The 57,043-nt window shown below is 64.8% G+C and carries 53 protein-coding genes (2 of these 53 running past the window's edge); 29 read left to right on the top strand and 24 right to left on the bottom strand.

Going from position 1 to position 57,043, the window contains the following annotated elements:
* A protein-coding gene (locus K410_RS0112490; RefSeq protein WP_028135169.1) for an aldehyde dehydrogenase family protein crosses the window boundary here: on the top strand, positions 1-274 show its final stretch. 1,157 nt of this gene lie to the left of the window's left edge; 274 of the gene's 1,431 nt are visible here — the last part of the coding sequence; its start codon lies beyond the left edge, outside the window; it ends in the stop codon at positions 272-274.
* Between the two features lie 123 nt (positions 275-397).
* Complete coding sequence (gene bla, locus K410_RS0112495; protein WP_028135170.1) at positions 398-1,288, top strand: subclass B3 metallo-beta-lactamase; 891 nt, start codon at positions 398-400, stop codon at positions 1,286-1,288.
* A 30-nt stretch (positions 1,289-1,318) separates the two neighbouring features.
* Here bla and K410_RS0112500 read toward each other — a convergent pair whose 3' ends face one another.
* Positions 1,319-2,296: an SMP-30/gluconolactonase/LRE family protein gene (locus K410_RS0112500; RefSeq protein WP_028135171.1), complete on the bottom strand. Its 978-nt coding sequence runs from the start codon at positions 2,294-2,296 to the stop codon at positions 1,319-1,321.
* Positions 2,297-2,384: 88 nt separating this feature from the next.
* Between K410_RS0112500 and K410_RS0112505 the strand changes: the two genes are divergently transcribed.
* Complete coding sequence (locus tag K410_RS0112505; protein ID WP_028135172.1) at positions 2,385-3,209, top strand: NAD-dependent epimerase/dehydratase family protein; 825 nt, start codon at positions 2,385-2,387, stop codon at positions 3,207-3,209.
* A gap of 7 nt (positions 3,210-3,216) precedes the next feature.
* Here the strand turns inward: K410_RS0112505 and K410_RS0112510 are convergent, their stop codons facing one another.
* Genes K410_RS0112510 through K410_RS0112530 form a run of 5 tightly spaced genes read right to left on the bottom strand, consistent with a single transcriptional unit; the run spans position 3,217 to position 5,984 of the window.
* Positions 3,217-3,627 carry a cupin domain-containing protein gene (locus tag K410_RS0112510; RefSeq protein WP_028135173.1) on the bottom strand — a complete coding sequence of 137 codons (411 nt, stop codon included), beginning with the start codon at positions 3,625-3,627 and terminating at the stop codon, positions 3,217-3,219.
* 43 nt (positions 3,628-3,670) lie between these two features.
* The gene (locus K410_RS0112515) at positions 3,671-4,123 is read right to left on the bottom strand and encodes a carboxymuconolactone decarboxylase family protein (RefSeq protein WP_028135174.1); all 453 of its coding nucleotides are present in this window, start codon (positions 4,121-4,123) and stop codon (positions 3,671-3,673) included.
* On the bottom strand, positions 4,116-4,562 hold the full coding sequence (locus K410_RS0112520; protein WP_028135175.1) for a cupin domain-containing protein: 447 nt from the start codon (positions 4,560-4,562) through the stop codon (positions 4,116-4,118). Before K410_RS0112520 ends, K410_RS0112515 begins: the two co-directional genes overlap by 8 nt.
* A gap of 45 nt (positions 4,563-4,607) precedes the next feature.
* Positions 4,608-5,141 (bottom strand): YkgB family protein, encoded by a 534-nt coding sequence (locus K410_RS0112525; protein WP_028135176.1) that lies wholly within the window; start codon positions 5,139-5,141, stop codon positions 4,608-4,610.
* 30 nt (positions 5,142-5,171) lie between these two features.
* Positions 5,172-5,984: an SDR family NAD(P)-dependent oxidoreductase gene (locus K410_RS0112530; protein WP_028135177.1), complete on the bottom strand. Its 813-nt coding sequence runs from the start codon at positions 5,982-5,984 to the stop codon at positions 5,172-5,174.
* A 105-nt stretch (positions 5,985-6,089) separates the two neighbouring features.
* On the opposite strand from K410_RS0112530, the gene K410_RS36790 reads away from it, so the two are divergent.
* Complete coding sequence (locus K410_RS36790; protein ID WP_049820026.1) at positions 6,090-7,022, top strand: LysR family transcriptional regulator; 933 nt, start codon at positions 6,090-6,092, stop codon at positions 7,020-7,022.
* Between the two features lie 15 nt (positions 7,023-7,037).
* Here K410_RS36790 and K410_RS0112540 read toward each other — a convergent pair whose 3' ends face one another.
* Positions 7,038-8,009 (bottom strand): DUF6662 family protein, encoded by a 972-nt coding sequence (locus tag K410_RS0112540; RefSeq protein ID WP_245269368.1) that lies wholly within the window; start codon positions 8,007-8,009, stop codon positions 7,038-7,040.
* Positions 8,010-8,492: 483 nt separating this feature from the next.
* Between K410_RS0112540 and K410_RS0112545 the strand changes: the two genes are divergently transcribed.
* The gene (locus K410_RS0112545; RefSeq protein WP_049820027.1) at positions 8,493-10,205 is read left to right on the top strand and encodes an IlvD/Edd family dehydratase; all 1,713 of its coding nucleotides are present in this window, start codon (positions 8,493-8,495) and stop codon (positions 10,203-10,205) included.
* 12 nt (positions 10,206-10,217) lie between these two features.
* Here K410_RS0112545 and K410_RS0112550 read toward each other — a convergent pair whose 3' ends face one another.
* On the bottom strand, positions 10,218-11,012 hold the full coding sequence (locus tag K410_RS0112550) for an enoyl-CoA hydratase/isomerase family protein (protein WP_028135180.1): 795 nt from the start codon (positions 11,010-11,012) through the stop codon (positions 10,218-10,220).
* A 225-nt stretch (positions 11,013-11,237) separates the two neighbouring features.
* Between K410_RS0112550 and K410_RS0112555 the strand changes: the two genes are divergently transcribed.
* Entirely contained in the window at positions 11,238-12,458 is a 1,221-nt protein-coding gene (locus K410_RS0112555; RefSeq protein WP_028135181.1) for an NAD(P)/FAD-dependent oxidoreductase, read from the top strand.
* Here the strand turns inward: K410_RS0112555 and rbsK are convergent, their stop codons facing one another.
* Together rbsK and K410_RS0112565 are read right to left on the bottom strand one after the other, a co-directional pair.
* Entirely contained in the window at positions 12,459-13,376 is a 918-nt protein-coding gene (gene rbsK, locus K410_RS0112560; RefSeq protein WP_028135182.1) for a ribokinase, read from the bottom strand.
* A gap of 6 nt (positions 13,377-13,382) precedes the next feature.
* Positions 13,383-14,276, bottom strand: coding sequence for a sugar kinase (locus K410_RS0112565; RefSeq protein WP_028135183.1), 894 nt, complete (start codon positions 14,274-14,276; stop codon positions 13,383-13,385).
* A gap of 224 nt (positions 14,277-14,500) precedes the next feature.
* Between K410_RS0112565 and K410_RS0112570 the strand changes: the two genes are divergently transcribed.
* The 9 genes from K410_RS0112570 (at position 14,501) to K410_RS0112610 (ending at position 24,160) form a co-directional block, all read left to right on the top strand.
* Positions 14,501-15,349 carry a VOC family protein gene (locus K410_RS0112570; protein WP_028135184.1) on the top strand — a complete coding sequence of 283 codons (849 nt, stop codon included), beginning with the start codon at positions 14,501-14,503 and terminating at the stop codon, positions 15,347-15,349.
* Positions 15,350-15,553: 204 nt separating this feature from the next.
* The gene (locus K410_RS0112575) at positions 15,554-16,261 is read left to right on the top strand and encodes a TetR/AcrR family transcriptional regulator (protein WP_196236015.1); all 708 of its coding nucleotides are present in this window, start codon (positions 15,554-15,556) and stop codon (positions 16,259-16,261) included.
* A gap of 234 nt (positions 16,262-16,495) precedes the next feature.
* On the top strand, positions 16,496-17,305 hold the full coding sequence (locus K410_RS0112580) for an ABC transporter permease (protein WP_028135186.1): 810 nt from the start codon (positions 16,496-16,498) through the stop codon (positions 17,303-17,305).
* Between the two features lie 114 nt (positions 17,306-17,419).
* Positions 17,420-18,412 carry an ABC transporter substrate-binding protein gene (locus K410_RS0112585; RefSeq protein WP_028135187.1) on the top strand — a complete coding sequence of 331 codons (993 nt, stop codon included), beginning with the start codon at positions 17,420-17,422 and terminating at the stop codon, positions 18,410-18,412.
* Positions 18,413-18,426: 14 nt separating this feature from the next.
* On the top strand, positions 18,427-19,257 hold the full coding sequence (locus tag K410_RS0112590; protein WP_196236055.1) for an ABC transporter ATP-binding protein: 831 nt from the start codon (positions 18,427-18,429) through the stop codon (positions 19,255-19,257).
* A gap of 129 nt (positions 19,258-19,386) precedes the next feature.
* Entirely contained in the window at positions 19,387-20,796 is a 1,410-nt protein-coding gene (locus K410_RS0112595; protein WP_028135189.1) for an enolase-like domain-containing protein, read from the top strand.
* Entirely contained in the window at positions 20,793-21,944 is a 1,152-nt protein-coding gene (locus K410_RS0112600; RefSeq protein WP_028135190.1) for a Gfo/Idh/MocA family protein, read from the top strand. The genes K410_RS0112595 and K410_RS0112600 overlap by 4 nt, the downstream gene beginning before the upstream one ends.
* 162 nt (positions 21,945-22,106) lie before the next feature.
* Complete coding sequence (locus K410_RS0112605; protein ID WP_028135191.1) at positions 22,107-23,297, top strand: dihydrodipicolinate synthase family protein; 1,191 nt, start codon at positions 22,107-22,109, stop codon at positions 23,295-23,297.
* On the top strand, positions 23,297-24,160 hold the full coding sequence (locus tag K410_RS0112610; RefSeq protein WP_028135192.1) for a sugar phosphate isomerase/epimerase family protein: 864 nt from the start codon (positions 23,297-23,299) through the stop codon (positions 24,158-24,160). Before K410_RS0112605 ends, K410_RS0112610 begins: the two co-directional genes overlap by 1 nt.
* 109 nt (positions 24,161-24,269) lie before the next feature.
* Here K410_RS0112610 and K410_RS0112615 read toward each other — a convergent pair whose 3' ends face one another.
* Positions 24,270-25,490, bottom strand: coding sequence for a cytochrome P450 (locus K410_RS0112615; RefSeq protein ID WP_028135193.1), 1,221 nt, complete (start codon positions 25,488-25,490; stop codon positions 24,270-24,272).
* 119 nt (positions 25,491-25,609) lie between these two features.
* Here K410_RS0112615 and K410_RS0112620 point away from each other — a divergent pair, with 119 nt between their 5' ends.
* The 8 genes from K410_RS0112620 to cnbZ all read left to right on the top strand — a co-directional run bounded on the left by K410_RS0112620 (position 25,610) and on the right by cnbZ (position 34,580).
* The gene (locus K410_RS0112620) at positions 25,610-26,152 is read left to right on the top strand and encodes a phosphonopyruvate decarboxylase (protein WP_028135194.1); all 543 of its coding nucleotides are present in this window, start codon (positions 25,610-25,612) and stop codon (positions 26,150-26,152) included.
* A complete protein-coding gene (locus tag K410_RS0112625) occupies positions 26,149-26,739 on the top strand; it encodes a thiamine pyrophosphate-dependent enzyme (RefSeq protein WP_028135195.1) in 591 nt (196 codons plus the stop codon). Before K410_RS0112620 ends, K410_RS0112625 begins: the two co-directional genes overlap by 4 nt.
* 143 nt (positions 26,740-26,882) lie before the next feature.
* On the top strand, positions 26,883-27,584 hold the full coding sequence (locus tag K410_RS0112630; protein ID WP_063831418.1) for a TetR/AcrR family transcriptional regulator: 702 nt from the start codon (positions 26,883-26,885) through the stop codon (positions 27,582-27,584).
* A 1-nt stretch (position 27,585) separates the two neighbouring features.
* Positions 27,586-28,779: an efflux RND transporter periplasmic adaptor subunit gene (locus K410_RS0112635; protein WP_028135197.1), complete on the top strand. Its 1,194-nt coding sequence runs from the start codon at positions 27,586-27,588 to the stop codon at positions 28,777-28,779.
* A 70-nt stretch (positions 28,780-28,849) separates the two neighbouring features.
* Complete coding sequence (locus K410_RS0112640; protein ID WP_028135198.1) at positions 28,850-31,945, top strand: MexW/MexI family multidrug efflux RND transporter permease subunit; 3,096 nt, start codon at positions 28,850-28,852, stop codon at positions 31,943-31,945.
* Positions 31,946-32,196: 251 nt separating this feature from the next.
* The gene (locus K410_RS0112645; protein WP_028135199.1) at positions 32,197-32,580 is read left to right on the top strand and encodes a response regulator; all 384 of its coding nucleotides are present in this window, start codon (positions 32,197-32,199) and stop codon (positions 32,578-32,580) included.
* Positions 32,577-33,827, top strand: a complete 1,251-nt coding sequence (locus tag K410_RS0112650; RefSeq protein ID WP_028135200.1) for an adenylate/guanylate cyclase domain-containing protein — start codon at positions 32,577-32,579, stop codon at positions 33,825-33,827. The genes K410_RS0112645 and K410_RS0112650 overlap by 4 nt, the downstream gene beginning before the upstream one ends.
* Before the next feature lie 9 nt (positions 33,828-33,836).
* On the top strand, positions 33,837-34,580 hold the full coding sequence (cnbZ, locus tag K410_RS0112655) for a 2-amino-5-chloromuconate deaminase CnbZ (protein ID WP_028135201.1): 744 nt from the start codon (positions 33,837-33,839) through the stop codon (positions 34,578-34,580).
* A 175-nt stretch (positions 34,581-34,755) separates the two neighbouring features.
* Here cnbZ and K410_RS0112660 read toward each other — a convergent pair whose 3' ends face one another.
* The 12 genes from K410_RS0112660 to K410_RS0112715 all read right to left on the bottom strand — a co-directional run bounded on the left by K410_RS0112660 (position 34,756) and on the right by K410_RS0112715 (position 48,637).
* Positions 34,756-35,640 carry an ABC transporter permease gene (locus K410_RS0112660; RefSeq protein WP_028135202.1) on the bottom strand — a complete coding sequence of 295 codons (885 nt, stop codon included), beginning with the start codon at positions 35,638-35,640 and terminating at the stop codon, positions 34,756-34,758.
* A 4-nt stretch (positions 35,641-35,644) separates the two neighbouring features.
* Positions 35,645-36,586, bottom strand: coding sequence for an ABC transporter permease (locus K410_RS0112665; RefSeq protein WP_028135203.1), 942 nt, complete (start codon positions 36,584-36,586; stop codon positions 35,645-35,647).
* A gap of 157 nt (positions 36,587-36,743) precedes the next feature.
* Entirely contained in the window at positions 36,744-38,252 is a 1,509-nt protein-coding gene (locus K410_RS0112670) for an ABC transporter substrate-binding protein (protein ID WP_028135204.1), read from the bottom strand.
* Positions 38,253-38,274: 22 nt separating this feature from the next.
* Positions 38,275-39,381: an ABC transporter ATP-binding protein gene (locus K410_RS36795; protein ID WP_049820028.1), complete on the bottom strand. Its 1,107-nt coding sequence runs from the start codon at positions 39,379-39,381 to the stop codon at positions 38,275-38,277.
* Positions 39,381-40,370 (bottom strand): ABC transporter ATP-binding protein, encoded by a 990-nt coding sequence (locus K410_RS0112680; protein WP_028135205.1) that lies wholly within the window; start codon positions 40,368-40,370, stop codon positions 39,381-39,383. Before K410_RS0112680 ends, K410_RS36795 begins: the two co-directional genes overlap by 1 nt.
* Complete coding sequence (locus K410_RS0112685) at positions 40,367-41,077, bottom strand: DUF1028 domain-containing protein (RefSeq protein ID WP_028135206.1); 711 nt, start codon at positions 41,075-41,077, stop codon at positions 40,367-40,369. The genes K410_RS0112680 and K410_RS0112685 overlap by 4 nt, the downstream gene beginning before the upstream one ends.
* Before the next feature lie 10 nt (positions 41,078-41,087).
* Positions 41,088-42,893 (bottom strand): gamma-glutamyltransferase family protein, encoded by a 1,806-nt coding sequence (locus tag K410_RS0112690; RefSeq protein ID WP_028135207.1) that lies wholly within the window; start codon positions 42,891-42,893, stop codon positions 41,088-41,090.
* 81 nt (positions 42,894-42,974) lie between these two features.
* On the bottom strand, positions 42,975-43,964 hold the full coding sequence (locus K410_RS0112695) for an ABC transporter ATP-binding protein (RefSeq protein WP_028135208.1): 990 nt from the start codon (positions 43,962-43,964) through the stop codon (positions 42,975-42,977).
* Positions 43,961-44,947, bottom strand: coding sequence for an ABC transporter ATP-binding protein (locus tag K410_RS0112700; RefSeq protein WP_028135209.1), 987 nt, complete (start codon positions 44,945-44,947; stop codon positions 43,961-43,963). Before K410_RS0112700 ends, K410_RS0112695 begins: the two co-directional genes overlap by 4 nt.
* Positions 44,948-44,975: 28 nt before the next feature.
* Complete coding sequence (locus K410_RS0112705) at positions 44,976-45,947, bottom strand: ABC transporter permease (protein ID WP_028135210.1); 972 nt, start codon at positions 45,945-45,947, stop codon at positions 44,976-44,978.
* An 11-nt stretch (positions 45,948-45,958) separates the two neighbouring features.
* Entirely contained in the window at positions 45,959-46,939 is a 981-nt protein-coding gene (locus K410_RS0112710) for an ABC transporter permease (protein WP_028135211.1), read from the bottom strand.
* Between the two features lie 102 nt (positions 46,940-47,041).
* Positions 47,042-48,637: an ABC transporter substrate-binding protein gene (locus tag K410_RS0112715; RefSeq protein ID WP_028135212.1), complete on the bottom strand. Its 1,596-nt coding sequence runs from the start codon at positions 48,635-48,637 to the stop codon at positions 47,042-47,044.
* 304 nt (positions 48,638-48,941) lie between these two features.
* Between K410_RS0112715 and K410_RS0112720 the strand changes: the two genes are divergently transcribed.
* The 6 genes from K410_RS0112720 (at position 48,942) to K410_RS0112745 (ending at position 56,777) form a co-directional block, all read left to right on the top strand.
* Positions 48,942-49,199 carry a DUF6489 family protein gene (locus K410_RS0112720; protein ID WP_028135213.1) on the top strand — a complete coding sequence of 86 codons (258 nt, stop codon included), beginning with the start codon at positions 48,942-48,944 and terminating at the stop codon, positions 49,197-49,199.
* On the top strand, positions 49,199-49,999 hold the full coding sequence (locus K410_RS0112725) for an esterase/lipase family protein (protein ID WP_028135214.1): 801 nt from the start codon (positions 49,199-49,201) through the stop codon (positions 49,997-49,999). The genes K410_RS0112720 and K410_RS0112725 overlap by 1 nt, the downstream gene beginning before the upstream one ends.
* A 48-nt stretch (positions 50,000-50,047) precedes the next feature.
* Positions 50,048-51,598, top strand: coding sequence for a WS/DGAT/MGAT family O-acyltransferase (locus tag K410_RS0112730; RefSeq protein WP_028135215.1), 1,551 nt, complete (start codon positions 50,048-50,050; stop codon positions 51,596-51,598).
* Between the two features lie 10 nt (positions 51,599-51,608).
* Positions 51,609-52,604, top strand: coding sequence for an alpha/beta fold hydrolase (locus K410_RS0112735; protein ID WP_028135216.1), 996 nt, complete (start codon positions 51,609-51,611; stop codon positions 52,602-52,604).
* 119 nt (positions 52,605-52,723) lie between these two features.
* On the top strand, positions 52,724-55,960 hold the full coding sequence (locus tag K410_RS0112740; RefSeq protein ID WP_028135217.1) for a bifunctional cytochrome P450/NADPH--P450 reductase: 3,237 nt from the start codon (positions 52,724-52,726) through the stop codon (positions 55,958-55,960).
* A 142-nt stretch (positions 55,961-56,102) separates the two neighbouring features.
* The gene (locus K410_RS0112745; protein ID WP_028135218.1) at positions 56,103-56,777 is read left to right on the top strand and encodes a spermidine synthase; all 675 of its coding nucleotides are present in this window, start codon (positions 56,103-56,105) and stop codon (positions 56,775-56,777) included.
* Here K410_RS0112745 and K410_RS0112750 read toward each other — a convergent pair.
* A protein-coding gene (locus K410_RS0112750) for an alpha/beta fold hydrolase (protein WP_028135219.1) crosses the window boundary here: on the bottom strand, positions 56,774-57,043 show its 3' end. It continues 645 nt past the right edge of the window; the window shows 270 of its 915 coding nt (coding positions 646-915); its start codon lies off the right edge, out of view; its stop codon occupies positions 56,774-56,776. The two genes, K410_RS0112745 and K410_RS0112750, sit on opposite strands and share 4 nt — an antisense overlap.

A 57,043-nucleotide genomic window follows, 5' to 3' on the forward strand; every position in this document is an offset into this window, starting at 1 on the left:
CATCATCGGCGCCAAGGACGAAGCCGACGCTGTCAAGATCGCCAACGACACGCCCTATGGCCTCGCCGGCTACGTCTACGGTCCATCGGTCGAGGACGCCAAGCGAGTCGGGCGCCAGATCCGCGCCGGCAACGTCAACCTGCAGGGCGTGCCCAACGACCGCACCGCGCCGTTCGGCGGCTACAAGCAGTCCGGCAACGGTCGCGAGTGGGGCAAGTTCGGCCTCGAGGACTTCCTCGAAGTGAAGGCCGTCGCCGGCTTCAACGCGGCGTAGTTCATACGGCGCTTGCACTACAGGGAATGCCGGCTTCCAGGGAAGCCGGCATTCTTTGCTCGGAGACCGGCCGCTTCACTGCGACAACAGCCCGTCAAATCAAGAAAAGCAAAGGGACGGAACGTGAGGAAATTGATCATCGCATTCGTTGCGCTGGTGCCGCTCTCAGGCGCTGCGCAGGCCCAGACGGTGAAGGATCTGCTCAACACCCTCCGGACGAAATGGAACGAACCGACCGAGCCATTCAAGATCATCGACAATGTCTACTATGTCGGCACCAACGGACTCGCGTCCTACCTGATCACATCGCCCCAAGGGCATATTTTGGTCGATACCGTGATGCCGGAATCGACGTCGCAGATCAGGACGAGCATCGAGAAGCTTGGCTTCAAAATCAGCGACATCAAGTATCTCGTCAACACCCACGCCCATATCGACCACACCGGCGGCTTTGCCGAGTTGAAGCAGGCGAGCGGCGCGCAGATGGTCGCGGGCGATGCCGACAAGCCGTTGCTCGAAGGCGGCTACTATCCTGGTGCGCAGGAGGAGAAGGCGCTCGACTTTCCGCCGGTGAAAGTGGACCGAACGGTGCGTGAGGGCGACACCCTTGCGGTCGGCAGCGTTGTGCTGACGGCGCGCGAGACGCCCGGCCATTCGCCGGGCTGCACCAGCTGGGCCTTCTCGGTGAAGGACGGCGATGCAACACGCTCGGTCCTCATCTTCTGCAGCGGCACGGTCGCGCTGAACCGGCTTGTCGGCAACCCGACCTATTCCGGCATCGTTGACGACTATCGCAAGACCTTTGCGCGCGCCAAGGACATGAAGGTCGACATCCTGCTGGCTCCTCATCCCGAGATGTACAAGATGGCTGAGAAGCGCGCCAAGCTCGCCGTCGGCGGACCCAATCCGTTCGTCGATCCCGGCGAGTTCAAGGTCTATGCGGCATCGCTGGAGAAGGCCTTCGAGGAGGCGCTCGTCAAGCAGACCGCAGCGGCTCAGGAGAAGAAGGGGTAGGCGTGGTAGGTCGTGGACGTGCTGTGGAGCCTATCCTCCCACCGCGCCCTGCGTATTCACATACAGCGCATAGATCGACTGGCTCGCGGCCATGAACAGGCGGTTGCGCTTGAGGCCGCCGAAGCAGAGGTTGGCGCAGCGCTCGGGCAGGGCGATGCGGCCGATCATGACGCCGTCGGGCGCGAACACCACGACGCCGTCGAGCTCGGGATCGCCCATGCCCCAGCCGCACCAGAGATTGCCGTCGATGTCGACGCGGAATCCGTCCGGCGTGCCGGGACCGGCATCGATGTGGACGCGCTTGTTGGAAAGCTTGGTCCCGTCAGGCGAGACGTCATAAGCGAGAATTTTGCGGTTCGGCACCCCGCGCGATTCCACGACGTAGAGGATCTTCTCGTCCGGCGAGAAGGCGAGCCCGTTCGGCCCGAGCACGCCTTCGGCGACGACGGTTGCCTTGCCGGTCGCGGGATCGAGCCGATAGACGTTCGGCTCGATCTCGGGCTCGGCCTTGTAACCCTCGTAATTGCCGAGCAGGCCGAAGGTCGGATCGGTGAACCAGATCGAGCCGTCCGATTTGACGATGACATCGTTCGGCGAGTTCAGCCGCTTGCCGTTGAATTGATCCATCAGCACCGTGATGCTGCCGTCATATTCGGTGCGGGTCACGCGGCGCCCGCCATGCTCGCAGGTGACGAGCCGGCCCTGGCGATCGCGCGTGTTGCCGTTGGCGAAATTGGAGGGTTTGCGGAACACGCTGACGGCGCCGGTCTCCTCCTCCCATTTGATGATGCGCTGGTTCGGGATGTCGCTGCACAGCAGATAGCGCCCGTCGCCGAACCACACCGGACCCTCGGCCCAGCGCAGGCCGGTCGCGAGCCGCTCCACCGCCGACAGTTTCAGCCAGTATTTTTCGAAGCGGGGATCGAGCGCGTGGATGGCCGGATCGGGATAGTAGCTCGCCGGCCGCCAGCCCGGCCGTTCCTGAGTTTGGGACGATGCCTCATTCATGTCGGTTCTCTCGTTTCGTTCCCTCTGGACAATCCTGCTATCATTGGGGACACCTAACCGCAATTCGGACACCACGGGCGAGGAAGACATGCCGCGTATTTTGATGACGGGAGCTTCAGGCGGAATCGGCACCAGCCTGCGAAAGCTGCTGCCGCCGATCTATCCGGATCTGCTGCTCTCCGACATCAAGCCGCCCGCCAATCTCGGGGCGAACGAAAAGTTCAAGGCGGCGGACCTCGCCGATCTCGCGCAATGCGAGGCGATCTGCGAGGGGATCGACGGCATCCTCCATTTCGGCGGCTATTCGGTCGAAGGCAGCTGGGACCAGATCCTCCAGGCCAACATCATCGGCGGCTACAATCTGTTCGAGGCCGCCTACCGTAAGGGCGTCAAGCGCGTGGTGTTCGCCTCGTCGAACCACGCCGTGGGCTTCTATCCGCGCCACCACAGGATCGGCACCGACGTCACTGCGCGGCCGGACAGCCGCTACGGCGTCAGCAAGGTGTTCGGCGAGGCCGTCGGCGCGCTCTATGCCGACAAGCACGGTATGAAGGTGACCTGCCTGCGCATCGGCAATTTCGGCGAGATGCCGCTCGACCAGCGCCGGCTCTCGATCTGGCTCAAGCCCGACGACCTCGTGCAGCTCTGCCGCATCGGGCTCGAGCATCCCGACATCCATTTCGAAATCTTCTACGGCGCTTCTTTCAACGAGCGCGCCTGGTGGGACAACCACCGCGCCTACGAATTCGGCTATCGCCCCACCGGACGCGCCGAGGATTTCCGCGAGCACGCCATGGCCGAGCAGGCCAAGCTGAAGCCGGATCCTGTCGGCGATTATTTCCAGGGCGGCACGTTCTGCAGCATGGAGTTCGACGCCGACCCGGATCGTGTGATCGACTGGAATAAGCGGTAGAGATCGTTCACCGGCCGAGCGTCAACAGCGGCTTGCCGGTCTCGACAATGTAGGTCGCAAGCTCCGCGGCGTTGCCGCTGCCGACATTCTTCACGGCGTGATGCACTCCGTGAGGAATGAGCAGCACGTCCCCGGCTTTCAGGATGACGGGCGGCCTGCCGTCGAGCCGATATTCCAGCTCGCCTTCGATCAGATAGACGAGCTCTTCGCCCGGGTGACTGTGCCTGACGGCAACGACGCCCGGAGGAAAATCGACGCGAACCTGGACGACCTCGCGCCCGGGCGCACTCAGTGCTTCCTTCATGAGATGTGTGCGCTTGATGTCTCCCAGTCGTGGCTCCTCGGATCGTGCCGAGAGCGAAGCCAGGCTGGTTGCGGCGATCAGCCCCGCCGCAACCATGATTCCACGTTTCGTCATGTGAATGTCCTTTCGAGTTGTGCAGGATGTTGTGAGGGGCGCATCAGGCGGCGGCAGCCGCCGGCGTTGCGCGAAAGCTGATGGCCATGCGGTTGTAGGCGTTCATCAGGCTGATCGCGATAGTGAGGTCCACGAGCTCACGCTCCTCGAACACGGCGCGTGCGGCTTGGTATGCCTCGTCGGGCACGCCGGTCTCGGCAATCCGTGTCACCGTCTCCGCCCAGGCGAGCGCAGCCTGCTCGCGTTCCTCGAAGAGATTGCCGGCCTCGCGCCATGCCTGCAGCAGCGCGATCTTCTCGACCTTTTCTCCCTTCTTGAGCAGGTCGCGGGTGTGCATGTCCAGGCAGTAGGCGCAATTGTTGATCTGGGAGATCCGCAGATAGACCAGCTCGATCAGCGTGGCGGAATGCCGACTCTGCAGGACGTAACCGTAGACGCCGCCGAGCGCCTTGATGCCTGCCGGCGCGATCTGGTTGTAGTCGAGACGCTTACTCATGTTTTTCTCCTTGGGGGTGATTCTGCTGGATGGCGGTGGTCAGATCCTTCTCACTGCTGTCGACGACGAACACTGCGAGCAGGCTTGCGGGCCTGGATCGGCTCGCATTGCGGCTGACGGGATGACGGGAGCCTGGCGGCTCGTAGAAGCTCTCACCGGTGCGGTAGACCCGTCTGGGCCCATCGTTCACCTGAGATTCGATTGCGCCTGACAGCACGTAACCGAAGATGAAGGCCGACTTGGCGTGGATGTGCGAAGGCGACGCTCCGCCAGGTGCATAGTTCACGACCAGGGCGACGACAGACTTGCCCGGGATGTTTGGAATCGATTGCTCGAAGTGCGGCGTGACCGTTTCGCCGATGCCGTGGGCGGCGCTGGGCGCCGCACCCGCAATGGCGATGGCAGCGAAAGCTGCACCGAAGATGGATGGCACTTTCATGGAGGGTCTCCTGTTTTCGGGTCCGTTGCGCTGTGGTGTGAGCTCTCACCTGCGGATGACGGCCTTCAGCGAGTCCGTGAACACCCAGAAGGAAGCGGCGAGCAGGCCGACGTCCTTCAGCAGGAACTGACCCGGAGCGACCGTGATCGCGGGGACCCCGAGCTCCGGCACGACGACGCCGGGCGTCGAGATCATGAAGCTCAGCGTGGTGACGAACAGCCCGGCCGACAACAGGCCGCCGGCTGCGGAGTAGATCGGGCTGGACAGGCGGAGCGCGATCAGGAGCCCGATGCCGAGTTCGACGAAGCCGAGAAAGGTCGAGAAGCCGCGCACCGAGAACAGCGTGTAGAACCATCGCAGCAGCGGGCTGTTCTCGACCAGGGGCACGAGTCCCTGCGCCTCGTAATCGGTGAATTTCATTCCGCCGAACCAGGCGTAAATGATTGCGAGCGACGCGTAGAGACCGATCCGGCTGATCGGTTCGGCGTAAGCGAGCAGGCGTTCAGACTGTTCGCGCCAACTGATCGTGCGGCGCAGGGCGATGGATAAGGTGGACGATTGGCTGATGATGCGTGACATGGTGATCTCCGTTTGATGCCGGTTGTTCGCTCACGCACTCACGTGCGTGTGCAGGTTGTAGCGAGGGGCGGGAATGGCGCTCGAGAGCTTGTTCGTCATGGCAAGCCGCGCGCTCTCGTGGCGATCCCACTCCGACTTGTCGGCGAGCGCAGGGATCGTCACGACTTCGCCGAGGTCGAGACCGGCGAGGGCCGCGTCGACCATGTCGCCGGCCGACATGACGATCTCTACCGGCAGCTGGTGAACCGGCGTGCCCGCGATGTCCCAAAAATCCGTCGCAGTGGCGCCCGGCAGCACGGCCTGAATGCGGATGCCCTTCCCGGCGAGCTCGTGAACGAGTGACTGGGTGAATGCGAGCACGAAAGCTTTCGAGCCGCCGTAGACGCCGTTGAGCAGCTCCGGCGCGATCGCGACGATGGAAGCGATGTTGATGATCGTGCCGTGGCCGCGGGCGATGAATCCGGGCACCGCTGCGTAGGTCAGACGCGTCAGTGCACCGACGTTGAGACGGATCATGTCCTCCATCTTGTCGATGTCGGAATCGATCAGCGGGGCCGAGGCGCCGACGCCGGCGTTGTTGACCAGCACCGAAATGTCGCCGTTGGTTCTGATGAGTTGCTCGACGCGGCGGAGGTCGGCAGGGGATGTGAGATCGGCTTCCACCGTTTCCACCTTGCGGCCAGTTTCGTTGCCGAGCCTGCGCGCGAGCGATGCGAGCCGCTGCCTGTTGCGCGCAACGAGGATGAGGTCGTGGCCGCGCTTCGCCAGGCGATCGGCGTAGATCGCGCCGATTCCGGTCGAAGCTCCGGTGATGAGGGCAGTGCCTGTTCTGGTCTGGGTCATTTTCGTCTCTCCTTCGGTTTGGGTGCGGAGAGGAATAGGCACTTCCGGAAATGGTGGGTATCTGGCAAAATCGGGATCTTTCCTTCCAGAATATGGAAGAGTCCCATGGATCGTCTCGAAAGCATGTCGGTGGTCTTGGCGGTGGCGGAGGCGGGCAGCCTGTCTGCTGCCGCGCGCCGTCAGAAAATGCCGTTGGCAACGGTGAGCCGGAAGGTTTCGGAGCTCGAGGAGCACCTCCAGACCAAGCTGTTTCATCGCTCGAGCCGCGCGCTCGTCCCAACGGACGCCGGTCGCTCCTACATCGCTGCGGCCAAGCGAATTCTCGCCGATCTCACCGAAGCCGAGCGCGTTGCCTCCGGCGAATACACCACGCCGCGTGGCGATCTCAGCATCACGACGCTGGTCGCGCTCGGTCGGCTATGCCTGCAGCCGATCCTGGCCGAGTTCCTTGCGGCATTTCCGGAAGTGGATGTTCAGCTCATCTTGCAGGACCGGACGCTCAACCTTCTGGACGAGAACATTGACGTCGCGCTTCGTGTCGGCAATCTCGCCGACAGCGGCCTGATCGCCGTGCGCGTGGGGGAAATTCACCGCGTCGCCTGCGCCAGCCCGTCCTATCTGAAGCTGCGGGGAACGCCGAAGGCTCCCGATGATGTCTCCGCCCACGACTGCATCAGCTATCCTCCGCTTCAATCGCCGGGCACGTGGAGATTCAAACGAGGGCAGACCGAGTATGCAGTGCCGGTTCGGTCGCGCTTCATTGCAAGCAATCTGGAATCGGCCATCGATGCCGCGCGCGCAGGCATCGGGATCACCGTCGTGTTCTCTTACCTGGCGTCAGATGCGCTGAGGTCTGGAGAGCTCGTTGCGCTCCTGCAGGACTTTCAACCGCCGCCGCAGCCGGTCAGCTTCGTCTACTCGCCCAACCGCTTCATGCCGGCGAAGCTGCGCGCGTTTCTCGATTTCGCAGTGCCGCGCCTGAGGGCGCGCCTGGCCGACATGCCCGGAAACGTTGCGCCGCGGAGGCCGCGGACGTAACTGCGGGTGCGCACGTCAGAAGTGCAGGTTGATCCTCAACAGCGCCTGGTGCCGCTCGAACTGATCCAGGTTGAGGCTGCGATTGTCGCCGATCGCCTTGCCGGCAACCTGCATCTGCCAGGTGCCGGAGATGCCGACCTCCTTCGAGATGTTGTAGGAGAAGGTCGGGCCAGCAAAGACGGCATCTCCCAAAAAGCGGTCGAGGCCGGCGCCGTCATAGGCCCGTGCGTAGCGTACGCCGAGGCCGAGCACGAGGTCGGGCTGCAGTGCGTACGAGATCGCGGTCTGCAACTGCATCTCGGAATCGTGTCGCCAGAGATTGGTCGAGATCTCGCGCGTTCCGCCGGTCCCGTACCAGACGTTGAAGGCCGCAAACAGCCTGTCCTTGATCAGCTCGCGATCGAACAGCGCGGCAAACTCCGCGCCATATTGTGCGATATGCATGCCGCTGCCGTCGTCGATCCGGCTCCAGCCGGGCTGCGCGTGGAGGGTCAGCCCGAACGGCGCGACGGTGCGGTCGACCAGCTTGTAGCGCAGCTCGAGCGCTCCCCCGCTGAAAGCGATGTCCCGATGATCGGCAAGTCCCGGCACGCCCTTGATGTGCTGCCCGCTCAGCGAAAATCCGGGTGCGATCCGGAAGTTATCCGACACCGTGTATTTGACCTGATTGAGATTGGCCCAGGCTGCGTAAGTGCCTGAACGTTTTCCGAACGCGCCGACATTCTCGAACTCGATCTCGATATCGCCGGTCTTGCCGATATCGGAGCCCATGCTGAAGCCGAAGATGTGCTCGGTGTCGATCTCCGCGTGGGCCGACGGCAACCCGCCCGTCAGCTTGTTGGCGCCGAGGCCAGGCGCGGAGCCGGGCCACGGAGCCGCATATGCGAGGCCGCGTGCGCCCTCATCAGCGGAGGCGGAGACACAACTCGCCAGATGACCGACGATGGTCGCCGCCGCCAATGCGCCCGGGAAGCTCGATCTTCTCACCACGACAATCCACCAACCTACGCAAACCAAGGGACCGATCGACGCAGGGCTCTGGGTTCGCTCGCAAGCCCCTGCGATTGCAAGTCATTCGCAAAAGGATCCCATAGATCAACTAGGAATGCAACTACTTGCTAATCGTTCTTAGTTGCGTTCGAGGCCAGACCCGCGTCGAGGGCGCGGTTCGGTGGAACTCCAGCGCGACGCAGCCGGACCTCGTGGACCTACCAGCACCCGTGCGCCACACCAGACTTCCTTGCTCTTCAGGCGCCGGGAAGCTGGAAACCTGGCAGCACTCCGCGCTGGTTGGGGGGCATCGAGATCGACAAACCCGATGCAGGATCACCTTGCAGTTGGAACGGCGACGGTCCGTGAGATGCTCGCCTGCTGGAGGGCGCCGGCCACCAGCTCTCAGGCCTGCAACCCGGCTTATTGACAATCGGGGAGCCGGCCTTACCACGACTTCAAAGCTGAAGGAGCGACCTGATGACGAGTGGCTTGCGCAAGGGTTTGACGAGCTATGGCGACGCCGGCTTCTCGCTGTTCCTGCGCAAGGCGTTCATCAAGGCTATGGGATATTCCGACGACGCGCTGGAGCGCCCGATCGTCGGCATCACCAACACCTATAGCGACTACAATCCCTGCCACGGCAACGTTCCGCAGATCATCGAAGCCGCCAAGCGCGGCGTGATGCTGTCCGGTGCGATGCCGTTCGTGTTTCCGACGATCTCGATCGCCGAGAGCTTTGCGCATCCGACCTCGATGTATCTGCGCAACCTGATGGCGATGGACACGGAAGAAATGATCCGCGCCCAGCCGATGGATTCGGTGATCGTGATCGGCGGCTGCGACAAGACGCTGCCGGCGCAGGTGATGGCGGCGATCAGCGCCGACTTGCCGACCGTGGTGATTCCGGTCGGCCCCATGGTGGTCGGCCATCACAGGGGCGAGGTGCTGGGCGCCTGCACCGATTGCCGCCGTCTCTGGGCGAAATATCGTGCCGGCGAGATGGACGATTCCGAGATCGAGGCGGTGAACGGGCGTCTGGCGCCGTCGGTCGGCACCTGCATGGTGATGGGCACGGCCTCGACCATGGCCTGCATGATCGAAGCCATGGGCCTGTCGCTGCCGATGAGCGCGACGATTCCGGCGCCGCATGCCGAGCGCTTCCGTCTCGCCGAGGCGAGCGGGCGGGTTGCCGCCGAGATGGCTAAGACCAAGGGCCCGAAGCCGAGCGAGCTGCTGACGCCGGCCTCGTTCAGGAATGCGCAGGTGGTGCTGCAGGCGATCGGCGGCTCGACCAACGGCCTGATCCATCTGACGGCGATGGCGCATCGTTCGCCGCACCGGCTCGACCTCGAGGTCTTCGACCAGATCGGCCGCGAGGTGCCTGTGCTGGTCGATCTCAAGCCGTCCGGCGAGCACTATATGGAGCATTTCCATCACGCCGGCGGCGTGCCGAAGCTGCTGGCGCAGCTCGGCGACCTCGTCGATCTCGATGCCAGGACGATCTCCGGCCAGACGCTGCGCGATGTCGTGGCCGATGCGGAGGACGTGCCCGGCCAGGACGCGATCCGCTCGCGCGACAATCCGATCAAGAAGGAGGGCGGCCTCGCGGTGCTGCACGGCAATCTCGCGCCGCGCGGCGCGGTGATCAAGCAATCGGCGGCGAGCCCGAAGCTGCTCAAGCATACCGGGCGCGCGGTGGTGTTCGAATCCGTCGAGGACATGACCTTGCGGGTCGACGATCCCGATCTCGATGTCACCGCCGACGACGTGCTGGTGCTGCGCAATGCCGGCCCGAAGGGCGCGCCCGGCATGCCCGAGGCCGGCTATCTGCCGATCCCGAAGAAACTCGCGCGCGGCGGCACCAAGGACATGGTGCGCATTTCCGATGCGCGGATGAGCGGCACCGCGTTCGGCACCATCGTGCTGCACATCACCCCGGAATCGGCCGTCGGCGGGCCGCTGGCGCTGGTGAAGAACGGCGACATGATCAGCCTGGACGTCGCCAAGCGCAGCATCGAGCTCTTGGTCGATGCGGCCGAGCTCGAGCGCCGCCGCGCCGCCTTGAAGCCGATTGCTGCGCCGGAGGAAGCACGCCGCGGCTACGCCTGGCTGTTCAACGAGACCATCATGCAGGCCGACGAGGGCTGCGATTTCGACTTCATGCAGAGGGCCGGCCCCGTGAAGGGTTGAGCGAGCGCGGCGCTACTTGCCCTTGCTGGTGAACTTCTTCACGGCGGTGCGGAACGGTTCCGTGTTCATCGCCATGATGATCCTGTGCTCCTCGGCATCGAGCTGCTGCTTCACCGGCGTGGTCGCGGCCTGATAGACCAGCTGCTTGGTGCCTGCGATGGCAGCCGGCGGGTTCTGCGCCAGACGCTCGGCGAGCTGTCGCGTCGCCGCCTTCAGCTCCGCGGCGGCAACGACCTTGGCGACCAGGCCCCATTCATGGGCCTGCTGCGCGGTGAAATTGTCCTCGGACAGGAAGATCTGCAGCGCCCGGCGCGAGCCGACCGTGCCGACGATGCCGACCGTGGAGCCGCCGTCCGGCGACACGCCGATCTTGGCATAGGCTGGCGTGAACTTGGCATCGTCGGCGGCGATGCAGAGATCGGTGACGAAGGCGAGGCCCATGCCGGCACCGGCGGCCGAGCCGTGAACGCTCGACAGCGAGATCTTCGGCATGCGCCTGACCATCTCGATGAAGGCATGATAGTGCTTCAAGAGCTCGCCAACGACCGGCGTCACGGTGCCGGCCTCGGCGGCCGCCCCGATCGTCTGCAGATCGCCGCCGGCCGAGAAGGCGCGGCCTTCGCCTTCGATCACCAGGACCCTGATGGCGTCGTCGCCCTCGATATAGGCCGCGAGCTGCTCGAGCTTCTGCGCAATCGCAAGGTTGATCGAATTGTATGCGGTTGGGCGGTTGAGCGTGATCGTCGCGATCGGGCCGTCGACCTTGAGCAGGGCGGGATCGTCGGGCTTTGAAACGGGAGCTGGCATTCTTGAAATCCCCGGCACGAGGTGATTGCTGCAACTAAATCGCAGAAGCCGGGGGGTGACAATCCCCGCCTGCTGCTCTTGCACTGGGCCAAACGATAGGCTCAAATGGGCAGGCCTTTTCCAAGGGACGGACACGAGCGCCGGCTCCTCGTAAGGTCAGCAACCAGAATCAGCGAGAGGAAATGGCATGGGTCGCGCTCGTGTCTTCGGGAAATGGGCTGTCCAATGAGCGACGGTCCGGTGATCATCGTCGGTGCCGGCCATGGCGGCTACCAGGTCGCGGCATCGCTGCGCCAGGCCGGCTTTTCCGGCCGCGTCTGCCTGATCAACGACGAGGCGCATCTGCCCTATCAGCGACCGCCGCTGTCCAAGGCTTACATCAAGGGCTCGGCCGGTCCCGAGAGCCTGATGTTCCGCCCCGAGAAGTTCTACCACGACCAGAACATCGAGCTGATCGCCGGCCGCGCGGCCTCGATCGATCGCGCGGGGCACAAAGTGCAGCTCGCCTCCGGCGAAACGCTTGGCTACGGCCATCTCGTGCTGGCGACCGGCGCGCGCAACCGCCTGCTGGATCTGCCCAACGCCAACCTGCCCGACGTGAAATATTTGCGCATCCTCGACGAGAGCGAGGCGCTGCGGGCGATCATGCCCTCGAAGACGCGCGCCGTGATCATCGGCGCCGGCTTCATCGGCCTCGAATTCGCCGCGACCGCGCGGATCAAGGGCCTCGAGGTCGACGTGCTCGAGCTCGCCCCGCGCGTGATGGCGCGGGCGGTGACGGCGGAGGTGTCGGAGTATTTCCAAGAGCGCCATCGCGAGGCCGGCATTCGCATCCACCTCGGCGTGCAGGCGACCTCGATCGAGGCGGAGGGCGGCAAGGTCACCGGCGTCTCCCTGAGCGACGGACGGCATCTGCCCGCCGACCTCGTCGTGGTGGGCGTCGGCGTGCTGCCGAACATCGAGCTCGCGGCGGAGGCGGGGCTTCCGGTCGCGGCCGGCATCATCGTCGACGAATATCTTGCGACGGCCGATCCAGACATCTCCGCGATCGGCGATTGCGCGCTGTTCGCAAGCCCGCGCTTCGGCGGATCGCTGCGGCTGGAATCGGTGCAGAACGCGACCGACCACGCCCGCTGTCTCGCGGCGCGGCTGACCGGCGACAAGAAGCCTTATGACGGCCATCCCTGGTTCTGGAGCGACCAGGGCGACGACAAGCTCCAGATCGCGGGGCTGACCACCGGCTATGACCGCGTCGTGCTGCGCGGCAACCCCGCGAACAAGGCGTTCTCGGCCTTCTGCTACAAGGGCGACAGGCTGCTCGGCATCGAATCGATCAACCGCGCCGGCGATCACATGTTCGGCCGCCGCCTGCAGGCCATGGACCGCTCGATCACGCCGGAGCAGGCCGCGGACGAAAGCTTCGACCTGAAGAGCGCGCTGGCGTAACTAAGAGGCACCGAGAACAGCCTTCACCTCCGCGGCCGTCGGCATCGATGGCCCCGCGCCCATCCGCTGCACGCTGATCGAGGCGGCGGCATTGGCGAAGGTGAGGGCGGCGCGCAAAGGCACGTCGTCGGCAAGTTGCGCGGCGAGCGCGCCGACAAAGCAGTCGCCGGCGCCGGTGGTGTCGATCGCCTTCACGGCGCGCCCCGGCACGGTGATCTCCTCGCGTCCGGCAAGCGCAAGCACGCCGCGCTTGCCGAGCGTGACGCAGATGGTCTGATCCTGACGCGCCTGAAGTTTTCGCGCGACGTCGAAAATCCTTGCGGCCTCATCGTCGTCCGACAGCTCGCTGCCCCCGAGGAAGCCGAGCTCGGTCTCGTTCAGCACGAGGATGTCGACCAGCGCCAGCAGTTCGCCCGGCATCTTCTGCGCCGGCGCAGGGTTCAAGACAGTCACGGCGCCGGCCTCACGCGCGCGCCCGAAGAATGCAGCGATTGTCGGCAGCGGAATCTCGAACTGGCTGACCGCGACGTCGCCCTTCAGCAGCGGCACCACCTCGACGTCCTCAGCGCCGACCAGCCCGTTCGCCCCGGGAACGACGACGATGGTGTTATCGGCCTCCGCCACCGTGATGATCGCGGTCCCGGTGTGCGCCTCGGCCGTCTCCACGACATAGCCGAGATCGATGCCCTGCTCCTCGAGGAAGGCTTTCAGCTCGGCTCCGAACGAATCCCTGCCCAGGCGCCCGATCAACGTCGTCCCGGCGCCGAGCCGTGACGCCGCCACGGCCTGGTTCGCGCCCTTGCCGCCTGGAAAGTACAGCACCTGCCGGCCCGCGACGGTCTCGCCGACCTTCGGATGGCGATCGGCCGTCGCCACCACATCCATGTTGATGCTGCCCGCGACGAAGACGCGCCCCATCTGGATCTAGACCCTGACCTCGAACTCGTGCCTGACCTTGGCGATATCGACCAGCGTCGGCAGGCCGGCCTCGTTGCCGAGGCGCTGGATCTTGAAGGTCGAGGCGGCCCTCGCGAAATCGAAATGCTCGCGCCAGCTTTTGCCGGGATGGGCGAGGTAGGAATAGACATAGGCGCCGTGGAAGACGTCGCCAGCGCCGTTGGTGTCGATCACGCGCTCGCGCGGGATCGGCATCGCCGGCATCACCTGCACCGTTCCGGTCTCGTCGTACCAGAACAGGCCCTTCTCGCCCATGGTGACGCCGCCGATCTTGCAGCCGCGGCTCTTGAGGTAGTCGAGCATCTTCTCGGGCGTCAGGTCCATCTGCTCGCACAGGCGCTCGGCGACGATCGCGACGTCGATGAATTCCAGCAGCTCGTGGGTGTTGGTGCGCAGGCCGCCGCCGTCGAGCGAGGTCAGGATGCCGGCCTCGCGGCAGACCTTGGCGTAGTGGAGCGCGGCGTCCGGCTGATGGCCGTCGACGTGCAGCGCGCGGCAGCCGCCGAGATTGAGCATCGGAAAGGGGTGGATGTGCTCGTCGTCGCGGCAGCGGACGATGGCGCGCTTGCCGTCCTTGGGCATGATGAAGGAGAGCGAGGACTGGTTGACCTTCCGCCCGTGCAGCGAGATCGCGTATTTCGCGCACATGTCCTGGAACATGCGTCCCAGCCAGTCATTGGCCACGGTTGCGATGAGATCCGGCACGATGCCGAGCTTGGCGCAGCAGAACGCCGCCGTCACGGCGTTGCCGCCGAAGGAGACGGCGTAGTCCGAGGCGACGTGCTTTTCGTCGCCGCTCGGCATGTGGTCGGTGATGAAGACGACGTCGATATAGGTCTGTCCGATGAAGAGAGCCTGCATTGCCTGTCCGTCATGCGCTTGTGGTCCCGGCCGGTGCGCTTACTGTAGCACCGGTTCCGCTCCGGCGGGACGCTGAAATTATTCGCAAAACTGCCGCCCGAAGCGCTTGAGGTCAGCATGGTCAGGGAATACGACCATCACCGGGCAATGCCAAGCCCGGACAAACGCCGTGTTTCGGCCCATGGGTTCCAGGGCCATGAAAGGGGCGATCAGAGGGAGAAGAAATGATCACCGGCCTCGATCACGTCGTCGTTCTGGTGAGGGACATCGGGGCGGCCAAGGCGGCCTACCAGACGCTGCTCGCCCGCGCGCCGGCCTGGCAGAACTCGGGCGAGGGCGCCGATCGCGTGCTGTTCACCCTTGCAAACATGACGATCGAGTTGATGGCGCCGAGCGGCTTCAGCGTGACGGCGGATCGCATGCGGGCACTGCTCGATGACCAGGAGGGCATGCTCGCCAGCCTGTGCTTCCGTGTCGCGGACATGAGCCGGATGCACCGCCGGCTGGAGCGGGTGGCCTTGAACCCGGATCCGGTCACCGAGGTCGAGAGCAGCGACACCGAAACAGGCAACGTCCTGCACTGGAAGCGCACACGCGCCGCCACGGAGCTCACGCGCGGCGTGCGTATGTTCTTCCTCGAGCTGGCTGACGAGCGTCCGCTTTCCCCGGCGACCGACATCGCGCCGATCGACGCGCTCGACCACGTCGTGGTCACCACCGAGGATTCCGAGCGGGCCGCCGCACTTTACGGCGCGCGGCTCGGCCTCGATCTGGCGCTCGACCGCTCGCACCAGGATTGGGGCCAGCTGATGTTCTTCCGCTGCGGCGACCTCATCGTCGAGGTGGTCCGCCGGCCGGTCGCCGGCAGCGACCTCGCGCATGACCGTCTGTGGGGCCTGAGCTGGCGCGTCGCCGACATCGACGCCACCCGTGCCCGCCTGATCGCGGCCGGCCTCGACCTCAGCGAAGTGCGCAACGGCCGCAAGCCGGGCACGCGGATCATGACGGTGCGGAGCGGCACCTGCGGCGTGCAGACCGTGCTGCTGGAGCGCTCGCCAAAGCCGGTGGAGTGACGGAGCGTACGATATCGTGTCCCGGACGCGCTGCAACGCTCTTGCGTTGCTGCGCAGAGCCGGGACCTGGAAGGCGGCGACCTCCCCCTTGGAGACATGGGCACCGCTGAAGAAGCGCTGCGCTGCGTCCGGGGCACGAGATCGTTCTCAAAGGCCCGTGTGCGTGTTACACGCCATATCCAGACCACCCCAGCGAGCACCGGTTTGGCGAAGGCAAAGCGAACTCTGAAATGGCAGCGCGACCCCGAGGGGATGCGGCTGCGCATTCTCGAAGCCGCCAAGCAGGAGTTTTCCGCCCATGGTCTCGCCGGCGCGCGGGTCGACCGCATCGCGGCCAAGGCCGGTGCCAACAAGCGCATGCTGTACTACCACGTCGGCAACAAGGACGAGCTCTACCTGGCGGTGCTCGAAGGCGCCTATGACAAGATCCGCAGCGAGGAGCGGGGGCTCGATCTCGAGCATCTCGATCCGCCCGAGGCGATCAGGCGGCTGATCGAGTTCACCTGGAATTACTTCCTGCGCAATCCCGAATTTCTGTCCTTGCTCCAGACTGAGAACCTCGCGCGCGCAAAACACCTGAAGAAATCGACGAAGGTCAAGTCGATGCACTCGCCCTTCGTCGAGATGATCCGCACCGTGGTGCGGCGCGGCGTCGAGTCCGGCGACTTCCAGGTCGCGGTCGACCCGGTGCAGCTCTACATCTCGATCGCGGCGCTCAGCTTCTTCTATCTCTCCAACTCGGCGACGCTCAGCGTGATCTTCGGCCGCGATCTCCTGGACAAGAAGGCCAAGGACGAACGGCTGGCGCACATGGTCGGCCTCGTGCTGGCTGCACTGACGGGACAGTCGGTGGCGCTGTTCGAGGTCGCGAAGGCGCCGAAGTCGCGCGCCGTGGTGGCGCAGACGGTTTAGTCCTCCATTCTCTCTGCTGTCATTCCGGGGCGGTCCGTAGGGCCGAACCCGGAATCTCGGGATCCTCAAAAGGTGCGCAAGGGCGCACCGTAGTTCGATGCTTCGCATCGCCCCGGAATGACGACGTTGGTGTACCGGAACCCCCGCACAAAACGTCACAGGGAAAGCTCTGGACAGTATTTATCCAACGGGTTAATTTCTCGGCACAACGAAGAAGACTACCGGGAGTGAAAATTGGCCGAGCCGAAGCCGCAAAACGCTGTTTCCAAGCTGCTGAATGCCGTCTGGGTTCGGCCGTTCTTGTTCCTGGTCTTCATCGTCGTCGCCTGGGATCTCGCCATCCGGCTGTTCGGGATCCCCGCCTACCAGATCCCGTCGCCGCTCGACGTCGTTGCCGTGCTGCGGACCGAGTGGCCGGAACTGCTGCGCCAGTCCTGGCCGACCACCTATGCGACCGTGTGCGGCTTCCTGCTGTCGGCGCTGTTCGGCATTCCCGTGGCGATGCTGATCGCCGGCTCGAAGACGGTGGAGAGCTACGTCTATCCGCTACTGGTGTTCTCCCAATCCGTGCCGAAGATCGCGATCGCGCCGCTGTTCGTGGTCTGGTTCGGCTTCGGCATCATTCCGAAGGTGATCTCGGCGTTCCTGCTCGGCTTCTTTCCCGTGGTCGTCTCTGCCGTGCAGGGCTTCAAATCGGTCGATCCCGACATGGTCGATCTCGCCCGCGCCATGCAGGGCAGCCGTTTCCAGGTGTTCCGCGCGGTGAACCTGCCGCATGCGCTGCCGGCGATTTTCTCCGGCCTCAAGGTCTCGGTGACGCTCGCCGTGGTCGGTGCTGTCGTCGGCGAGTTCGTCGGCTCCAATTCCGGCATCGGCTACGTCATGCAGCGCTCGATCGGCACGTTCGACCTGCCGACGATGTTCGCGGCGCTCGTGATCCTGGCGCTGCTCGGCGTGGTCCTGTTCTGGATCGTGGACCGGATCGAGAAGCTGGTCATTCCCTGGCATGTCAGCCAGCGCGAGGACGTGATCTTTGCATCTTGAGGGCATGATCCGGAAAAGTGTGCAGCGGTTTTCCGATCCGATCATGCTCAAACAAAAAACCAGCAACGAACGGCCACCAACGGCCGACGTAACCAACGGCAAGGGAGAGAAACGATGAAGCGGTTGATTGGGGTTGTCTCGGCGGTGCTGATGGTTCTTGCGGCCATGCCGGCGCAGGCGGCCGACAAGGTCGTGCTGATGCTGAACTGGTATGTCTATGGCGAGCACGCACCGTTCTATTACGGCAAGGCCAAGGGCATCTATGCGGCCGAGGGCATCGACCTCGAGATCCAGGAAGGCCGGGGGTCGGCTGCCACCACCCAGGCCGTCGCGGCCAAGACCGCCGATTTCGGCTATGTCGACGTCCCCACCATGATGCGCGCCGCCATCAAGGGTGCGCCCGTGGTGGCGGCCGGCGTGCTGCTGCAGACTTCGCCGATGTCCGCCATGGGCTTCGCCGACAAGAACATCAGGAAGCCCGAGGACATCAAGGGCAAGACGGTGGCGATCACGCCCGCGGATTCCATGACCCAGATCTGGCCGCTGTTCCTGAAGAAGACCGGCTTGAAGGAGAGCGACTTCAAAACCGTTGCCGGCGACGGCCAGACCAAGCTCAACGCCGTCATCAACGGCCAGGCTGACCTCTTGCTCGGCTACGTCATGGACCAGTCGATGAAGATCAAGGACGCCACCGGCAAGGACGTCTATCCGATCAAGTTCGCCGACTACGGCATCAACATGGTTTCATCAGGCATCATCGCCAACACCGATTACGTGAAGGCCAATGCCGACCTCGTCCGCCGCTTCATGTCGGCGACCACGAAAGCGGTCGAAGCCGCCGAGAAGGAGCCGAAGGCGGCGGCGCAATCGATCCTCGATGCCAACCCCAAGGGCGGCAAGATCGACACGCTGACGCAAGGTTTCGAGCTGACCATTCCGCTCTATCGGACCGCGGAGACCAAGGGCAAGCGTCCGTTCCAGGTCACCGACCAGAACATGACGGATTCAGTCAATCTGATGGTCGAATATGGCGGTCTCGACGCCAAGGCCAAGGACAACCCGAAGGCGTTCTACACCAACGATTATCTGCCGAAGAGCGGCACGTGAAACCTGCGACTGTCATGAGTGAAACCGCGCAGTCGGCCGCACATCTGAGACTGGTGAGCGACCGGGCTGCCGGCGATGCGTCGGGCATCAAGCTGTCGGGCGTGTCGAAGACCTACCGGACGCGCGACGGTGACGTGCCGTCGCTGCGGCCGCTCGACTTCCACATCAATGACGGCGAGTTCTTCGTCGTGGTAGGCCCATCCGGCTGCGGCAAGTCCACGCTGCTCAAGCTGATCTCGGGCCTGCTGGCGCCGACCACGGGCGATATCCTGGTCGAGGGCCAGAAGGTGACGACGCCGCACGGCAACGTCGGCATCGTCTTCCAGAACGCGCTGCTCTTGCCCTGGCGCAACATTCTCGGCAACGTGATGCTGCCGATCGACATGAAGCGGCTGCCGCGGCAGCAATATCTCGACCGCGCCAAGTCGCTCCTCAAGCTGGTCGGCCTCGAAGGCTTCGAGAAGAAGCTGCCCTGGCAGCTCTCCGGCGGCATGCAGCAGCGCGCTTCGATCTGCCGCGCGCTGGTGCACGATCCCAGGATCATGCTGATGGACGAGCCGTTCGGCGCGCTCGACGCGCTGACGCGCGAACGCATGAATCTCGAATTGATGCGGATCCAGCGCGAGACGAAGAAGACGGTGCTGCTGATCACGCATTCGATTCCGGAGGCCGTGTTCCTCGCCGACCGCGTGCTTGTGATGACCGAGCGCCCTGGTGCGATCGCGGCCATCTACGACGTACCGCTGCCGCGCCCGCGCTCGCTCGACGCGATGGCTGATCCGGTTTTCACCGAGCTCGTGCAGCGCATCCGCAAGCACTTCTTCTCGCAAGGCGCGTTGGATTAGCGTGATGGCAGTAGCTCTAGCTTTCAGAGCGTCATGGCCGGGCTTGACCCGGCCATCCACGTCTTGCTCCGTGCGACAAAGAACGTGGATGCCCGGGACAAGCCCGGGCATGACGACCTTCATAGGACTATGTCGGTGCGCCTGAAGCTGCGAGACATCGCTTTCTTCGAACGTCCCGTGCAATTCGCGCGGCCGTTCCGCTTTGGCGCGATCACGATCAACGCGACGCCGCAGCTGTTCGTGCGGGCCGAGATCGAGGTCGAGGGCAAGACTACAAACAAGGGCGTTGCAGTCGGCGCCAGTGCCGAGCTGCTGGTGCCGAAATGGTTCGACAAGCGGCCGGAGCTGTCGCCGGCGCAGACGGTCGACGGGCTGCGACGGTCGCTCGAGATCGCGCGCGGGCTCTATCTGGCGAGCACCGGATACCAGACCGCGTTCGATCTCCATGCCTCCTGCATCGGTGCCCAGGTCGCAACCTGCGCGAAGAAGAACATTCCGTCGCTTGCTGCGGCCTACGGCCCGGCGGAGATCGACAAGGCGATCCTCGATGCGCTGCTGCGCGGCGTTGAGACCAGCTTTTTCGACGGGATGGCTGCGAACATCGCCGGCATCGATGCCCGGCTTGCTCCCGACCTGAGCGAGAGGGACATCAGGACGTTTCTCTCCGGCCGGGTGCCGCTGCAGCGTGTTGCCATCAGGCATACGGTCGGGCTTGACGATGTCGTTGAAGGCGAGGGCGGCGTTGCCGATCGGCGCGAGAACGTTGGTGCACGCTACTTCAAGCTCAAGCTGTCGGGCGATCCCGCTGCCGACGCGGCGCGGCTCGCACGGATTGGCAAGGAGCTCGATACGCTTGGGCGGGACTCCAAGGTGACGCTCGACGCCAACGAGCAGTATGCCGACCTTGCGGCGTTGCAAGCGCTGATCGACCGGCTCGATCACGACGACGCGCTGCGCCCGATCGCCTCGCGCCTGCTCTATATCGAGCAGCCGATGCCGCGCGACATCACCCGGCAATCGCCGCTCGGCGCGCTCCGCGCCCGTGATTTCATCATCGACGAAGCGGACGATTCCTACGATGCGTTCCCGGCAGCGCGGGCGCTCGGCTATCGCGGCATCTCCTCGAAGTCCTGCAAGGGTCTCTACAAATCCATCGTCAACGCGACGCGCGCCGCGAAATGGAGCGTGGACGGGGAAGCGTTCTTCGTCACCGGCGAGGACCTCACCTGCCAGGCGGGCCTCGCTGTTCAGCAGGATCTCGCCCTCGGCGCCCTTATCGGCGTCACCCATGCCGAGCGCAACGGCCATCACTATGTCGACGGCTTTGGCGAGACGCCCGCCGCTGAGGCGCAAGCTTTCGCCCATGCGCATCCCGATCTCTATGCCGACGCCGGGCAGGGCATCCGGCTCTGTATTCACGACGGCGATCTCCTGACGGGATCGCTTCATGCTGCGGGCTTTGCGACGTCGGTCCATCCGGACTGGTCGGCGGTCCGCCCGCTCGAACAGCCGACATCACTGCAGGAGTATCCGGCATGACCACCCAACGCCTCGGCCTCATCATGAACGGCGTCACCGGCCGCATGGGGCTCAACCAGCATCTGATCCGCTCAGTCGTCGCGATCCGCGACCAGGGCGGCGTCCGCCTGAAGAACGGCGACCGCGTCATGCCCGACCCGATCCTGGTCGGCCGCAGTGCCGACAAGGTCGAGGCGCTCGCCAGGCGCTTCAACATCACGCGCTGGACCACCGATCTTGATGCCGCGCTCGCCGACAAGAACGACACCATGTTCTTCGACGCCGCCACCACGCAGGCGCGGCCCGGCCTGCTGACCCAGGCCATCGATGCCGGCAAGCACGTCTATTGCGAGAAGCCGATCGCGACGAATTTCGAAGAGGCGCTCGAGGTCGTCAAGCTTGCCAATGCCAAGGGCGTCAAGCATGGCACGGTGCAGGACAAGCTGTTCCTGCCGGGTTTGAAGAAGATCGCCTTCCTGCGCGATTCCGGTTTCTTCGGCCGCATCCTCTCGGTGCGCGGCGAGTTCGGTTATTGGGTGTTCGAAGGCGGCTGGCAGGAGGCGCAGCGGCCGTCCTGGAACTATCGCAGCGAGGACGGCGGCGGCATCATCCTCGACATGGTCTGCCACTGGCGCTACGTGCTCGACAACCTCTTCGGCAACGTCCAGAGCGTCAGCTGCATCGGCAACACCGACATCCCCGAGCGTTTCGACGAGCAGGGCAAGAAGTACAAGGCGACCGCGGACGATTCCGCCTACGCCACGTTCCAGCTCGAAGGCGGCATCATCGCCCACATCAACATGTCCTGGGTGACGCGCGTCTATCGCGACGACCTCGTCACCTTCCAGGTCGACGGCACGCTCGGCTCCGCCGTCGCGGGCCTCACCGACTGCATGATCCAGGCGCGGCAGGCGACGCCTCGGCCGGTGTGGAATCCCGACGAGAAGCGGCTGCACGATTTCTACGGCGATTGGCAGAGGGTGCCCGACAATGTCAGCTACGACAACGGCTTTAGAGAGCAATGGGAGATGTTCATCCGCCACGTCTACGAGGATGCGCCCTACAAGTTCACGCTGCTCGAAGGCGCCAAGGGCGTGCAGCTCGCCGAATGCGCGCTGAAAAGCTGGAAGGAGCGGCGCTGGATCGACGTCGCCCCGATCAAGGCGTGAGGTCTATTAGGTAAGCCCCGATGTCTACCAAGCCGTCATTGCGAGCGAAGCGAAGCAATCCAGGATCTTTCCGCCGAGGCAGTCCGGATTGCTTCGTCGCCAGCGCAAATTGCTTCGCAATTTGCCGCGGGCTCCTCGCAATGACGTGGAGAGGTGTGAACCATGAATAAGCCCGTCCAACCCATGTCCTCCTTGTCGCTCAAGCTGCCGAAGGCCGATCGCTCGATCGAGACTTACCGGTTAGCTGCCTCGCGCACATTTCCTGCGAAGCTGGAGGGACCGCTGAATCGCATCGCCTTCTCGGCCGTGCACACGGTGGCCGATCCCTTCGCGGACAACGATCCCTGGCTCTCGGCCGCCGTCGACTGGGACAAGACCATCGCATTCCGCGAGCACGTCTGGGACCTCGGCCTCGGCGTCGCCGAAGCCATGGACACCGCCCAGCGCGGCATGGGGCTGGACTGGCCGACCTCGCTGGAGCTGATCACGCGCTCGGTCGCCGCCGCCAAACGCCGCAACGCGCTGGTGTTCTCGGGGGCCGGCACCGACCATCTCGCCGTGGAAGATGCCGGAACGATCGACGACGTGATCCGCGCCTACGAGGAGCAGGTCTCGGCGATCGAGAAGGTCGGCGGCCGCATCATCCTGATGGCGTCGCGCGCGCTGGCCAAGCTCGGCCGCAACGCCGATGACTATGCGAAGGTCTATGATCGCGTGCTCTCGCAGGTTCGCGAGCCCGTCATCATCCACTGGCTCGGCGACATGTTCGATCCCGCGTTGACCGGCTATTGGGGCACCAAAGACCTCGACAAGGCGATGGATACGGCTGTGGCCATCATCAACGGCAATGCCGCCAAGGTCGACGGGGTGAAGGTCTCGCTGCTCGACAAGCAGCGCGAGATCGACATGCGCAGGCGCCTCGACAAGCGCATCAGGATGTATACCGGGGACGACTTCAACTACGCGGAGTTGATCGCCGGCGACGAACAGGGTTTCTCGCATGCGCTGCTCGGTATCTTCGATGCGATCGCGCCCGCGGCGTCCTATGCGTTGTCGCGGCTGGCGGCGGGTGACGGGGCCGGCTTCCATGACGTGCTGGGTCCGACCGTGCCGCTGTCGCGTCATATCTTCAAGGCGCCGACGCGCTTCTACAAGACCGGCGTCGTGTTCATGGCCTATCTCAACGGCCACCAGGATCATTTCACCATGGTCGGGGGACAGGAGAGCACGCGCTCCACGCTGCATCTGGCAGAGCTGTTTCGTCTCGCCGATAAGGCCGGCCTGCTCGCCGATCCTGAACTCGCGACGCAGCGGATGAAGTCCGTGCTCGCCACCCGCGGTATCGAATCCTGATGCGCGATTTTTCGTCTGACCATCGCTGGCTGTCGCTGAACACGGCAACCGTCCGCAAGCAGGGTGATCTCGTCGCCATCATCGAGGCCTGTGCGAAGCACGGCATCCGCGCCATCGATCCCTGGCGCGACCAGGTCGCAAGCGTCGGCCTCGAGCGCGCCGTGCGGGCGGTGCGCGATGCCGGCCTCGATCTCTCAGGCTATTGCCGCGGCGGCATGTTCACCTCGGACGCCTCGCGCCGCGGCGAGGTGCGGGACGACAACAGGCGCTGCGTCGATGAAGCCAAGGCGCTAGGCGCGCCCTGCATCGTCCTTGTCGTCGGCGGCCTGCCGCAATATTCGCGGCCGGGCAGCGAAGCCTCGAAGGACATCGCGGCGGCGCGCGGGCAGGTCGAGGACGCGATCGCGGAGATGCTTGAGTACGCCCGGCAGGCCAAGCTGCCGCTGGCGATCGAGCCCTTGCATCCGGCTTATGCGGCCGATCGCGCCTGCGTGAACACGACCAAGCAGGCGCTCGATATCTGCGACCAGCTTGACCCCGGGCGCACCGGCATGCTCGGCGTCGCGCTCGACGTCTATCACGTCTGGTGGGATCCGGAGCTGATGGACCAGATCGCGCGCGCCGGCCAGGATCGCCTGCTCGCCTTCCACGTCTGCGACTGGCTGGTGCCGACCAGGGACATCCTCAACGACCGGGGCATGATGGGGGACGGCGTCATCGACATCAAATCGGTGCGTCAAGCCGTCGAAGCGCAGGGCTTTGCCGGCTATTCCGAGATCGAGATTTTCTCCAACGATTGGTGGAGCAAGCCGACGGACGAGGTGCTGCGCACCTGCATCGCGCGGCACAGGACGGCGGTTTAACGGTATTATAAGACCGTTTCCAGTGCCATTTTCCGTGCCGAATGTCCAAGTACATCAAGCACTTGGCTACTGTGCATGGGGTTGTTTTCGCGGATTTTGTATCGAGGCTTCAGCCGATCGTACACGGCACGCTCAAAAAGCCGCGAAACCGCACCCGTCCGCCCCGCACCGGCTTGCCGCTCATGGCATAGTTCGGGAAGCGCGCCAGGAAGCGTGAGATCGCGATCGCCCCTTCCAGCCGTGCCAGCGCCATGCCGGCGCATTGATGCGCGCCGGTGGCGAAGGCGAGATGCCGGTTCGGCGCGCGCGCGATGTCGAAGCGTTCGGGGTCGGGAAACTGCGCGGGATCGCGGTTGGCCGCGCCGATGCACAGCGTCACCGACGTGCCGGCCTCGAGCATGATACCGCCCAGCTCGACGCGCTCGGTGGTCATGCGGTTGCCGAGCTGGTTCGAGCTCTCGTAGCGCAGCATTTCCTCGACCGCGGTCTTGATCATGTCGGGATTGTCGATCAGCCGCTGCTTCTGGTCCGGATGCTGGTCCAGCGCGACGAGGCCGTTGCCGATCAGGTTGGTGGTGGTCTCGTGGCCGGCATTGAGCAGGAAGATGCAATTGTGCAGCAGTTCCTTCTCGGTCAGCCGCTCGCCGTTCTCCTCTCCCTGGATCAGGCGCGTCAGCACATCGCGCTCGGGATTGCCGGGCCTGGCGCGCCGGCGCTCCACCAGCGTTTCCAGATAAGCGAGGAAATCCGTCACCGCCTTGTTGCCGCGCGCAGCCGCGTCAGGCGACACCACGGGTTCGAGCGCGCCGAGGATCGCCAGCGACCAGTCGCGCAGCGGCCCGCGCTCGTCATGGGGCACGTCGAGCAGATTGCCGATCACCTCGATCGGGATGGACGCGGCGAAATCCTCGATCAGCTCGCATCGTCCCTTGGCCGCGATGGCGTCGAGCAGGCCGTCGACGAGCTTGATGAGATCGCCCTCCATGCCGGCGATCGCCCGCGGCGACAGCGCGCCCATGATCAGGCGGCGCACGCGCGTATGCGACGGCGGATCGTTGAAGACGAGGCTGGTGGTGTGATGCTCGTAGAGCGGGGTGTCGCCGTATTTCGGCAAGAACTCGCGCTTCTTGTCCGAGCTGAACGATTTGGTGTTCTTGTAGGTGGTGACGAGATCGTCATAGCGGGTCAGGAACACGGTGCCGCTGCGCAGGCGCTTGACCGGTTCGTTCTCCCGCAGTGCACGATAGGTCGGATAGGGGTTGTCGTAGAACTCGGGCGTCAGCTTCTCGAGGTCGAAGCTTGCCGCCAGCTCCTTCGCATCTGCGTTCATCCCGTTATACTCGCCGGTTAAAGCCGTTATGCCGTTTTTGTTGTTCTGATCGGCGCATGCATGCGTCTACAGTCCTTGCAGCTTAGTCTTGGCACCTTGCTAGCCGACCGGACAGGAAAATGCACGCCCACGCCGATGCTGCCGACACGGCCCCGAACTGGCCCGACGATATTTTCGCGGCCTTGCAACGCTTCGACGTCCGGCAGGTGCCTTACGTGCCCGATGCAGGCCATGCGAAGCTGATCAACCGCGTGCTGGCCTCGTCCACGATGCGCGGCATTCCCCTGACCACGGAGGAGGAGGGCGTGGCGCTGCTTGCGGGCGCCTGGGCCGGCGGACAGCGCGGCGTCTTGCTGATGCAGTCGAGCGGCGTCGGCAATTGCATCAACATGCTGTCGCTGATCCCGATCCTGCGCTTTCCCTTCCTGACGCTGGTGACCATGCGCGGCGAGTGGGGCGAGTTCAATCCCTGGCAGGTGCCGATGGGATCGACGACCCAGGGCGTGTTCGAGCTCTCGGGCGTCCAGGTGCTGCGCGCCTCGAACCCAGCCGAGGTGCCGGCCGTGCTGGAGGCCGCTGCATCGCAGGCCTACAACGCGCTGACGCCGACCGCCGTCCTTCTGTCGCAGCGCCTGATCGGCGCCAAGGTTTTCACCAAATGAGCAAGGCCAATCTTCTCGACCGCCGTCAGGTGGTCTCCACGCTGCTGGCGAACCGCAAGGACGTCGTCGCGATCGGTGGCCTCGGTGCCTCCACCAACGACATGTGCGCGGCCGGCGACCACGCCCGCAACTTTTACCTCTGGGGCGGCATGGGCGGCGCGGCGATGATCGGCCTCGGCCTCGCATTGGCGCAGCCGAAACTGCCGGTATTGGTCATCACCGGCGACGGCGAGATGCTGATGGGCATGGGCAGCCTTGCCACGATCGGCCTGCAGAAGCCCTCCAACCTCTCGATCGCGGTGCTCGACAACGAGGCCTATGGCGAGACCGGCGGCCAGACCAGCCACACCTCGGCCGCGGCCGATCTGGTCGGCATCGCCCGCGCCTGCGGCATCAACGACAGCCGGGCTGTCACGACCATGGCCGAGGTCGAGGCCTTCGCCAAAGCCGTCCATGACGTCTCGGCCGGGCCGCGCTTTGCCAACGTGAAGATCGACAGCGCCGGCCTGGAGCGGATCTTGCCGACCCGCGACGGGACTTTCATCGTCAACCGGCTGCGCGGCGACCTCGGCTTCCAGCCGATTTGAGGCGGGGCTGCTCGTTTCCTGCGGCGTCCAGGTCCTGCACACGGCCCGTGCAGACGGTCAATTTGCACTGAAGTTACAACGCACTTGGGTTGCGATGCAACATAGTGCTTGACTTCCGCGTGGGTGAGTGCTTACTCACCAAAATGAGCTCATTGCGTATGACGGGCGACCTGAGGCGTCAATTGATCCTCGGCGCCGCGAAACGTTGCTTTTCCCGACACGGTTATAACGGCACCACGACGAAGAGCGTGGCGGCCGCCGCTGCCATTTCCGAGGCGCTGCTGTTCAAGCATTTCCCCTCCAAGGCGGCGCTGTACGCTGAAATCCTCAGCGACGAATGCGAGGCAGACCCGGCGCTCACCGAGCTGCTCGAACGGGAGCCTTCGACCGCCACGCTGGTCGAGGTGATCCGCAGCATGGTCCAGCATTTCCTCCACATCGCCGATGGTCCCGATCGGGAGGAGGCGCAGCGCCTGCGACTGATGGCCACGAGCCATTTGGACGATGGCGAATTCGCTCGTTTGCTGTATGCCAAGATCGAGACGCTGATCGGAGCGACCTTCGCCGCCTCGTTCGAACGTGCCGTTGTCGCCGGGGACGCGCGGCCATGCAGCGGCGAGCCGTTCAACCTGTTCTGGTTTGCGCATCACACGGTGATGACGGCCGCGCTGACCAGGCTGTCCGCCACTCCTTGCCTCGTCTACGGCAGGGCGGACGACCTCGAGCGGCAGCTGTGCGAGTTTCTCCTGAGAGGCATCGGACTTAACGACGCCGCAATTGCTTCGCATCTGGGCCACGATCAGGCCGCGGACGCCGGCAAGACGGCGATTGCAGAAAGTGCATGACATGAACATCGTAACCGAGCACAAGATTTCGGGCGAACCGATCGACAACAAGGCTCCCAAGCGTCCGGTACGGCCGGTGCTGTGGTTCATCATCGTCGGCACGCTGCTCGCCGCGCTCGTCGGTGGCCTCGTCTGGTTCAACTATTTCCGCGGCCAGATGATCAAGCAGTTCTTCGCCAACAACAAGCCGCCGCCGACGGCCGTCAGCGCGGCGGAGGCGAAGTCCGAGGTGGTGCCGAACCTGCTCACCGCGGTGGGCAGCCTCGTCGCCGTGCACCAGGTCGACGTCAGTGCCGACGTCAACGGCCGCGTCACCGAGATCAAGTTCCAGCCGGGCACGCGTGTCGAGGCCGGCACGCCCCTCGTGCAGCTGTTCGATGCGCCGGAGCAGGGCGACCTCGCCAATTACAAGGCCCAGGCGACCGTCGCGCAGCTGTCGCTCGACCGTGCCAAGCAGCTGGCCGCGCGCCAGTTCGGCCCGCAGGCAACCGTCGATTCCGCGCAGGCTGCCTACGACCAGGCGCAAGCGGGCATCGCCAAGACGGAAGCCTTGATCTCGCAAAAGCTGGTCCGCGCACCGTTCGCCGGCGATCTCGGCGTCCGCAAGGTCGAGGTCGGTCAATACCTGACGGCAGGTACGGCGATCGTATCGCTGACCGATCTGTCGGAGCTGTGGGCCAACTTCACGGTGACCGAAAAGGATTCCGGCAGCCTCAAGGTCGGCCAGCCTGTTCGGCTCAAGGTCGACGCCTATCCGGGCCGCACCTTCGAAGGCAAGATCACCACGATCGAGCCGCAGATCTCGACCGACACCCGCAACATCCGCGTGCAGGCGACGATCGCTAATCCGGAGAAGATCCTCAAGCCCGGCATGTTCGTGACGACCACGGTGGTGCTGCCGGACAAGCCGGCCGTCATCACCGTTCCCGAGACGGCGGTCGACTACACGCTGTACGGCGACTCGGTGTTCGTGATCACCGAGAAGAAGGAAGAAGACGGCAAGACCAGCCTCTCCGCAGTGCGCACCTTCGTGCAGACCGGCAACCGGGTCGAAGGTCGCGTCGAAATCCTCAAGGGCGTGAAGCCGGGCGACAAGGTCGTCGCCGTCGGCCAGCTCAAGCTGCAATCGGGCGCGGCGGTGTCGATTTCGACCGACCCGGCTCCGCAGATTCCGGCGCAGCCGCCGCGCTATTGATCCATGACGCTCGAGTGATCCGGCCTGGCCGGATCACTTCTCTTGAGACAAAGAAATCGAGATCGCCGCGATGGCCCTTACCGATATTTTCATCAAGCGCCCGGTTCTGTCGGTCGTCGTCAGCCTGCTGATCCTGCTGATCGGCCTGCGCGCGGCGATGGTGCTGCCGATCCGGCAGTATCCCAAGCTGTCGAACACGGTCATCAACATCACGACCGTCTATCCCGGCGCGTCGGCGGACCTGATCCAGGGCTTCATCACGACGCCAATCGAGCAGGCGGTCGCCTCGGCCGAGGGCGTCGATTACATCACCTCGTCCTCGGTGCTCGGCACCTCGACGATCCAGGTCTACATCAAGCTGAATTTCGACCCGAACCAGGCGCTCACCGAGGTTCTGGCGAAGACGAACTCGGTCAAATATCTGATCCCGAAGGAATCCAACGACCCGATCGTTACCAAGACCACCGGGCAGACCACGGCCGTGATGTATCTCGGCTTCTCGTCCGAGGAGCTGTCGGGCTCGGCGATCTCGGATTATCTGACGCGTGTGGTGCAGCCGGTGCTGTCGACCGTCGATGGCGTCGCGTCGGCTGACATTCTCGGCGGGCAAACCTTCGCGATGCGGCTCTGGCTCGATCCTGTGAAGATGGCCGGCCGCAACGTTTCGGCGACCGACGTTGCCGCTGCGATCCAGGCCAACAACTTCCAATCCGCGGCAGGCCAGACCAAGGGCTATCTGATCGTCTCCAACGTCTCGACGAACACCGATCTGACCAATGTCGATCAGTTCAAGAAGATGATCGTGAAGGCCAAGGACGGCGGCTTCGTGCGGATGGAGGACATCGCCACCGTCGAGCTTGCCGCCCAGAGCACGAACGCCAGCGTCGCCTTCAACGGCGAGCACGCGATCTTCATCGGTGTGCAGGCGACGCCGCAAGGCAATCCGCTGACGCTGGTCAAGGGTGTCCGCGCGCTGTTCCCCGAGCTCGAACGCAACCTGCCGCCGTCGATGAAGATGAAGGTCGCCTACGACTCGACCAAGTTCATCCAGTCTTCGATCGACGAGGTGGAGAAGACACTGGGCGAAGCCGTGATCATCGTGATCGTGGTCATCTTTTTGTTCCTGGCCTCGCTCCGATCGGTCATCATTCCCGTCGTCACGATTCCCCTGTCGATGATCGGCGTCTGCACCCTGATGCTGGCGCTGGGCTTCAGCTTCAACCTGTTGACGCTGCTTGCGATGGTGCTGGCGATCGGCCTTGTGGTCGACGACGCCATCGTGGTGGTGGAGAACATCCACCGCCATTTGGAGGAGGGCAAGACGCCGGTCCAGGCGTCGTTGCAGGGTGCGCGTGAGATCGTGGGTCCTGTGATCTCGATGACCATCACGCTCGCCGCGGTGTACGCGCCGATCGGTTTCCTCGGTGGCCTCACCGGTTCGTTGTTCCGCGAATTTGCCTTCACACTGGCGGGCTCGGTGATCGTGTCCGGCGTGATTGCGTTGACCTTGTCGCCGATGATGTGCTCGGTGCTGCTGAAGAACACCGAAGAGGGCCGCTTCGCCAAGTTCGTGAACCGGGTGTTCGGCGCGATGACGCGCTGGTACGGCCGCAGGCTCGACCGCTCGCTCGATTACAAGGCGATCACCGGCCTGTTCGCGGTGACCATCCTCGGGCTTGTCGGCTTCCTCTACATGCACACGTCGAAGGAGCTGGCACCGGAGGAAGACCAGGGCATCGTCTTCGCGGTGACCAAGGCACCGAAATACGCCAACATTGATTATGTCGATTTTTACGGCGAGAAACTCGACAAGGAATTCCAGAAATTCCCCGAGACCGATCTTCGCTTCGTGCTGAACGGCATCAACGGTCCGCAGGGCGGCATCGCCGGCATGCTGCTCAAGCCCTGGGACGAGCGCAAGCGCTCGTCGATCGCTTTGAAGCCGCTGGTGCAGGCCGAGCTCTCCAAGATCGAGGGCGTGCAGGCCTTCGCGTTCAACCTGCCGCCGCTGCCGGGCGGACCCGGCGGCCTGCCGGTGCAGATGGTGATCAACTCCACGGCCAGCTTCCAGACGGTCTATGAACAAATGGAAAAGCTGAAGGACGCGGCGCGCAAGAGCGGCATGTTCATCGTCTCCGACAGCGACCTTGCCTATAGCCAGCCGAACGTCGAAGTCACGATCGATCGTACCAAGGCGCAGGATCTGGGCGTCAACATGCAGAATCTCGGCTCGACGCTCGCGGTCTTGCTCGGCGGCAACTACATCAACCGCTTCAATCTCGAGGGCCGCTCGTACCAGGTCATTCCGCAGGTGCCGCGCATCAACCGGCTCTCGCCGGAATCGCTCGGCGGCTATTATGTGACCACGAACACCGGCCAGCAGCTTCCGCTGTCGACCGTGGTCTCGATCAGGACCAAGACCGACCCGAACTCGCTGACGCACTACAACCAGCTCAATTCGGCGACGTTCTCGGCGGTGCCGATGCCGGGCGTGACCATCGGCGCGGCGGTCGACTTCCTCGAAAGCGAGGCCAAGAATCTGCCGCAGGGCTTCAGCCACGACTATCTGGCGGACTCCAGGCAATACGTTCAGGAAGGCAACCAGCTCGCGATCACATTCGGCTTCGCGCTGATCATCATCTTCCTGGTGCTGGCAGCGCAATTCGAGAGTTTGCGCGATCCGCTGGTGATCATGATCTCGGTGCCTATGGCGATCGTCGGTGCGCTGATCCCGCTGTTCTTCGGCGTTGCGACCATGAACATCTACACCCAGGTCGGCCTGCTGACCCTGGTCGGCCTGATCACCAAGCACGGCATCCTGATGGTGGAATTCGCTAACGAGCTCCAGGTCAACGAGCGGCTCGACCGCCGCTCGGCCATCGAAATGTCGGCCCGCATCCGCCTGCGGCCGATCCTGATGACGACGGCCGCGATGGTCACCGGCCTGATCCCGCTCCTGACGGCGACCGGCGCGGGCGCGGCCAGCCGCTTCTCGATCGGTCTGGTCGTCGTGGCCGGCATGTCGATCGGCACGCTGTTCACCCTGTTCGTGCTGCCGGCGGTGTACGTGGTGCTGGCGACCGACCACCGCGCGGCGGCCGATTCCGAGCGGAACAAGCAGGTCAACGAGCTCGATCTCGGCGGCAAGGCCTTGCGGCCGACCTGAGACGGCTCGCACGCGAACCGGAGGGCGGCAGCGGCCAGACCGTTGCCGCCCTTTTTTCGTTGTGCCACGGCATCTGCAATTTCGGCGCCGCAGCCGCAGCGGACCTCCGGCCTGCGGCGATCGCTCGACGCATGATATCGTCGTGAAGCAGCACGGCGGCGCCATCGACGTGGATACCGAACCCGGTGTATTACCGAATTCACCATCACCCTGCCGCGCACGGCGGCAGGCGGCATGTCCGGAGGCAAGTGGTGAACGCTTACATCCTGGTCGTTGACGACGAGCCCGACGTCGAGGCGCTGTTCCGGCAGCAGTTCCGACGCGAGCTGCGCGCCGGCCGCTTTCAGATGGAGTTCGCCACCTCCGCGCCCGATGCGCTCAAGCGTGCCGCCGAGGTCCGCACCCCCTCGCTGATCCTGTCCGACATAAACATGCCAGGCATGAGCGGGCTGGACATGCTGCCGAAGGTGCGTGCCGCGCACCCGGACGTTCCCGTCATCATGATCACGGCCTATGGCGATGCCGAGACGCGGCGGAAGGCGATCGAGCGCGGCGCCGTCGGGCTGCTCACCAAGCCGATCGACTTCGCCTTGCTGCGACAGGAGATCGACACGAGGCTCGAGCAGGCCGCATGAGCACCACCATCCTCTTCGTCGACGACGAGCCGGATCTCGAGGCGCTGGTCCTGCAAAAGTTCCGCAGGCAGATCCGCGACGGAGAGGTGACCATCATGTTCGCCCGCGACGGTCTCGAGGCGCTGGCCTCGCTCGAGCAGAACCCGCAGGTCGACATGGTGGTTTCCGACATCAACATGCCCCGGATGGACGGGCTGTCGCTGCTGGCGAAGCTCCAGGAGGCCGAGGAGAAGAAATCAACCATCATCGTCTCCGCCTATGGCGACATGAGCAACATTCGAACCGCCATGAACCGCGGGGCGTTCGACTTCCTGACCAAGCCGATCGACTTCGCCGATCTGGAAGCCACGATCGGCAAGACCATCCGCCACGTCGAGATGCTGCACGAGGTGCGCCGGCGCCAGATGGAAGCCGAGCGCGCCCATGCCGCGCTGTCGCGTCATTTCTCGCCCGAGCTGGCCAAACGTCTGGCCGCCAGCGGCGAAGGCGAGGGGATCGAAGTGAAGTGGCGAGATGTCGCCACCATCTTCACCGACATTACGGGCTTCACCTCGCTGGTCGAGACCGCCCCGCCCGAGGCATTGGGCAAGCTGCTCAACGAGTATGTCGGCGGCATGACCGAGATCGTGTTCGCGCATGAAGGGACGGTCGCAAAGATCATTGGCGATGCGATCCAGGTGCTCTTCAACGCGCCCGGAGATCAGCCGGACTATGCCACGCGCGCGGTCGCCTGTGCCCACGCGCTCGATACCTGGGCGGAGGAGTTCCGAGGCCGGCAACATGCGATGGGCATCACCTTTGGTGCGACCCGCATCGGCATTCACGCCGGGCCGGCGCTGGTCGGCAATTTCGGCGGCAACCGTTACTTCGACTACACCGCGTATGGGGATTCGATCAACATCGCGGCGCGGCTGGAGGCCGCCAACAAGCATCTGGGGACGCGCATCTGCGTCAGCGCCAGCGTTGCCGAGGCGGCTGAGAATTTTCAAGGGCGCCCCGTGGGTGAGCTGATGCTGCGCGGACGCAGCGAGCCGTTGCGCGCGTTCGAGCCGTTGCCGCCGACGAAATACGCGGCGCCGGAAACCGCGCTGTATGCGGAGGCTTTCGCCAGGATGGCGGCCGGCGACGCCGCGGCCATGCCTGCCTTTGCTGCGCTGGTCGGCGCGCATGCCGACGATTCCCTGGCCGGTTTTCACCTGAAGCGCCTTCTCAACGGCGCCAAGGGCATTCGCATGCAGCTTGAATAGGAGTTCGTCATGATCCGTGATTTCCCCTCCGGCAACTATCGCTTCATCCCGTCCGTGTTTCAATATTCAGCGGGAGCAGCCGCGGATGACGGTTGCGAGATCGAACGCGTCCGCTTCGATCGTCTGGTCCCATTGGCCGAAGGCTTTGCGCTCGCGGCGAAGTTCATCCAGGAAGCGGGGCGTCCGCTGACGGCGTTCTGCGCCTGCGAGTTGCGTTCGCCGGCGGCCTTCAGCGAGGAGGGCTTTCGCGCGTTCAACCTGCACTATGTCAAGACGCTGTCGGAATGGGGCATCTTCGATGGTACCACCAATCCGGTGGCGCGCAGCAATGTCTGTCCCGAGATCGATCCGCCCTCCGAGCCGTCGTTCTATGCCTTCTCGTTCACGCGGCCGACCCGCTCCAAGGTGCCGTCTTTCGTGATCGCCGGCGGCGCCGAGGCGCGCGAGGGCAGCGGCACCTATGTCGAACGCACGGTGCGCTATCGCGATCTCAGCCCGGAGGGCCTGCGCGAGAAGGTACGTTTCACCACCTCGCAGATGGAGACCCGGATGGCGGCGTTCGGTTTTGGATGGAAGGACACGACCGGCGTCCAGGCTTATTCTATCCACGACTTCCATCACGCGCTGGCCGACGAGCTGGTTCGTCGCGGCGCGCTGCGCTCCGGCCTGACCTGGCATTTCGCCCGGCCGCCGGTGGTCGATCTGGAATACGAGATGGATTGCCGCCGCGTGATGCGGGAAGTGGTCATTTGAGCCGCTGACGGCGCTCGCTGTTCACCTCTCCCATAGGGAGAGGTCGGCGCGTAGCGCCGGGTGAGGGGTTTGGTTTCCTCGATGGAGCTGATCCCCTCACCCGAATTGCTTCGCAGTTCGGCCTCTCCCTACGGGAGAGGTGAACGAACCTCACTGTCGGCTAGTATTGTTGGTTCTACCGCTGCCGCGGATCGAGCGCATCGCGCAGGCCGTCGCCGAGCAGGTTCAGCGACAGCACCACGAGAAAGATCGCAAGTCCCGGCCAGATCGCCATCCACGGCGCCTGTGTCAGGAAGCGTTGCGCGGCGTTCAGCATGCTGCCCCAGGACGGTGCCGGCGGTTGCTGGCCGAGCCCGAGGAACGACAGCGCAGCTTCGGCGATGATGGCGGCGGCGATCGAGAGCGTCGCCTGCACCAGCAGCGCGGGCAGGATGTTCGGCAGGATATGCGAGAGCGCGATCCGCCACGGCGGATTGCCGAGCGCGCGCGCCGCCTCGACATAGTCCTCGGCCTTGATCACGAGGACCTGGCCGCGGGTCAGGCGGATGAAGATCGGTGTTGCCGAGATGCCGATCGCGATCATGGCGTTGCCGAGGCTCGGTCCGAGGAATGCCGCAAGCGCGATCGCCAGGATCAGGAACGGGCACGCCAGCATCGCGTCCGTGACCCGGCTGATCAGCGCATCGATGAAGCCGCCGCGATAACCGGCGAGGAGGCCGAGCGGAACGCCGATGCCGAGCGCGATCGCGACCGAGATGAGGCCCGCCAGCAGTGAGGCCCGCGCGCCGTAGACGATCCGGCTGAGGATGTCGCGGCCGAGCTCATCGGTGCCGAACCAGTGCGCCGCGTTGGGCGGCTTGCGCACCAGGCTCCAGCTCGTCGCGATGGGATCATAGGGCACGATGAGCGGAGCCAGCACGGCGAGCAGGATGAACATCGTGAGCACGATGAGGCCGAACACCGCCGCCTTCCGCTTGAACAGCCGCCGGCGCGCGCGGCGGGCCGGGCTGTCCAGCTCGTCGGAATGCGTGAGGGGGCTCGGCAGCGCGGCGTCGGTCATGAATCTAGCCCCGAAGCCGCGGATTGACGAGGATGTAGGCGATGTCGGCCACGAGGTTCAGCGTGATGTAGATCGTGGCCGTTACCAGCACCACGCCCTGCACCACGGCATAATCGCGGTTGAACACGGCATCCACGATCAGCTTGCCGAAGCCGGGAATGGAGAAGATCTGCTCGGTCAGGACGGCGCCGGACAGCAGCGTGCCGAGCTCGAGCGCGCCGAGGGTGATGATAGGGGTCAGCGCATTGCGCATGGCATGCTTGAGGATCACCGAGCGCTCCAACAGGCCCTTGGCGCGCGCGGTGCGGACGTAATCGCTTTCCAGCACCTGCAGCATGGCGCTGCGCGTATGCCGCATCAGGACAGCGGCAATCGCATTGCCGAGCACGAAGGCCGGCATGATGGTGACCGCCAGGCTGGCGCGCCAGTTCTCCGTGAGCGGCACGTAGCCGGACGCCGGCAGCCAGCCGAGCTCGATCGAGAACAGGAAGATCAGCATGATCCCGAGCCAGAAGTTCGGCGTCGAGATGCCCCACAGCGCAAACAGGTTCGCGCAATAGTCCCAGGCCGAACCCTTCTTGACGGCGGCGACGATGCCGGCGGGAATGCCGATCAGGAACGCGATCACGATCGCCATCGAGCCGAGCTGCAGAGTCACCGGCAACTTCTGCGCGATCAGCTCGCGCACCGGCATCTTGTTGCGCAGCGACTCGCCGAAATCGCCCGCGAGAACGCCCTTGATCCAGTAGACGTACTGGACCGGCACGGGCTGATCGAGCCGGTACTGGCGGCGGATCTGCTCGATCACGGCCGGATCGCGCTCTTCGCCCGCCATCACCAGCGCAGGATCGCCCGGCAGCAATTGCTGCAGCGAGAAGATCAGCACCGAGACGAAGAACAGCGTCGGCACGATCTGCGCAAGGCGGCGGGCGAGGAAGTTCAGCATGGTCGCACCTGTGTCCCGGGCGCGGCGCAACATGCAACGTTGCGCCGCTGAACCGGGACCCAGCTGCCACGGTTCGTCGTCGCCGCGGGTCCCGGCTCTGCGGAGCAGCGCTTCCGCGCTGCGCCGCGCCTAGGACACGGACTGAGTTTCAGATCGATCACTTCAACTTCAGCCCGATCACGCGCACGAGGCCGTCGGGCATCTGCCTGTAGCCTTCGAGCCTGGTCGTGTGCGCGATGATGATGCGGCGGTGGTAGAGGTAGAGCAGCGGCTCCTCCTCCTGCACGAGCTTGGCGAGCGTCTCATAGCTCGCCTTGCGCTTGGCGGGATCGGTGACCAGCCGCGCGTCCTGCAGCGCCTTGTCGGCCTGAGGGTTGTTCCATGCGCTGTAGTTCTGCGGCGCGTCCTTGTGCAAGAACACGTAGGAATTGCCGTCGGGGTCGATGCGTCCGCTCCATGCCAGCATGAAGGCCTGGTAGTCGCCGGTTTCGGCCTGCTTCAGCGACGTTGCGAACTCGGTAACCCGGATCTTCATATCAAAGCCGGCTTCGCTCGCCATGGATTGCACCACTTGGGCCACGGCTTCGGTTTCGGCACCCTTCGGCACCAGAAAGTCGACGCTGACAGGCGGCGTCACGCCGGCTTCCTTCAGCAGCGCCTTGGCCTTGGCGACATCACGGCTGCGGATGGGAAATGCACCCTGATAATAGGGGTGATCCGGATTGACCCATTGGTTGCCTGGTTTGAACTCACCGTTGAACACGACCTGGTTGATCGCCTCGCGGTCGATGGCGAGGTCGAGTGCCTGGCGCACCTTGGCGGACTGGCTGAGCGGTCCCTTGGCCTTGTCCTTGCCGATGTTGAGCGTGATGCCCTGATAGCCGAGCTCGATGGCGGTCGCGACCTTCAGCCTCGAATCCGCGCGCACGTCCTTCAGATCCGTGGCGAGCACGCGCTCGATCAGGTCAAGCCCGCCGGATTTCAGGTTCGCGAGCCGCACGGTGGCATCGACGATCGGCTGGAACACGATCTTGTCGATGAAGACGTTGTCCTTATTCCAGTAGTCGGCGAACTTCTCGAACACGATGCGGTCCTGCTGCACCCGCTCGACGAATTTGTAGGGGCCGGCGCAGACCGGGCGCAGGCCGAACTTGTCGCCGGCCTCTTTCGCGGCCTTCGGCGACACCATCATGCCGGCACGGTCGGTGAGCTGGGCGAGCAGCGGCGAGAACGGCGACTTCAGCACCAGCTTGACGGTGAGGGGATCGACGACCTCGATGTGATCGACCGAGGCCAGCTCCGGCTTGCGGAACGAGCCGGTGAACGTCAGATGGCGTTCCAGCGAGAACTTGACGGCCTCGGCATCGAGCGGCTCGCCGTCGTGGAATTTCACGCCGGAGCGCAACTTGATGACGAGGCCCTTGCCGTCGTCGACAGTCTCGCTCGACAGCGCGAGCTGCGGCACGATGTTGAGCTTCTCGTCGATGTCGAACAGCTTGTCGCAGAAGGCGGAGAACACGATGCGGCCGACATAGGTGCGCGCCATCGTGGGATCGAGGATATCGGGGTCCTCGGCGAGGCCTATGCGAAGCGTGGTCTGAGCCTGCACGGCTCCGGTCGACAACAGGAGGGCGGCGGCCGTTGCGGCCAGGCGAAACATCTTCATCGGACAATCCCCATTGCTTCGGCTATTTCGTTGTAGACGCAGTGTCTTGTATACCAACCCCGGCGGAGCTCCGGCCTTCCGTCTTTTGGCTGAAGGCCGCGACCAATCTTGCAAGCGCCGGCGAAAATCCGCCCGCGACCGGCAGAATGGCATCGGCAGACGGCAGCTCTGCCGTTCGGTGACAGGCGGCGGCATGGCCGGTGCCGTCCGCCGTGAGCTTCGGCGCCTCGCTGCGGCAACGCTCGATCACGAACGGGCAGCGGGTGTGGAAACGGCAGCCGGCCGGAGGATTGAGCGCGCTCGGGATTTCGCCCTCCAGCAGGACCGTCGTTCGTTTCGCCTTCGGCTGCGGCAGCGGGATCGCGGACAGCAGCGCCCGGCTGTAGGGATGACGTGGCGCGGCGAATAGCGCATCGGCCTCTGCCGTCTCGACGATCTGGCCGAGATTCATCACCGCCACATGGTCGGCGATGTGCTTGACCACGGCGAGGTCGTGCGAGACGAAGATGTAGGCGAGGCCGAGCCGGTCCTGCAGCTCGCGCAGCAGGTTGAGGATCTGCGCGCGGATCGAGACGTCGAGCGCCGAGACCGGCTCGTCGCAGATGATCAGCTTCGGCTCGACCGCGAGGGCGCGGGCGATGGCGATGCGCTGGCGCTGGCCGCCGGAGAATTCGTGCGGATAGCGCCGGGCCAGTCTCGGCTCCAGCCCGACCAGCCGCAGCAGCTCGGCGACGCGTGCGCGCCGCTGTGCCGGCGGCACGAGATCGTGCAGGGCCAGCGGTTCGGTCAGGATCTGGCCGACCGTCATGCGCGGGTTGAGCGAGGCATAGGGGTCCTGGAAGATGATCTGCGCCTCGCGGCGGAACGCGCGCAAGCCGCCGGCGTCGAGCGCGAGCAGGTCGCGGCCGTCGAACCGCACCGTGCCCGAATCCGGCTCGATCAGCCGCAGCACCAGGCGGCTGAGCGTGGATTTGCCGCAGCCGGACTCGCCGACCAGTGCCAGCGTCTTGCCGGCCTCGAGCGAGAAGGAAACGCCATCGACCGCCTTGACGTGCGCCAGCGGCCGGCCGAACAGCGAGCGCTGGGCGACGAAATGCTTGACCAGGCCGTTGACCTCGAGCAGCACCATCACGCCACCAGACGTTCGAGCGGCGCGCGGATGCAGCGCGAGAGATGGCCGGGGCTGATTTCGAGCAATGGCGGCGGCGCATGTGTGCAGGCGTCCAGCACGAATGGGCAGCGCGCCGCGAAGCGGCAGCCGGCCGGCGGCTGCGCCATGTTCGGCACCATGCCTTCGATCGTCGCAAGCTGCTCGGCGCGACGGTCGAGCCGCGGGATCGAGCCGAGCAGGCCCACTGTGTAAGGATGCTGCGGAGCCGAGAACAGCTCGTCCACCGGCGCCCGCTCGACGATCTCGCCGGCGTACATCACCGCGACCTCGTCGCAGACTTCGGCGACGACGCCGAGATCGTGGGTGATCAGGATGATGGCGGCGCCGCTGGCGGCCTTCAGCTCGCGCATCAGCTCCAGGATCTGAGCCTGCAGCGTGACGTCGAGCGCCGTGGTCGGCTCGTCCGCGATCAGGAGGTGCGGATCGCAGGCCAGCGCCATCGCGATCATCACACGCTGGCGCATGCCGCCGGACAGCTTGTGCGGATATTCGTCGATGCGCCGTTCGGGTGATGGGATGTGGACGCGGCGCAACAGCTCGATCGTCCGCTCGCGCGCGCTTTTCCGCGAGCCGCCGCGATGGCGCAAGATGGTCTCGATGATCTGGTCGCCGATCGTGAAGCTCGGATTGAGCGAGGTCATCGGCTCCTGGAAGATCATCGCGAGCCGGTTGCCGCGCAAATCGCGCAGGGTCTGATCCGTCGTCCGCAGCAGATCGAGGCCGTCGAAGCGGATCGCGCCGGTTATCTCCGCGCTTTGTTTCGGCAATAGACCCATGATCGCGAGCGACGTCACGCTTTTGCCGCAGCCGGATTCGCCGACGAGGCCCAGCGTCGCGCCGTTGGCCACGCTGAGATCGATGCTGTCGACCGCGTGGGTGATGCGGCCGTCGTCGCCGTGGAAACGGATGCGCAGGTCCCTGATCTCGATGAGAGGGCTCGCGCTCATGACTGTCTTGCGCGCGCGGCTGCGATGCTGGCGTCGATGGCGCTGCGATCGGTGTCGCCGGCCGGGTTCTTTCGCGTCGGCATCGACGCGCGAAAGTGCACCCAGAGCTCGTGGCTGACGTGTTCGAGCCGTTCGAGCTCGCCGAGCGGGTCGTGATGATCGTCGGCGCGAATGTCCAGCGCCGGCCATTCCTCCTCGCCGTGGATCAGGAGCGCCGCGGACTGCTTGCCGCGCTTGTCGCCGCCGGCGGCTTCCCCTGCGCGCATCGCCGCGAGCAGGCGGCGCGGAAAGGGCAGGCTGTCATTGGCGAGATAGGTCTTTGCCGTCTCGGCAAGCACGTCGGCGCCCGCGAGCATGTTGCCGGCGATCGAATAGCCGCTGCCCGCGACATGCCCGCACCAGTCGACGCAGTCGCGGCCGGTATGCGCCGCGATTGCGCCGCTCGCATCCATGATGTGAACCTGCCGGCTTTCGCGGCCCTCGTCCGCCGCGAGCAGCGTTGCGAGCACGTCGTGGACGTTGAGACCCTCGCGCAGCAGCTTCACCCCGTCGATGCCGTAATAGGGATTGACGAAGGCCTGCGTCGCGATCGCGCCGAGGCCGGCCGCGATATAGGGCACGCGGGCGCCGACGGCGAAGAACCGGGTCGCGACCGCGATGCCGAACTGGCCGGTGGCAGGATCTTTCGCGATGATCGACCAGGTCATGTGCTGCCTATCAGCGTCCAGCGGCGTAACCTTGCATGCCGCGCGGATTGGCGGCGGCGCGCCGGCGCGGTCCGACGCGCGAGGCCGCGGTGAGGCGGCCTTCGGACCAGTCGGGGCCGACCTCGACGATGTGCCCGCGCTCGCGCAGGTTCTCGATCGTCGCCTTGGGCACGCGGTTCTCGACCACGAGCACGCCGGGGCGCGCGGTGCGCGGCCAGAACGAGATCGGGAAATGCTCGGAGTGCCAGGCCGGCGCGTCGATCGCCTCCTGGAGATTGAGATTGCAATGGACGTGGCGCAGGAAGAACTGGGTGATCCACTGATCCTGCTGATCGCCGCCGGGCGAGCCCCAGGCGAGGTAAGGCTCGCCGTCGCGCAGCGCCATGCTCGGCGACAGCGTCGTGCGCGGCCGCTTGCCGGGCGCCAGCGAACTCGGCTGGTTCTCTTCCAGATCGAACATCTGGGCGCGGCTGCCGAGGCAGAAACCCAATTCGGGAATGACGGGCGAGGATTGCAGCCAGCCACCGGATGGCGTCGACGACACCATGTTGCCGGCCTTGTCGATGATGTCGAAATGCACGGTGTCGCCGCGCACCTCGCCGAAGCGTCCCACGGTCGGCTCGCCGGTGCCTAAAGCGCCGACAGCCTCGCGCTGGCCCTCGGCGCGGCGCAGCTTGACGACGCCGCCGAAGCCCTCGACCGCGCCGGGCCTAAGATCGAGCGAAGCTTTCTCGGTCACGAGCTTGCGGCGCTCGTCATTATACGCATCCGACAGCAGCGTCCCGATCGGGATCTCGCTGAATTTCGGATCGCCGTAGAACTTCTCGCGGTCGGCAAAGGCGAGCTTGGCGCATTCGATCTGCAGATGGATGAACTCAGGGCCAGTCGGATCGAGCCCGTCCAGCGCAAAACCCTTCAGCAGCGCCAGCTGCTGCAGCGTCACCGGGCCCTGGCTCCAGACGCCGGCCTTGCAGACGGTGTAGCGGCCATAATCGTAGGTGAGTGGCGCCTCGATGGTCGGCTGCCAGCGCGCCATGTCGTCGGCGGAAAGCACGCCGCGATGCGGCGAGCCGCTGACATCCATCACCTCCTGGGTCCGGCAGAACCGGTCGATGGCCTCGGCGACGAAGCCTTGCGACCAGGCTTTGCGCGCCCGCTCGATCTCGGCATCGCGGCCACCGCCACCGCTTTCCGCTTCGTTCAGGATCCGGGCGTAGGTCGCAGCCAGTGTCTTGTTGGTGAACAGCGTGCCGGGCGTCGGGACCTCGCCGTTCGGCAGGTAGACGGCGGCCGAGGTCGGCCAGTGCTTGCGGAACAATTGCTCGACGGTCTGGATCGTGGCGCAGGCGCGCTCCACCAGCGGGTAGCCGTCGCGCGCATAGGAGATCGCCGGCTCCAGCACGTCGCGCACGCGCATCGTGCCGTAGTCGCGCAACAGCATCATCCAGGATTCGAAGGTGCCGGGGACGCAGGCCGCGAGCAGGCCGGTGCCCGGCACCATGTCGAGGCCCTCGCTCCTGTAGTGCGCGATGGTGGCGCGCGCCGGCGCCGGGCCCTGGCCGCAGATCACCTCGGTGCGGCCGCGCTTCACATCGTGCACGATGACGGGCACGTCGCCGCCGGGGCCGTTCAGATGCGGCTCGACCACCTGGAGCGTGAAGGCGGTGGCGACGCCGGCGTCGAAGGCGTTGCCGCCTTTTTCGAGGATGGCCATGCCGATTGCGGTCGCGATCCAGTGCGTGGTGGCGACGACCCCGAACGTGCCCTCGATCTCGGGGCGCGTCGTAAAGGGATCGGGATTGACGTTGCTGGCCATCGGATACCTCATTTGCGGCGCGCGCAATTGATCACAGGGGCAGGCCGCCGCCAAATGCGCAGGCTGCATGGCACGCGCGCGTCACGCCGGGACCGGCGCGGTGTTGACCGCATGGCAGGCGACGCCGCCGATCAGTTCCGGGGCCTCCTTGCGGCAGAGATTGAACGCCAGCGGGCAGCGCGGGTTGAAGGCGCAGCCGGAGGGCGGGTTGATCGGGTTCGGAATCTCGCCTTTCACCGGAATGCGCTGGCGGCCGCTCATGGCAAGGTCGGGCACGGCGCCCAGCAGCATCTTGGTGTAGGGCATGCGCGGATTGGCGAACAGCTCGCGTCCCTCCGCGATCTCGACGATGCGGCCTAGATACATCACGCCGACGCGGCTTGCCATGTGGCGGACCACGGCGAGGTTGTGGCTGATGAACATGTAGGTCAGGCCGAACTTGTCCTGGAGGTCGCGCATCAGGTTGAGGATCTGCGCCTGCACCGAGACGTCGAGCGCGGAAGTCGGCTCGTCGCAGACGATGAACTCGGCATCGGAGGCGAGCGCCCGCGCAATCGCGATGCGCTGACGCTGGCCGCCAGAGAATTCGTGCGGAAACTTCAGCCGGTCGTCGGGATGCAGGCCGACCAGGGTGAGCAGCTCGGCGACGCGGGCCCGGATGTCGCGCTCGCCCTGGATCAGGTCGAAGGCGCGGATCGGCTCGGCGATGATGGCGTCCACGCGGAAGCGCGGGTTCAGGCTGGCATAGGGATCCTGGAAGATCATCTGGATGCGGCGGCGCAGCTTCCGCCGCGCCGGCGCCTGCCGCGGATCGGTCATCGAGACGCCGTCGATCAGGACGTCGCCGGCGCTCGGCGGCAGCAGCCCCACGACCATCCGCGCCACCGTGGTCTTGCCCGAGCCGGACTCGCCGACCAGCGCAAAGGTCTCGCCCTTCCTGATGTCGAAGGTGACGTGATCGACCGCCTTGAGATATTCGAGGTGCCCGCCCTCGAGCACGCGGTTGAGCCAGGGCTTCGAGACGTCGAACACCCGGCGCAGATTTGTGGCCTGAACGAAGGGGGCGCTCATGCCGCGCTCTCCGTCGGCATGTTGTCGTAAAGGTGGCAGGCGACCGATTGCGTGCCGCGCGGCAGCGGCTCCGGCCGCTCGACCCGGCAGCGGTCGAAGGCGAAGGCGCAGCGCGGATTGAACGAACAGCCGCGCGGGATCGCCGAGAGGCGCGGCATCGAACCGGGGATCTGCTGGAGGCGCTTGTCGTCGCCAGCCAGCGTCGGAATCGCGCCCATCAAGCCCTTGGCGTAGGGGTGCAGCGGATTTCTGACGACATCCTGCACCGGTCCGATCTCGGCGACGCGGCCGGCATACATCACCGCGACGCGGTCCGAGGTCTCCGCGATCACGCCCATGTCGTGCGTCACCAGCATCACGGCGGTGCCGTGATCGCGGCCGAGCCGCTTGATCAGCGAGATGATCTGCGCCTGCACGGAGACGTCGAGCGCGGTGGTCGGCTCGTCGGCGATGATCAGCTCGGGCTCGGCGCAGATCGCGAGCGCGATCACGACGCGCTGACGCATGCCGCCGGAGAATTCGTGCGGATAGCCGTCGATGCGCCTGTCCGGCGCGGGGATGCCGACCTCGGCGAGCAGGTCGATGGCGCGGCGGCGGGCGGCGGATTCGGACAGGTCCAAATGGGTCCTGATCGTCTCCACGATCTGGTCGCCGACCCGGTAGAGCGGATTGAGCGAGGTGAGGGGGTCCTGGAAGATCATGCCGATCCGCTTGCCCCGGATGCGGCGCATCTCCTCAGGCGGCAGATGGTCGATGCGCTGGCCGGCGAGACGAATCTCCCCGCCGGCGATGCGGCCGGGGGGATCGATCAGGCCGATCACGGCGAGGCCGGTGACGGATTTGCCGGCGCCGGATTCGCCGACCACGCCCAGCACCTCGCCCTTGGCGATGTCGAAGGAGACGCCGTCGATGGCGCGCAGCGTGCCGCGGCGGGAGGCGAACTCCACCTGGAGGTTGCGCACGGAGAGAATGGGTTCGGTCATGAGCGAGGCGGACTCATCGAAATGTTGCTCATCGGAGTTTCGGATTGAGCGCGTCGCGCAGCCAGTCGCCCAGCAAATTGATCGACAGGATCAGCCCGGCCAGCGCCAGGCCCGGGAAGGCGACGATCCACCATTCGCCGGCGAACAGGTAGTTGTTGCCGATGCGGATCAAGGTGCCGAGCGAAGGCATCGTGTCGGGCAGGCCGACGCCCAGGAAGGACAGCGTCGCTTCGGTGATGATGGCGAGCGCCAGGTTGATGGTGGCGATGACCAGGATCGGACCCATAGTGTTGGGCAGCACGTGGCGCAGCATGATCGTCGGCGCGGGCAGGCCGATCAGTTGCGCGGCAGCCACGTAATCCTTGTTCTTCTCGACCATCACGGAGCCGCGCACCGTTCGGGCATACCCCACCCAGAAGCTCAGGCCGATCGAGATCACCAGCACCACGAGCATGCTGGTGGCATCCAGCCGGTTGCCGAAGATGGATTTGGCGATGCCGTTGACCAGCAGCGCGATCAGAATGGCGGGAAAGGTGAGCTGCACGTCGGCGATCCGCATGATCACGCCGTCGACCGCGCCGCCGAAATAGCCGGCGATCAGGCCGAGCGCGATGCCGAGCGCGCCGGCGAAGATCACGCCGGCGACGCCCACCGCGAGCGAGATGCGCATTCCATAGAGGATGGCGGAGAACACGTCGCGGCCCTGCTCGTCAGTGCCGAGCAGGAACGGGCTCTGGCCGTCGGCGGTCCAGAGCGGCGAGATGCGCGAGTTCATCAACTGGAGTTGCGCCGGATCGAACGGGTTCTGCACCGCGAGGGCGGATGCAAAGATCGCGAGCAGGAAGAACAGCACGGTGATGGCCGCCGCCACCATGGTCAGCTTGGAACGGCGGAACGAATAGAAGATGTCGCTGTCGAGCGCGCGGCTCAGCCAGCTGCGGCCGACATGGGCGGGCGGCGTGCTCTGCTCGTCGGGGTTGGAGGCGGCTGCGTCGGACATGCAGGGCTGCCTTATGTGGCGCGGCCGACGGTCGCGCGGAGGCGCGGATCGACCACGGTGTAGAGGATATCAACCACCAAGTTGATGGTGACGAAGATCAGCGAAACCATCAGCAGGTAGGCGGCCATGATCGGGATGTCGACGTTCTGCACGGCCTGCACGAACAGAAGTCCCATGCCCGGCCATTGGAACACGGTTTCGGTGATGATCGAAAATGCAATAACCGAGCCAAACTGGAGTCCGGCCACCGTGATGACGGGAATCAGCGTATTCTTCAGCGCGTGGCCGAAATGGATGGCGCGGGTGGTCAGCCCCCGGGCACGAGCGAAGCGGATATAGTCGGTTCGCAGCACCTCCAGCATCTCCGCCCGCACCAGCCGCATGATCAAGGTCATCTGGAACAGGCCGAGGGTGATCGAGGGCATGATCAATGCCTTCAATCCCGACAGCGTGAGCAGGCCCGTGCTCCACCAGCCGAGCTTGACCACCTCGCCGCGGCCGAACGAGGGCAACCAGCCCAATGTCACGGCGAACAGGTAGATCAGCAGAATGCCGATCAGGAAAGTCGGCAACGAGATGCCGACAAGCGAAACCGCCTGGAACAGCTTGGCCAGCATGGTGTCGCGCCGGAGCGCCGAATAGACCCCCATCAGAATCCCGAACACCATTGCAAAGACGGTGGCGCAGATCGCAAGTTCCAGCGTGGCGGGCATCCGCTCCATCAACAAAGTCGAGACCGGCTGGCGGAACTGATAGGAGACGCCGAACTTGAACTGCGCGGCATCGGCGAAGTAGCGCACGAACTGCACCGGCACGGGATCGTCGAGGCCGAGCGATTTACGCACGATTTCGCGTTCGGCCGCCGACGTGTCGATCGAGACGATCTGGTTGACGGGATCACCGGCGAAACGGAACATCGAGAAGGCGATGATGCCCACGGCGAACATGACGCCGATGGCCTGAACGGCGCGGCGAAGCGTGAAAGCGAGCATGCCTTCCACTATCCTTGGGTGCGTGCGGCCGACGACTTCGTCAGCCGGAAAAAGGAAAGGTCCCGGCCGCCTGGTGCGCCGGGACCTCGTGTTCGACTGACGCTATTCCTTCTTGGTCGCCCAGTGGAACATGACCAAATTGTCGGCGCGCTGCGGCAGGTTGACCTTTTTCGATACGCCCCAGGCCAGCGCCTGCTGATGCAGCGGAATGTAGGCCCAGTCCTTGATGCTGATGTCGTAGGCCTGCTTGATCAGCTGGTTGCGCTTGGCGGTGTCGGTCTCGACCAGCACCTTGTCGGTAATGGCGTCGAATTCCTTGTTGCAATAGCCGCCGAGATTGGCCTCGCCGCGCGAGGATTTCGCATCGTCGCGGCAGCCCATGATGTCGTACAGCACGTTGTGCGAGTCCATCGTGCTCGGCGTCCAGCCCAAGAGGTAGAACGAGGTCTGGTAGCCGCCTTGCTTGAGCACCTTGGCGAAGTACTGCGCCTTCGGCTGCGCCAAGAGATTGATCTTGACGCCGATGCGGGCGAGCATGCCGACGACGGCCTGGCAGATCGCGGCGTCGTTGACGTAGCGATCGTTCGGGCAATCCATCGTGACCTCGAAGCCGTCGGGATAGCCCGCTTCGGTCAGGAGCTTCTTGGCGCCGTCAGGATCGAATTTCGGCCGCGTGAACTCCTTGGACAGCGCAAACAGTTCCGGCGCGATCATCAGCGCGGACGGCGTCGACAGTCCGCGCATCACGCGCGTCTTGATAAGCTCGATGTCGATCGCCTTGTAGAAGGCTTCGCGAACTCGGGCGTCCTTGAACGGGTTCTTGCCTTTGATGTTTGAGTAGAGCAGCTCATCGCGCGTCTGGTCGAAGCCGATGAAGATGGTGCGCAGCTCCGGCCCCTTCAGCACCTGGGCGTTCGGGCTGGAATCGACGCGGGAGATGTCCTGGATCGGCACCGGCTCGATGACGTCGACTTCGCCGGAGAGCAGTGCGGCGACGCGGGTGGCGTCGGAGGAAATCGGGGTGAAGACGATCTCCTTCAGGTTACCTTCCACCTTGCCCCAGTAATTGGGATTGGCCTTGAACACCGTCTTCACGCCGGGCTGATGGCTTTCGATGATGAAGGGACCGGTGCCGTTCTCGTGCAGCGAGGCGTAGCTGGGCGTGGTCGCCGCCACCGGCGTCGGATCGACGACGTTGTTCGCCTCGGCCCATTTCTTGTCCATGATGTACCAGACATCCCACGAATTGTGCAGGATGGGATTGGGCGAGGGCAGGACGAAGTCGACGGTGTAGTCGTCGACCTTGACGACCTTGACGTCGGGCGCAAGACGGGTCTGCATGTTGGACCCCTTCTTGCGGACGCGATCGGCCGAGAACACGACGTCGTCGGCGGTGAAGGGGTCGCCGTTGTGGAACTTCACGCCCTTGCGCAAATGGAAGCGCCATCGGGTCGGCTCGGGAGTTTCCCAGCTCTCCGCCAGCGCGGGAATGATCTTAAGGTCCTTGTCGCGCGCGGTGAGGCCCTGGTAGACGTGACCGAGATGCGCGTGGGTCGTGCTCTCGTTGAGCGTGTAGGGATCGAGGGACTTCAGGTCACCCTGGTTGGCATAACGGAGCGTTTGGCTCGACGCCGGCGTGACCGCCAACGCAAGCGTACCGGCGAGCGTCGCCGCAAACAGACTTCGACCTAATGACATTCTTGACCCTCTCCACTCTACCATGCCGATGATTTTTGATTGTTCGGCGGGGCTGATTGATCCATGTTGCCCAGAGTTCTCGACCGGTGCAAGCGCCATTCCAGCAAGGAACGCGCCAAGTTGCGCCGCTGTGCAGCAATGCAGACCATGCCGCCCGGCATGGAAGATCGCCTCTTTCGACTTTGGTTGACCATACTGCCCGATTGGGGGACGGGGCACGCGACGCCTGCATCAGGTCGCTTGCGTCGCAGCACAACTCGCGGCGATACTCCGCCAGGCGGCTCGAATCTCATCCGGAGGGGACATGAAAGTAAACATCGAAATCGACTGCACCCCCCTCGAGGCTCGCCAGTTCTTTGGTCTGCCCGACGTAGGGCCGATGCAAACGGCGGTGATGGACAAGCTGCAGCAGCAGGTGCTCAGCAACATCGAGAAGGTCTCGCCGGAATCGCTGATCCAGAGCTGGTTCACGTTCGATCCGAAGATCGCCGAGCGATTTCAGGATATGTTCGTCACGATGGCCGGCCTCGGCGGCACGCGCAGCAGCGACAAGAAAAAATAGTGTCGTCCGGGTACGAGGGGGCGCAGGAGAGAGGCCGGCTTCGTCCGCCGGGTCTCGCCCTGTTGCTCGCAGAAGCCCGTGGCCTGCTCGAGCTCAATGCAAGCCTCTTGCTGTCGCCGCTCCTGATGCGGGCGCCGCGGGGCGATGGCCATCCGGTGCTGGCGCTGCCGGGCTTTCTCGCCAGCGACCTCTCGATGGCGCCGATGCGGCGCTATCTCAGCGAGCTCGGCTACGAGACGCATGCCTGGCGGATGGGCCGCAATCTCGGCGGGCTGGGCCGGATGCGGGACGCGCTGCGCGCCCGACTCGCCGAGATTCATGCCGCGAGCGGGCGCAAGGTCAGCCTGGTCGGGTGGAGTCTCGGCGGCGTCTATGCCCGCGATCTTTCGCTTTGGGCGCCCGACATGGTTCGCTACGTCATCACGCTCGGCAGCCCTTTTGCCAATGACGTGCGGGCGACCAACGCCACGCGGCTCTACGAGGCGCTGTCCGGCGAGCGCGTCGAGGATTTTGCGGAAGCGCGCGAGGCGATCGCCGGCGATCTGCCGGTGCCGACAACCTCGATCTATTCGCGGGCCGACGGTGTGGTTAACTGGCGGACCTGCTTGTTGCGTCCCTCCGACCGTGCCGAAAACATCGAGGTGCACCTGGCGAGCCATCTCGGGCTCGGGGTGAATCCTGCGGCGCTGTGGGCGGTGGCCGACCGTCTGGCTCAACCGGAGGGGGAATTCTCCCCATTTGACCGGGCCGGGCCGTTTGCCATTGCATATGCCCCGCCGGAACAGGCAATATCGGCCTGACGAGAAGCGCCGGCTAAGGCGCCCGTCAAATCGTTGCGGGAGGGAATTATGGCTGACGGTAAGAAGCTGTCGTCGCTGGACGCGTCGTTTCTCTATCTGGAAACACCGGAAATGCCGATGCATGTCGGCAGCATGGCGATCTTCCGCCTGCCCGACGACTACAAGGGCGACTTTTTCGAAGACTTCAAGGCGATGATCGTCTCGCGGCTGCACATCGCGCCGATCCTGAAGGCGCGGCTGGAGAAGGCGCCGCTCGACATCGACCATCCGTCCTGGGTCGAGGACGACCAGTTCGACATCGACCGTCACATCTTCCGCGCCAGCCTGCCGCAGCCGCGCGACCGCGCCACGCTCGAGCGCATCGTCGGCTGGATGCATGCCAAGCTTTTGAATCGCGCCCGCCCGCTCTGGGAGTTCTACGTGTTCGAGGGCATGAAGGACAACGAGGTCGGGCTTTATTCCAAGATGCACCATGCCGCGATCGACGGCGGCGCCGGCGCGGCGCTGACCAACATGATCTACGACATCTCGCCGATCCCGCGGAGGGTCGAGCCGCCGACGGCGGGCAGCAAACCAGGGCAGGAGCCGCGCGACATCGCCGCGAACCTGCTCGATTCCTATCAGCAGCTGTTCAGCCAGCCGCTCGATGCTTCGCAGGCTGCGAAGAACCTTCAGCTGCCGCGCACCGGCAAGAGCGACATCGGTTCGATTCTTTTCGACAATGCGATGTATCAGATCGAGAGCGCGGTGCGCTTTGCCGGCAACATCCCGACCGTGCTCAAGAGCGTGTCCGACGTGCTCGGCAAGGTCGCCGATCCCAAGTCGCGCGAGAGCCTCGCCAGCATGGTGTCGCCCCCGACCATGCTCAACAAGACCATCTCCTCGGAACGAAGCTTTGCCGGCGTGTCGATCCCGCTGTCGCGGGCGAAGGCGCTGGCCAAGCAGGCCGGCGGCAAGCTCAACGACGTCGTGCTGGCGCTGGCGTCTGGCGTCGTCCGCCGCTATCTGCTGCAATATGGCACGCTGCCGGCGAAATCGCTGACGGCGGCGGTGCCGATCTCGCTGCGCGAGGAGGGCAACACCGAGGCCAACAACCAGGTGTTCGGCATGATCTGCTCGATCGCGACCAATGTCGACGATCCCAAGGCGCGGCTGGAGGCCATCATCGCGCAATCGACCAAGTCCAAGGAGATGTCGCATCCCCTGCGCGCGCTGATGCCGCAGGTCTCGAACATCTCGATGCTGGGTGCGCCGATCATGGTGCAGATCCTGGCGCTGCTCTACAGCCGCTCCAATCTGTCGGACGTGCTGCCGCCGGCCGCCAACATCACGGTGTCCAACGTGCCGGGGCCGCGGCAGACGCTCTACGCCGCGGGCGCCGAGCTGCTGCACATCTTCCCGGTATCGATCTCGACGCATGGGCAGGCGCTCAACATCACCGTGCAGAGTTATCGCGACCAACTCGATTTCGGCTTCATCGTCGGCGCCAACATCATTCCGCACGTGCAGGTGATGTGCGACATGCTGCCGGAGGAGTTCGCCGCACTGGAGGCGGCCTACGCGCCGCCGGCGGCCGACATCAAGGGTGCCGCTGAGTAGGAATGTTGCAATGATTGAAATGCCGCCGCTCAAGTTCGCGTCGACGAACGGAATCCGCATGGGCTATTACGAGGCGGGCCCGGCCGACGACAAGCCGCCGGTCGTGCTGTGCCACGGCTGGCCCGAGCTCGCCTTTTCCTGGCGCCACCAGATCAAGGCGCTGAGCGAGGCCGGCATCCGCGTGATCGCCCCGGACCAGCGCGGCTACGGCGCGACCGACCGCCCCGAGCCGGTCGAAGACTACGACATGGAGCATTTGACCGGCGATCTCGTCGGGCTGCTCGATCATCTCGGGATCGACAAGGCGATCTTCGTCGGTCACGACTGGGGCGGCTTCGTGGTCTGGCAGATGCCTTTGCGGCACCCTTCGCGCGTCGCTGGTGTGGTCGGGGTCAACACCCCGCATTGGGACCGCGCGCCGATCGATCCCATCGCGCTGTTCCGCCAGCGCTTCGGCGATCAGATGTATATCGTCCAATTCCAGGACCCCGCACGGGAGCCGGACAAGATCTTCGGCAGCCGGGTCGAGCAGACCTTCGATGCCTTCATGCGCAAGCCGCTACCGCGCCCGGCGGCGAAACCGGACGAGCCGGCGATCGCGGGCGTCGGCGCTTCGTCGAAGACCAATCTCGCTTTCCCGCAGATGATCGCGGCCTACGACGCCAAGGTCGACCCACGCACGCCGATCCTGTCGGCCGACGAGAAGAAAGTGTTCGTCGACACCTTCACGAAGACAGGCTTCACCGGCGGCATCAACTGGTACCGTAACTTCACCCGCAATTGGGAGCGGTCGAAGGGCCTGGACCACCACGTCCACGTGCCGTCGCTGATGATCATGGCGGAGAACGACGCGGTGCTGCCGCCCTCTGCGGCGGACGGCATGGAGAATCTGATCGGTGATCTCGAAAAGTATCTGGTGAAGGACAGCGGCCATTGGACGCAGCAGGAGAAGCCGGAGGAGGTCAGCGCCAAGCTGATCGAATGGCGTAGAAGGCGGTTTGGCTAGCGCTCGTCATTGCAAGCGAAGCGAGGCAATCCACATTCGCGGAAGGCAGTCTGGATTGCTTCGTCGCTTCGCTCCTCGCAATGACGGCGGTGAATATCGAGGCAGGGGAAGCACTTTTAATGTCTACCACGAATCGTCTGGACCCGATCCCGCATCCGCCGACCAAGCCCGTGGTCGGCAACATGCTGTCGCTGGATTCGGCTGCGCCCGTGCAGCACCTGACGCGGCTCGCCAAGGAGCTCGGTCCGATCTTCTGGCTCGATATGATGGGCTCGCCGATCGTGGTCGTCTCCGGCCACGATCTCGTCGACGAACTCTCCGACGAGAAGCGGTTCGACAAGACGGTACGCGGCGCGCTGCGGCGCGTGCGCGCGGTCGGCGGCGACGGCCTGTTCACGGCCGATACCAGGGAGCCGAACTGGAGCAAGGCGCACAACATCCTGCTTCAGCCGTTCGGCAACCGCGCCATGCAGTCCTATCATCCGAGCATGGTCGACATCGCCGAGCAACTCGTCCAGAAATGGGAGCGGCTCAACGCCGACGACGAGATCGACGTCGTTCATGATATGACGGCGCTGACGCTGGACACGATCGGGCTGTGCGGTTTCGACTACCGCTTCAACTCCTTCTACCGGAGCGACTATCATCCCTACGTCGAGTCGCTGGTGCGCTCGCTCGAAACCATCATGATGACGCGCGGCCTGCCGTTCGAGCAGATCTGGATGCAGAAGCGGCGCAAGACCCTCGTCGAAGACGTCGCCTTCATGAACAAGATGGTCGACGAGATCATCGCCGAGCGCCGCAAGAGCGCGGAAGGGATCGACGACAAGAAGGACATGCTGGCTGCGATGATGACCGGCGTCGATCGCGCAACCGGCGAGCAGCTCGACGACGTCAACATCCGCTACCAGATCAACACCTTCCTGATCGCCGGCCACGAGACCACCAGCGGCCTGTTGTCCTACACGCTCTATGCGTTGCTCAAGCACCCCGAGATCCTCAGGAAAGCCTATGACGAGGTCGATCGCGTCTTCGGCCCCGACGTCAATGCGAAGCCGACCTATCAGCAGGTGACGCAGCTCACCTACATCACGCAGATCCTGAAAGAGGCGCTGCGGCTGTGGCCGCCGGCGCCGGCCTACGGCATCTCGCCGCTGAACGACGAGACGATCGGCGGCGGCAAGTACAAGCTTCGGAAGGGCACCTTCACCACGATCCTGGTGACCGCCCTGCATCGCGATCCCTCCGTCTGGGGTCCGAATCCCGATGCCTTCGATCCGGAGAATTTCAGCCGCGAGGCGGAAGCGAAGCGGCCGATCAACGCCTGGAAGCCGTTCGGCAACGGCCAGCGCGCCTGCATCGGCCGCGGCTTTGCCATGCACGAGGCCGCGCTGGCGCTCGGCATGATCCTGCAGCGCTTCAAGCTGATCGACCATCAGCGCTACCAGATGCATCTGAAGGAAACGCTGACGATCAAGCCGGAAGGCTTCAAGATCAAGGTGCGTCCGCGCGCGGATCGCGAGCGCGGTGCCTATGGCGGACCGATTACGGCCGCCGGTTCGGCTCCGAAGGCGCCGCGCCAGCCGACGGCCCGGCCCGGCCACAACACGCCGATGCTGGTGCTCTACGGCTCCAATCTCGGCACCGCCGAGGAGCTGGCGACGCGCATGGCCGACCTTGCGGAGATCAACGGTTTTGCCGTGCATCTCGGCCCGCTCGACGATTACGTCGGCAAGCTGCCGCAGCAGGGCGGCGTGCTGATCATCTGCGCCTCCTACAACGGCGCGCCGCCTGACAACGCGACGCAGTTCGTCAAATGGCTTGGCGGCGATTTGCCGAAGGATGCCTTCGCCGGCGTGCGCTACGCCGTGTTCGGTTGCGGCAACAGCGACTGGGCCGCGACCTATCAATCGGTGCCGCGCCTGATCGACGATCAATTGTCGAAGCATGGCGCGCGTGCGGTCTATCCGCGCGGCGAGGGCGATGCACGCAGCGATCTCGATGGCCAGTTCCAGAAATGGTTCCCGGCCGCGGCCCAGGTCGCGACCAAGGAATTCGGCATCGACTGGAATTTCACCCGCACCGCGGAGGACGATCCACTCTATGCGATCGAGCCGGTCGCGGTCACCGCGGTCAACACCATCGTAGCGCAGGGCGGTGCTGTCGCGATGAAGGTGCTGGTCAATGAGGAACTCCAGAACAAGGCCGGCGCGAATCCTTCCGAGCGCTCGACGCGCCACATCGAGGTGCAGCTGCCGGCCAATGTCAGCTACCGGGTCGGCGATCACCTCAGCGTCGTCCCGCGCAATGATCCGACGCTGGTAGATTCGGTGGCCCGTCGCTTCGGTTTCCTGCCCGCCGACCAGATCAGGCTGCAAGTTGCCGAGGGGCGCCGCGCCCAATTGCCGGTCGGCGAGGCCGTGTCGGTCGGCCGCCTGCTCAGCGAGTTCGTCGAGCTGCAGCAGGTCGCGACCCGCAAGCAGATCCAGATCATGGCGGAGCATACGCGATGTCCCGTCACCAAGCCGAGGCTGCTGGCCTTCGTAGGCGAGGAGAGCGAGCCGCTTGAGCGTTACCGCGCCGAGATTCTCGCCAAGCGCAAATCGGTGTTCGACCTGCTGCTCGAATATCCGGCCTGCGAACTGCCGTTCCACGTCTATCTGGAAATGCTCTCGTTGCTGGCACCGCGCTATTATTCGATCTCGTCCTCGCCGTCGGTCGATCCCGCGCGTTGCAGCATCACGGTCGGCGTGGTCGAAGGGCCGGCCGCCTCAGGTCGCGGGGTCTATAAGGGCATCTGCTCGAACTATCTCGCCAATCGCCGCGTCGGCGACGTGATCTACGCCACCGTGCGCGAGACCAAGGCTGGCTTCCGGCTTCCCGAGGATCCGTCGGTGCCTGTTATCATGATCGGCCCGGGCACGGGCCTCGCGCCGTTCCGCGGCTTCCTGCAGGAGCGCGCCGCGCGCAAGGCGAAGGGCGCCACGCTCGGTCCGGCGATGCTGTTGTTCGGCTGCCGGCATCCCGATCAGGATTTTCTCTACGCGGAAGAACTGAAGGCGCTGGCTGCCAGCGGCATCACCGAGCTGTTCACGGCGTTCTCGCGGAGCGAGGGACCGAAGACCTATGTGCAACACGTGCTGGCCGCGCAGAAGGACAAGGTCTGGCCCCTGATCGAGCAGGGCGCGATCATCTATGTCTGCGGCGACGGCAGCAAGATGGAGCCCGACGTGAAGGCGGCGCTGGTCGCGATCCACCGCGAGAAGAGCGGCAGCGATGCGGCCGCAAGCGCACGGTGGATCGAGGAGATGGGCACGAAGAACCGCTATGTGCTCGACGTCTGGGCGGGTGGGTAGACCTGTAGGGTGGATTAGCGAAGCGTAATCCACCAATTCTGTCCGAGCGGAACGCAAAGAGGTGGGTTACGCTAGCGGACTGCGCTTCGCGCAGCCGCGAGCTAACCCACCCTACGAATGCTGATCATGCTAAAGCTCGCCCATGATTCCCTGGGAAAAGATCGACACTGCAAAAATCCCCGGCTCCGACGAGGAGCTCCGGTTGATGCGGCGTGGCAAGGAGTTCTCCATCAAGCTCGGCACCAACGAGCTGATGAACAACCGCTTGTCCGGCTCGGAAGCCGCGCTCGCAACGCTGGCGGCGAAGCAGATCGAGAAGGTCGCCAAGCCCGTCGTCCTGATCGGTGGCCTCGGCATGGGCTTCACGCTGCGTGCGGCGCTCACCGTGCTCGGGCCCAAGGCGAAGATCGTGGTGTCAGAACTGGTGCCGGCGGTGGTGGCCTGGGCGAGAGGTCCGATGGCGGAGGTCTTCGGCGACAGCCTCGATGATGCCAGGGTGAAGATTCGGGAAATCGACGTCGGCGAAATCATCCGCGCGCAGCGGTCGGCCTTCGACGCCATCCTGCTCGACGTCGACAACGGGCCGGAAGGGCTGACCCGCAAGGGCAATGACGCGCTCTATAGCGCGAGCGGGCTCGCGGCAGCGAAGACGGCGCTGCGCCCGGGCGGCGTGCTCGCGGTCTGGTCGTCGGGACCCAACCCCGCCTTCACCAGGCGTCTCCGCACCGCCGGCTTCGACGTCAACGAAGTCAATATCCGCGCCACCGGGCGAGGCGGTGGCGCGCGCCACGTGATCTGGATCGCGAAGAAGAGCTAGGCCGCCTGCGCCGCCGCGTCATGGGCGTGCTTGTCGATGGCGTCGATGATCTCCGGCCAGAACCGCATCGGCAGCGCGTGGCCCATGCCTTCGATCATCAGCAATTTGGCGTTCGGGATCGACGCCGCCGTATCCTTGCCGCCTTCGGGACGGACCAGCGGATCGACGGTGCCGTGAATGACCAGCGTCGGTATCATCACAGCGTGCAGCCGCTCCTTCCGGCTGCCGGACGCCAGCACGGCGCGAAGCTGGCGGCCAACGCCGGC

It is taken from the genome of Bradyrhizobium sp. 22, from assembly GCF_000482425.1.
GTDB lineage: Bacteria > Pseudomonadota > Alphaproteobacteria > Rhizobiales > Xanthobacteraceae > Bradyrhizobium > Bradyrhizobium japonicum_B.

Excerpts from the sequence above, each read along its gene's own strand:
- K410_RS0112500 (WP_028135171.1), bottom strand. The coding sequence starts at position 2,296 with ATGAATGAGGCATCGTCCCAAACTCAGGAACGGCCGGGCTGGCGGCCG.
- K410_RS0112505 (WP_028135172.1), top strand. The coding sequence starts at position 2,385 with ATGCCGCGTATTTTGATGACGGGAGCTTCAGGCGGAATCGGCACCAGC.
- K410_RS0112510 (WP_028135173.1), bottom strand. The coding sequence starts at position 3,627 with ATGACGAAACGTGGAATCATGGTTGCGGCGGGGCTGATCGCCGCAACC.
- K410_RS0112515 (WP_028135174.1), bottom strand. The coding sequence starts at position 4,123 with ATGAGTAAGCGTCTCGACTACAACCAGATCGCGCCGGCAGGCATCAAG.
- K410_RS0112520 (WP_028135175.1), bottom strand. The coding sequence starts at position 4,562 with ATGAAAGTGCCATCCATCTTCGGTGCAGCTTTCGCTGCCATCGCCATT.
- K410_RS0112525 (WP_028135176.1), bottom strand. The coding sequence starts at position 5,141 with ATGTCACGCATCATCAGCCAATCGTCCACCTTATCCATCGCCCTGCGC.
- K410_RS0112530 (WP_028135177.1), bottom strand. The coding sequence starts at position 5,984 with ATGACCCAGACCAGAACAGGCACTGCCCTCATCACCGGAGCTTCGACC.
- K410_RS36790 (WP_049820026.1), top strand. The coding sequence starts at position 6,090 with ATGGATCGTCTCGAAAGCATGTCGGTGGTCTTGGCGGTGGCGGAGGCG.
- K410_RS0112545 (WP_049820027.1), top strand. The coding sequence starts at position 8,493 with ATGACGAGTGGCTTGCGCAAGGGTTTGACGAGCTATGGCGACGCCGGC.
- K410_RS0112550 (WP_028135180.1), bottom strand. The coding sequence starts at position 11,012 with ATGCCAGCTCCCGTTTCAAAGCCCGACGATCCCGCCCTGCTCAAGGTC.
- K410_RS0112555 (WP_028135181.1), top strand. The coding sequence starts at position 11,238 with ATGAGCGACGGTCCGGTGATCATCGTCGGTGCCGGCCATGGCGGCTAC.
- rbsK (WP_028135182.1), bottom strand. The coding sequence starts at position 13,376 with ATGGGGCGCGTCTTCGTCGCGGGCAGCATCAACATGGATGTGGTGGCG.
- K410_RS0112565 (WP_028135183.1), bottom strand. The coding sequence starts at position 14,276 with ATGCAGGCTCTCTTCATCGGACAGACCTATATCGACGTCGTCTTCATC.
- K410_RS0112570 (WP_028135184.1), top strand. The coding sequence starts at position 14,501 with ATGATCACCGGCCTCGATCACGTCGTCGTTCTGGTGAGGGACATCGGG.
- K410_RS0112585 (WP_028135187.1), top strand. The coding sequence starts at position 17,420 with ATGAAGCGGTTGATTGGGGTTGTCTCGGCGGTGCTGATGGTTCTTGCG.
- K410_RS0112590 (WP_196236055.1), top strand. The coding sequence starts at position 18,427 with ATGAGTGAAACCGCGCAGTCGGCCGCACATCTGAGACTGGTGAGCGAC.
- K410_RS0112595 (WP_028135189.1), top strand. The coding sequence starts at position 19,387 with ATGTCGGTGCGCCTGAAGCTGCGAGACATCGCTTTCTTCGAACGTCCC.
- K410_RS0112600 (WP_028135190.1), top strand. The coding sequence starts at position 20,793 with ATGACCACCCAACGCCTCGGCCTCATCATGAACGGCGTCACCGGCCGC.
- K410_RS0112605 (WP_028135191.1), top strand. The coding sequence starts at position 22,107 with ATGAATAAGCCCGTCCAACCCATGTCCTCCTTGTCGCTCAAGCTGCCG.
- K410_RS0112610 (WP_028135192.1), top strand. The coding sequence starts at position 23,297 with ATGCGCGATTTTTCGTCTGACCATCGCTGGCTGTCGCTGAACACGGCA.
- K410_RS0112615 (WP_028135193.1), bottom strand. The coding sequence starts at position 25,490 with ATGAACGCAGATGCGAAGGAGCTGGCGGCAAGCTTCGACCTCGAGAAG.
- K410_RS0112620 (WP_028135194.1), top strand. The coding sequence starts at position 25,610 with ATGCACGCCCACGCCGATGCTGCCGACACGGCCCCGAACTGGCCCGAC.
- K410_RS0112625 (WP_028135195.1), top strand. The coding sequence starts at position 26,149 with ATGAGCAAGGCCAATCTTCTCGACCGCCGTCAGGTGGTCTCCACGCTG.
- K410_RS0112630 (WP_063831418.1), top strand. The coding sequence starts at position 26,883 with ATGAGCTCATTGCGTATGACGGGCGACCTGAGGCGTCAATTGATCCTC.
- K410_RS0112635 (WP_028135197.1), top strand. The coding sequence starts at position 27,586 with ATGAACATCGTAACCGAGCACAAGATTTCGGGCGAACCGATCGACAAC.
- K410_RS0112640 (WP_028135198.1), top strand. The coding sequence starts at position 28,850 with ATGGCCCTTACCGATATTTTCATCAAGCGCCCGGTTCTGTCGGTCGTC.
- K410_RS0112650 (WP_028135200.1), top strand. The coding sequence starts at position 32,577 with ATGAGCACCACCATCCTCTTCGTCGACGACGAGCCGGATCTCGAGGCG.
- cnbZ (WP_028135201.1), top strand. The coding sequence starts at position 33,837 with ATGATCCGTGATTTCCCCTCCGGCAACTATCGCTTCATCCCGTCCGTG.
- K410_RS0112660 (WP_028135202.1), bottom strand. The coding sequence starts at position 35,640 with ATGACCGACGCCGCGCTGCCGAGCCCCCTCACGCATTCCGACGAGCTG.
- K410_RS0112665 (WP_028135203.1), bottom strand. The coding sequence starts at position 36,586 with ATGCTGAACTTCCTCGCCCGCCGCCTTGCGCAGATCGTGCCGACGCTG.
- K410_RS0112670 (WP_028135204.1), bottom strand. The coding sequence starts at position 38,252 with ATGAAGATGTTTCGCCTGGCCGCAACGGCCGCCGCCCTCCTGTTGTCG.
- K410_RS36795 (WP_049820028.1), bottom strand. The coding sequence starts at position 39,381 with ATGGTGCTGCTCGAGGTCAACGGCCTGGTCAAGCATTTCGTCGCCCAG.
- K410_RS0112680 (WP_028135205.1), bottom strand. The coding sequence starts at position 40,370 with ATGAGCGCGAGCCCTCTCATCGAGATCAGGGACCTGCGCATCCGTTTC.
- K410_RS0112685 (WP_028135206.1), bottom strand. The coding sequence starts at position 41,077 with ATGACCTGGTCGATCATCGCGAAAGATCCTGCCACCGGCCAGTTCGGC.
- K410_RS0112690 (WP_028135207.1), bottom strand. The coding sequence starts at position 42,893 with ATGGCCAGCAACGTCAATCCCGATCCCTTTACGACGCGCCCCGAGATC.
- K410_RS0112695 (WP_028135208.1), bottom strand. The coding sequence starts at position 43,964 with ATGAGCGCCCCCTTCGTTCAGGCCACAAATCTGCGCCGGGTGTTCGAC.
- K410_RS0112700 (WP_028135209.1), bottom strand. The coding sequence starts at position 44,947 with ATGACCGAACCCATTCTCTCCGTGCGCAACCTCCAGGTGGAGTTCGCC.
- K410_RS0112705 (WP_028135210.1), bottom strand. The coding sequence starts at position 45,947 with ATGTCCGACGCAGCCGCCTCCAACCCCGACGAGCAGAGCACGCCGCCC.
- K410_RS0112710 (WP_028135211.1), bottom strand. The coding sequence starts at position 46,939 with ATGCTCGCTTTCACGCTTCGCCGCGCCGTTCAGGCCATCGGCGTCATG.
- K410_RS0112715 (WP_028135212.1), bottom strand. The coding sequence starts at position 48,637 with ATGTCATTAGGTCGAAGTCTGTTTGCGGCGACGCTCGCCGGTACGCTT.
- K410_RS0112720 (WP_028135213.1), top strand. The coding sequence starts at position 48,942 with ATGAAAGTAAACATCGAAATCGACTGCACCCCCCTCGAGGCTCGCCAG.
- K410_RS0112730 (WP_028135215.1), top strand. The coding sequence starts at position 50,048 with ATGGCTGACGGTAAGAAGCTGTCGTCGCTGGACGCGTCGTTTCTCTAT.
- K410_RS0112735 (WP_028135216.1), top strand. The coding sequence starts at position 51,609 with ATGATTGAAATGCCGCCGCTCAAGTTCGCGTCGACGAACGGAATCCGC.
- K410_RS0112740 (WP_028135217.1), top strand. The coding sequence starts at position 52,724 with ATGTCTACCACGAATCGTCTGGACCCGATCCCGCATCCGCCGACCAAG.
- K410_RS0112745 (WP_028135218.1), top strand. The coding sequence starts at position 56,103 with ATGATTCCCTGGGAAAAGATCGACACTGCAAAAATCCCCGGCTCCGAC.